The sequence below is a fragment of the Pirellulales bacterium genome, from assembly GCA_036490175.1.
Lineage (GTDB): Bacteria > Planctomycetota > Planctomycetia > Pirellulales > JACPPG01 > JACPPG01.
Genome location: DASXEJ010000217.1, coordinates 1 through 45,329, shown reverse-complemented (window position 1 = coordinate 45,329; position 45,329 = coordinate 1). Strand labels below are relative to the sequence as shown.

At 60.1% G+C, this 45,329-nt stretch carries 33 protein-coding genes; 22 read left to right on the top strand and 11 right to left on the bottom strand.

Annotated elements, in window-relative coordinates:
- Positions 1-201 (top strand): hypothetical protein (locus VGG64_15565; GenBank protein ID HEY1601021.1); only part of this gene is annotated, 201 nt, incomplete at its 5' end.
- Positions 198-548 carry a hypothetical protein gene (locus VGG64_15560; GenBank protein HEY1601020.1) on the top strand — a complete coding sequence of 117 codons (351 nt, stop codon included), beginning with the start codon at positions 198-200 and terminating at the stop codon, positions 546-548. The genes VGG64_15565 and VGG64_15560, both read left to right, overlap by 4 nt.
- Before the next feature lie 38 nt (positions 549-586).
- On the opposite strand, the gene hemA is transcribed toward VGG64_15560, so the two are convergent.
- From hemA to VGG64_15545, 3 genes are all read right to left on the bottom strand, one after another.
- Positions 587-1,861: a glutamyl-tRNA reductase gene (gene hemA / locus VGG64_15555; protein HEY1601019.1), complete on the bottom strand. Its 1,275-nt coding sequence runs from the start codon at positions 1,859-1,861 to the stop codon at positions 587-589.
- Entirely contained in the window at positions 1,858-2,769 is a 912-nt protein-coding gene (gene ccsA / locus VGG64_15550; GenBank protein HEY1601018.1) for a cytochrome c biogenesis protein CcsA, read from the bottom strand. The genes hemA and ccsA overlap by 4 nt, the downstream gene beginning before the upstream one ends.
- Positions 2,770-3,027: 258 nt before the next feature.
- A complete protein-coding gene (locus VGG64_15545; protein HEY1601017.1) occupies positions 3,028-3,471 on the bottom strand; it encodes an SRPBCC family protein in 444 nt (147 codons plus the stop codon).
- Positions 3,472-3,713: 242 nt separating this feature from the next.
- On the opposite strand from VGG64_15545, the gene VGG64_15540 reads away from it, so the two are divergent.
- A complete protein-coding gene (locus VGG64_15540; protein HEY1601016.1) occupies positions 3,714-4,127 on the top strand; it encodes an acyl-CoA thioesterase in 414 nt (137 codons plus the stop codon).
- Positions 4,128-4,169: 42 nt separating this feature from the next.
- Here the strand turns inward: VGG64_15540 and VGG64_15535 are convergent, their stop codons facing one another.
- The 3 genes from VGG64_15535 to typA form a co-directional block, all read right to left on the bottom strand.
- A complete protein-coding gene (locus tag VGG64_15535; protein HEY1601015.1) occupies positions 4,170-5,402 on the bottom strand; it encodes an MFS transporter in 1,233 nt (410 codons plus the stop codon).
- A gap of 122 nt (positions 5,403-5,524) precedes the next feature.
- Positions 5,525-6,697 (bottom strand): glycosyltransferase, encoded by a 1,173-nt coding sequence (locus VGG64_15530; protein ID HEY1601014.1) that lies wholly within the window; start codon positions 6,695-6,697, stop codon positions 5,525-5,527.
- A 624-nt stretch (positions 6,698-7,321) separates the two neighbouring features.
- Complete coding sequence (gene typA, locus VGG64_15525; protein ID HEY1601013.1) at positions 7,322-9,136, bottom strand: translational GTPase TypA; 1,815 nt, start codon at positions 9,134-9,136, stop codon at positions 7,322-7,324.
- A 641-nt stretch (positions 9,137-9,777) separates the two neighbouring features.
- Here typA and VGG64_15520 point away from each other — a divergent pair.
- From VGG64_15520 to VGG64_15510, 3 genes are all read left to right on the top strand, one after another.
- Positions 9,778-11,364 carry a choline dehydrogenase gene (locus VGG64_15520; protein HEY1601012.1) on the top strand — a complete coding sequence of 529 codons (1,587 nt, stop codon included), beginning with the start codon at positions 9,778-9,780 and terminating at the stop codon, positions 11,362-11,364.
- A gap of 171 nt (positions 11,365-11,535) precedes the next feature.
- A complete protein-coding gene (locus tag VGG64_15515; protein HEY1601011.1) occupies positions 11,536-13,158 on the top strand; it encodes an arylsulfatase in 1,623 nt (540 codons plus the stop codon).
- 47 nt (positions 13,159-13,205) lie between these two features.
- Entirely contained in the window at positions 13,206-14,222 is a 1,017-nt protein-coding gene (locus tag VGG64_15510) for an HAD family hydrolase (GenBank protein HEY1601010.1), read from the top strand.
- Between the two features lie 80 nt (positions 14,223-14,302).
- Here VGG64_15510 and VGG64_15505 read toward each other — a convergent pair whose 3' ends face one another.
- Entirely contained in the window at positions 14,303-15,586 is a 1,284-nt protein-coding gene (locus tag VGG64_15505) for a hypothetical protein (GenBank protein HEY1601009.1), read from the bottom strand.
- A gap of 405 nt (positions 15,587-15,991) precedes the next feature.
- Here VGG64_15505 and VGG64_15500 point away from each other — a divergent pair, with 405 nt between their 5' ends.
- The 5 genes from VGG64_15500 to VGG64_15480 all read left to right on the top strand — a co-directional run bounded on the left by VGG64_15500 (position 15,992) and on the right by VGG64_15480 (position 24,880).
- Entirely contained in the window at positions 15,992-18,520 is a 2,529-nt protein-coding gene (locus VGG64_15500; GenBank protein HEY1601008.1) for an arylsulfatase, read from the top strand.
- A 175-nt stretch (positions 18,521-18,695) separates the two neighbouring features.
- The gene (locus VGG64_15495; protein HEY1601007.1) at positions 18,696-20,603 is read left to right on the top strand and encodes a hypothetical protein; all 1,908 of its coding nucleotides are present in this window, start codon (positions 18,696-18,698) and stop codon (positions 20,601-20,603) included.
- Positions 20,604-21,017: 414 nt separating this feature from the next.
- The gene (locus VGG64_15490; protein ID HEY1601006.1) at positions 21,018-22,904 is read left to right on the top strand and encodes a c-type cytochrome domain-containing protein; all 1,887 of its coding nucleotides are present in this window, start codon (positions 21,018-21,020) and stop codon (positions 22,902-22,904) included.
- A gap of 301 nt (positions 22,905-23,205) precedes the next feature.
- Entirely contained in the window at positions 23,206-23,898 is a 693-nt protein-coding gene (locus tag VGG64_15485; GenBank protein HEY1601005.1) for a hypothetical protein, read from the top strand.
- 259 nt (positions 23,899-24,157) lie between these two features.
- A complete protein-coding gene (locus VGG64_15480; protein ID HEY1601004.1) occupies positions 24,158-24,880 on the top strand; it encodes a YebC/PmpR family DNA-binding transcriptional regulator in 723 nt (240 codons plus the stop codon).
- Positions 24,881-24,955: 75 nt separating this feature from the next.
- On the opposite strand, the gene VGG64_15475 is transcribed toward VGG64_15480, so the two are convergent.
- Positions 24,956-25,711 (bottom strand): SDR family oxidoreductase, encoded by a 756-nt coding sequence (locus VGG64_15475; protein ID HEY1601003.1) that lies wholly within the window; start codon positions 25,709-25,711, stop codon positions 24,956-24,958.
- Between the two features lie 138 nt (positions 25,712-25,849).
- Here VGG64_15475 and VGG64_15470 point away from each other — a divergent pair, with 138 nt between their 5' ends.
- Both VGG64_15470 and VGG64_15465 read left to right on the top strand, forming a co-directional pair.
- Positions 25,850-26,527: a hypothetical protein gene (locus tag VGG64_15470; GenBank protein ID HEY1601002.1), complete on the top strand. Its 678-nt coding sequence runs from the start codon at positions 25,850-25,852 to the stop codon at positions 26,525-26,527.
- A gap of 140 nt (positions 26,528-26,667) precedes the next feature.
- The gene (locus VGG64_15465; protein ID HEY1601001.1) at positions 26,668-27,264 is read left to right on the top strand and encodes a hypothetical protein; all 597 of its coding nucleotides are present in this window, start codon (positions 26,668-26,670) and stop codon (positions 27,262-27,264) included.
- 188 nt (positions 27,265-27,452) lie between these two features.
- On the opposite strand, the gene VGG64_15460 is transcribed toward VGG64_15465, so the two are convergent.
- On the bottom strand, positions 27,453-27,767 hold the full coding sequence (locus VGG64_15460) for a hypothetical protein (GenBank protein ID HEY1601000.1): 315 nt from the start codon (positions 27,765-27,767) through the stop codon (positions 27,453-27,455).
- A 365-nt stretch (positions 27,768-28,132) separates the two neighbouring features.
- On the opposite strand from VGG64_15460, the gene VGG64_15455 reads away from it, so the two are divergent.
- The 9 genes from VGG64_15455 (at position 28,133) to VGG64_15415 (ending at position 43,317) form a co-directional block, all read left to right on the top strand.
- The gene (locus tag VGG64_15455) at positions 28,133-32,299 is read left to right on the top strand and encodes a chemotaxis protein CheB (protein HEY1600999.1); all 4,167 of its coding nucleotides are present in this window, start codon (positions 28,133-28,135) and stop codon (positions 32,297-32,299) included.
- 516 nt (positions 32,300-32,815) lie between these two features.
- Complete coding sequence (locus VGG64_15450) at positions 32,816-33,502, top strand: hypothetical protein (protein HEY1600998.1); 687 nt, start codon at positions 32,816-32,818, stop codon at positions 33,500-33,502.
- An 830-nt stretch (positions 33,503-34,332) separates the two neighbouring features.
- Positions 34,333-35,160, top strand: coding sequence for a hypothetical protein (locus tag VGG64_15445; protein HEY1600997.1), 828 nt, complete (start codon positions 34,333-34,335; stop codon positions 35,158-35,160).
- A 437-nt stretch (positions 35,161-35,597) separates the two neighbouring features.
- On the top strand, positions 35,598-36,017 hold the full coding sequence (locus tag VGG64_15440) for a GntR family transcriptional regulator (protein ID HEY1600996.1): 420 nt from the start codon (positions 35,598-35,600) through the stop codon (positions 36,015-36,017).
- Positions 36,018-36,021: 4 nt separating this feature from the next.
- Positions 36,022-36,912, top strand: coding sequence for an ABC transporter ATP-binding protein (locus VGG64_15435; protein ID HEY1600995.1), 891 nt, complete (start codon positions 36,022-36,024; stop codon positions 36,910-36,912).
- Positions 36,913-36,958: 46 nt separating this feature from the next.
- Positions 36,959-38,530: a hypothetical protein gene (locus tag VGG64_15430; protein ID HEY1600994.1), complete on the top strand. Its 1,572-nt coding sequence runs from the start codon at positions 36,959-36,961 to the stop codon at positions 38,528-38,530.
- Between the two features lie 345 nt (positions 38,531-38,875).
- The gene (locus VGG64_15425; protein ID HEY1600993.1) at positions 38,876-40,075 is read left to right on the top strand and encodes a CoA transferase; all 1,200 of its coding nucleotides are present in this window, start codon (positions 38,876-38,878) and stop codon (positions 40,073-40,075) included.
- Between the two features lie 123 nt (positions 40,076-40,198).
- Positions 40,199-42,499: a CHASE3 domain-containing protein gene (locus tag VGG64_15420; GenBank protein ID HEY1600992.1), complete on the top strand. Its 2,301-nt coding sequence runs from the start codon at positions 40,199-40,201 to the stop codon at positions 42,497-42,499.
- Between the two features lie 341 nt (positions 42,500-42,840).
- A complete protein-coding gene (locus tag VGG64_15415; GenBank protein HEY1600991.1) occupies positions 42,841-43,317 on the top strand; it encodes a VOC family protein in 477 nt (158 codons plus the stop codon).
- Positions 43,318-43,500: 183 nt separating this feature from the next.
- Here the strand turns inward: VGG64_15415 and VGG64_15410 are convergent, their stop codons facing one another.
- Both VGG64_15410 and VGG64_15405 read right to left on the bottom strand, forming a co-directional pair.
- Positions 43,501-44,934 carry a DUF1501 domain-containing protein gene (locus tag VGG64_15410; protein ID HEY1600990.1) on the bottom strand — a complete coding sequence of 478 codons (1,434 nt, stop codon included), beginning with the start codon at positions 44,932-44,934 and terminating at the stop codon, positions 43,501-43,503.
- Between the two features lie 71 nt (positions 44,935-45,005).
- Positions 45,006-45,329: DUF1553 domain-containing protein (locus VGG64_15405; protein HEY1600989.1), on the bottom strand; the 324-nt coding region annotated here is incomplete at its 5' end.

The window sequence follows — 45,329 nt, the reverse complement described above, 5'->3', positions numbered from 1 at the left end:
CCCTTCTTGTATGGTACTACTCCCCGGTTCCTGCGGACTTTTGGTTTACGTACATTGGACGACTTGCCGCGCGCCGCGCAATTGCGGCCGCTGCAAAATCTTGCTACGCAAACCGCTATCAACGAAGCTATCCCCGGTGATCACCGGGATCAGGATTTACCCGGACTGAACTACGATCTGAAAGAGGAGCAAAACACGTGACGATTTCCCTCGAACAGGAGTTCGACACCGAGAGGCGGTCTTTGTCGGCCGTCATGGCGGCGCTCGACGTGCGCGCACTCGCCAAGAAGACGGACGAGGACGAAGAAGAGGAGTTGGACGAAGACGAGGACGAAGAGCTCGACGACGATGATGAGGACGAAGACGATGAGGAGGATGAGGAGGCCGACGACGACGACTTCGACGACGACTGGGAAGAAGTTGACGACGAGGACGATGAAGATTGGGAAGACGAAGACGACGAAGACGACGACGATTGGGAAGACGATGATGAGGACGAGGACGATGATGATGAAGAGGAGGAAGAGGAGTGGGAAGAAGGCGAGTGAGCGCGGACTCGCGCCGGCGGACCGTACCGAGAGTGCGGTCAGTCTTTGAGCTGAAACAGTCGCTTGAATGCGTCGAGCAGCGCGTGCGGCATCCCATGGGCCGCTTCGTCGCGCAGCGATTCGAGCGGGGGGTGCAGCAGCTTATTGATTAGTCGATCGAACGACTGGTTAATCTCGAGTTGCTCGCGCTCGCTAAGGTCCGGCAATTTATTCAGCAGCCGGCGCAGTTCGTCTTGCGTGGTTTGCTGCCAGCCCTGCTTCAAGCGCTTGATAATCGGGCCGGTGGCCCGGTGATTCAAGTCCGCCATGAAACGGGCTGTCTCCTGCTCGACGATCCGCAGCGCAGCCGGCCATTCCTTCTCACGCTCCTTGCGGTTGCGGTCGCAGGCCTCGCGCAAGTCGTCGATCGAATACAGGTAGACGCCCAGCGATTGTCCGATCGCCGGATCGAAATCGCGTGGTAGCGCCAAATCGAGGATGAAGAGGGGGCGCTGATAGCGGGCCGCCTCGATAGGCTGAAACCGCTGGGCGGTCATGATTGGTTCGCTGCTGGCGGTCGTACTGATCACTAGATCAGCCGCAGCCAACTCAGTCTCTAGTTGCTCCCAGTGCGCTGGTTTTCCCTGCCAGGCATGGGCCAACTGTTCCGCCCGCTCGTAGTTCCGGTTCAAGACGCGCACGTCGCGTGCCCCTTCGTCTTGTAGGTAGCGGAGTGTCTCTTCGGCCATTTCACCGGCCCCGATCACCAGCACCCGTTTGTCGTCGAACCGCTCGAAGATTTGCTTGGCGAAATCAGCGATGGCCACGCTGGGGATGCTCACGCGCTTCTCGTTGATCGAGGTCTCACTGGCCACGCGCTTGGCCACCCGCAGTGCCCCCTGAAATGCCTGGTTCGTCAGCGGTCCGGTGCTGTCGCGCTCGCACGCCAGTTCGTAGGCCTGTTTGATCTGGACCACGATATGCGGCTCGCCGACGACCATGCTGTCGAGACTGGCGGCGACATGGAACAGATGCCGCACCACGTCCTCGCCGGTGCGCTCGAATAGATCGTCGAAAATCTCCTGCAGATTCAGGCCGTGAAAGTCGGCCAGAAACTCTGCAACTTGCTGGTGGCTGGGGACGCCGGCCGGGGTATCTCCGGCTGTGTAGATTTCGACGCGGTTGCACGTCGACAGCACGACAGCTTCGACCGCCGGAAAACGGGCCCGCAGCGAACTCAATGCCTTGCGGGCCTGCTCGGCGCTAAAGGCCACGCGGCCCCGCACTTCGACACTCGCCGTATGATGGCTGAGACCGCACATCTGATACTTCATGCGGCACCTCGGCCGCCGGGCGTACGGACGTGCGTGCTCGTGCTCAGCGTTGATTCTCGGCCCAGTTGGTTGTCGCGCGCCGCCGAATGGCCGCTCGGCAGAAACAACCGCAGGCTGACGGCCAACACCAGAAACAGGAAACTGGCCACCGTCAGGTAAGCCACCTTGCGACCCTGCCGCGCCGGGCGATACGCGACGCTGAACGTGGCGGCCGTGGCGACCCAAACCAACAACAGGCTGGAGGTCCAAATCACCGGATCGGTCCAGGGCAATTCGTCGATTTGCAACCGGTGGTTGACCAGGTTCAGCACCGTGCCTGACAGAAAACCGGCGGCCAACATCAGGGCCGAAACCACGATCGCCCGGGTGTTGAGATGTTCAAGCCATTCCAGATTCGGCAGGCGGAAACCTTGTGGCGGCAGCTTCTTGTGTTTCAGCCGGTAGGCCTGCAAGAGGTACATTACACCTGCGACAAAGCCGACCATCACGGCCACGGTGCCGAGCAGAATGAACACACCGTGAATCGCGCCCCAGACTTGCGAGGCGCGGCGCTCGGCAAACGGCTCGTGGCTTGCAAAGAACTGCGCCACCCCCACCAACACCAAGACCAGTGGCAGGATGAACAAACCGACCGCGGTGCGGGGATGGTAGAAGTTCAGGTACAAGTACGTCGCCGCCAGCACCCAGGCCGCCACCAGAAACCAGTCGAACTGGCTCGATAGCGGCGTGCTGGTGGCGGTCGTCGCGCGGTAAACCAGGAACAAAGTGTGCGCCAACAGGCCGGCCGAGGCGAACAGCACCAGCAAGGCGCCGCGCAGGCCGCTACGAAACCACAGCCGTGACACTTCCAGTGACAGCGCCACCGCGTAGCTTGCGCCAAAACAGAGGGTGCTGATTCCCGCGAGCATATGGGGCAACCAAAAAACGCACGGCGGGCGGAACAGGCTGCCAAGATCCCAGGCCGAACCTGGCAAAAGGGGGGTGTTGTCGACCGACCGGCAGCGGTGGACGGCCTAGTTCCAGGCTACGTGGCACCGCCCGATATGTCTACCCGCCAGTATCCTAGCGGAGAGCCTAAACCCAATGAAATTCGGCCAAATGCCGCCGACGGAGTCAGATTGTTCCGACAACAGTCTGGGGCGAAAATTAGCGCATCGTCCCCGCACCTAGTCGGTCGTCTCGCCCTGGCGCGACAGTTGTTGGCAAAATTCGCGGAGTCGATTGTTTTCAATGGCCATGGCACTGGCTGCCGAGCGAAGAATCAGCGGTGCGAGCAGCATGGACAGCCATCCCGAGATGTCCAAACTAAGGTGGCTCGTGCAGCCACCGCCCTGCGGAAGGATTTCGTGGGAGGCGACCATGCGCATTCCGCGGTTCTGCGTTTCCCAGGTGAACCGCTTGCCCGGCGTCAGCGACGTGACACGCCAAATGGCTTCGGCGAGCCGTGGCTGCTTGATGCGGGCGGAACTGCCGATCTGGAACGGACCTGCATCCAGACGTTGGACGCTGTGCATTGTCGGCGTCCACTCCGGCCAACGCTCGACATCCGTCGTGACAGACCAGACGATGTCGGCAGGCGCCTTTATATCGAGCGAGTGTTCGATCCGCATCGGAGTTGACCTGTTGCGGGGAGAAGCTTCTCAACTTGGTTCGAATATCCTATTCCAGGTTGGCGGCTCTTCACAACACGGCTATTAGATCGTCGCCAGCGGTGCATCGCGGTAGACTTATCGCACCTCGCGACACCGGCCGGCCCGCCTATACAAACCCTCGTGCCTCGCCGAGATCTATACACCTCGATACAAACAGGGTCGATCCGAACCATCGGCCCGCGAAATAGAACAAGTACCCCATGCCTGCCATCTACGAACATCTGCTCACCGTCACGCCCGAACACATCGATCGGCTTGGGCATGTCAATAATCTGGAGTATCTCCGTTGGGCGCTGGCGGCGGCGATTGCGCATTCCGCGGCGCAGGGATGGCCGACCGAGGCGTACGAGCAAATGGGGGCCGGGTTCGTCGTGCGGTCGCACGAGATCAAGTACCAGCAATCGGCCTTTGAGGGTGACGAGGTCAACGTGCGCACCTGGGTCGCTGATTTTCGCCGGCTTTCCTGCCTGCGACGCTACAAGATGATCCGCCGCCGCGACGACGTGGTGCTAGCCACTGCCGCCACGGAATGGGCCTTCGTCAGCTTCAAGACCTTTGCATTAGCGCGCATTCCGCCCGAAGTGGCCAGTGCGTTTGAAATCGTCCGCGACTAGACGCTGGCGGTGCCGCCGTACCGGCCCTTCGCAACAGACTGTTTAGCCCGTATGTCGCTCGTGCTTCACTCCCAACAACAACACGGTCGCCACGAGGGCCAGGCCAGCGCCGGTGCTAAACGCCACGAGCGCGCCGTAGTCGCCAAACTGCGTGTATAAGAACCCGAATAACACGCTGGCCGGCATCGCCGCCACGCCAATCGCAAAGTTGTACCAGCCGTAGGCCAGTCCCTTGCGTTCCCCTGGTACAAGCTGGGCCACCAGTGTCTTCTCGGGGGGTTCGGTAAGTGAATAGAACACCGCGTAGGCCATGAATAACGCCCAAGCGTGCCAGGCTTCGCTAGCCAGGGCAAATCCCAGGTACACGGCCGCATAAGCAGTCCAACCTGCCACGATCAATCGACGGGCTCCCACCCGCTCGACCAGCCGGCCCACGATCATATTGCCGGCGCTTTTCGCCACGTGGAAGACAAACCACATGATGGGGAGCAGCGCTTCGGGCACGCCCAATTGGCCGCTGCGGGCGAGCAAGAACAAATCGCTGGAGTTGCCTAGCGTGAACACGGCGAGCGACAACAAATACAAGCGAAAGTTGCGATCAAACGGCGCGAGCGACCAAACGAATGGCTGCGCGGCCACGACCGATCGCGGCGGCTCGCGCAGCCCGAAAAACAAGATGCCCACCACGACCGCGCCCGGAATAATCGTCAGCATGAACAGCGTCTGCACATGACCGGGCCAGCACCACAAGAACAAGGTGGCAATCACGGGGCCAATCGCGGCGCCCAGATGGTCCATAGCGCGATGAAACCCAAAGGCCCAGCCCCGAATGGCCGGCGGCGTGCTCTCGGCGATGACGGCGTCGCGGGCGCTGGTGCGTAGTCCCTTGCCTAGCCGGTCGCCGACGCGGCAGGCAAGCACTTGCCACGGCAGAACGACCAAACCGAGCAGCGGTCGCGCGACGGCCGCCATGCTGTAACCGGTCACGATCCAACTTTTGCGGCGACCGGTGCGGTCGGACCAACTGCCAGCGAAAAGTTTCAGAATGCTCGAAACGGCCTCGGCGATGCCTTCGATAACGCCGAGCACAATTGCGATTTGGCCGTAACCGACGCCCATGATCCCCTTTAAGAGATCGGGCAGCAGCGGATAAATCATTTCGCTGGCGATGTCGTTCACCAGGCTCGTCAGGCCCAGCAGCTTGACGTTGGCCGGCAGCGGCGGTCGCGGATTAGCGGGCGCCGGGGATGCGAGTTTTTCGGTCGATGGGTCCAAGGCGGCACGACTTCGGATGCAAGAAATGGGGTTTAAATGCCCCGCGGCACGAACGGAGTGCGGTCATGGCAAGCGTGCCGCGTGCTGTCGACAACAGGGCGCGGCCTTTTCTTCAAGGCGAATTACGCGTGGGCCGCCGAGGGCGCGGCAACCTCGGACTTTATGCCGATCACGGCCAGGCTGCGCCGCGCGACGTCGAACGCCGCCGTTGGATGCCCGATCGCCCGGGCTTTGGCGCGCAGTTGCTGCAGTCGATCTGGTTGTGCCAGCAGTTCATTGATTTTGGCGGTCAGCGTGCAGACGTGATTCACCTTCACTGCTGCGCCGCTTTCCAGCAAGTAGTCGCTGTTGCGGCTCTCTTGGCCGGGAATCGGATTGACGATCACCATCGGCAGACCGCGTGCCAGGGCTTCAGACGTTGTCAGCCCGCCCGGCTTCGAGATCAACAGGTCGGCGCAGCCCATCAATTGGTCGATTTCTCGAGACAGTCCCAGGATCTTCACGCGATGACGCTCCGGCGTGGGCAGCTTTTCGAGCGCCTCTTTGAGCTCGGCATTACGCCCGCACACGGCGACAATTTCGCAGGGCCGTTCCACGTGCAGCAAACCCTGGAAGACGGCTTCCACCGGACCGACGCCAAAGCCTCCACAGAGTTGTAAGAGCACGGGGCGATCGCCCACGAGTCCCTGCTGGGCCAGACACTTGGCCCGATCGGCAGGTTCGGCAAAGACCGGATGGATGGGAATGCCCGTGACGTCGATATCGCTGGCCGGCACGCCGTAATGCTGCAGGTGGAGCGAGCCTTCGTCGGTCGCGCAAAAGTAGCGTTCGCAGGGCTGATTGATCCACAAGCGATGAGTGTCGAAATCGGTGCAGACCGTGACTTGGGGCAGGCCCAACTTGCCGCGCGTGCGCAGCGTGGCGATCAGGTCGGCCGGCAGAAAGTGGGTATTGATGACCAGGTTCCATTGCTGGTCGGTCAAGAATCGCTCGAAAGCCCCCAGATTCAGCTTTTGCACGGCTTGCCGCAGGCGGTCGCGCTTGCGGGTGCGTGTATCGCCGTCTCCTTCCAGCCAATCATAGAAGTAGCCGACGAAGTGCGGAAAGTAGTTCACCAGATCGAGATACGCCGTGCCGTACATGCGGCGAAACACAGCGTTGGTGAATTCCAGCACGTCGCCGTTTTGAACTTCGATGTGGGGGGCAATCTGGCGAAGAGCCAATTCCACGGCCTCGGCCGCGCGCAAGTGCCCCGCCCCCACCGAGGCCGATAGGACCAGCACCCGAGTCTGCATGGAAAACGTCTCCTACCCGATGGTTGTTCTCGATTTGTCTAGCTTGAGATGGGTCTCTAGTGGCGAACAACCGATTCCCCCAGCGTGCGAGGTCTTGATCGGTATCCGCTACCTTTCGTGGCCTGCTGCGACCCGATTCACGACCACGGCAGCGTTAAGTGTAGCGGTGGTGGGATCAGGCGCGAATCGACGGCGTTACACCTTGGGCATATGACGCGTGGTTGCGTATGGGGTGAATACCCCAAAAAACTGCCTGCCGTCCGGGGGGAATTATTCAATTTATGGAATTATTCACCACTACAACAATTGACCATTGACGTACGGACAAGTGCGTATTTCCCGGGAAATATGCAGTTTCGAGCGGATTTCTGTCCGCGCAACGTCAATGGGGGGTCTGTTCGCATGCCTCGAATTCTACGGCATGGCAGCGAACGCCGCAGGCCGTGAAGCCGGCCGCGGTAAGTCGCCCCAAGAAATGCGGCGAGAGGGAGCCGCGAAGCGCGCCAAGCCGACGAAGCAACATCAAGTTAGCCGTGGCGCGGCACGATCTTCTGACGTGCCAACTTCGCGCGATTTAAGATGTTTGTGACGCGGCTAATTTCCGTCGTCGCGATGCGCCCTGGCCTAGGCGCGTTGACGTGCGGCGCGGCGGCGGTCGTTTTCGGTGAGCAACATTTTCCGCAAGCGGATCATGGTGGGCGTCACTTCCACGTACTCGTCGTCCTCGATGTACTCAAGCGCCTCTTCCAGGGACATCACGCGGGGGGGCTTGAGAATGATGTTGCGATCGCTTCCCGATGCCCGCATGTTCGTCAGCTTCTTTTCCTTGGTCGGATTGACGGGCATGTCACCGGTGCGGCTGTTTTCGCCCACGATCATGCCTTCGTACACTTCCGCGCCCGGCGCGATGAACATCTCGGCCCGCTCTTGCAGGCCATCGAGCCCAAACGCCACGGCCTTGCCTGGCATCATCGACACCAGCACGCCGTTCCCACGTCCCGGGACGTCACCCGACGTGGGACGATAAGCCTCGAAGCGGTGATGCATTACAGCCGTTCCCTGCGTGGCATTCAGCAGCCGCGTGCGCAGCCCGATCAGGCCCCGTGCGGGAATCGAAAACACGACGTGCGAAAGCTCGCCGCGCGTGCCCATTTCGAGCAGTTGGCCACGGCGGGCCCCGACGAGCTCCATGACCGGACCGATTCGCTCTGGCGGAATTTCCACGACAAGAGTTTCGTACGGCTCTTCGACAACACCGTTGCGCTGGTGAGTGATCACGCGCGGCTTGCCGATCGACATTTCGAACCCTTCGCGACGCATGGTCTCGATCAACACCGACAAGTGCAGCAGACCGCGGCCGCTGACGGCAAACGCGTCGCTCCCTTCGACCTGGCGAACTTGCAAGGCAACGTTGCGTTCCAGCTCGCGCGCCAAGCGGTCGCGCAGGTGCCGGCTGGTTAAATAGCGCCCCTCGCGGCCGGCCAGCGGCGAACTATTGACCGAAAAGATCATTTCCAACGTCGGCTGATCGACCTCGACGCGGGGCAGCGAATGGCGATTTTCCGGATCGCTGATCGTGTCGCCGATCTCGACCTGTTCCAGCCCCACCACCGCCACGATGTCGCCGGCGGCAGCTTCTTCGACTTCCTGGCGACCGAGGTTGCTGAAAACCTGCAACGCCACGATCTTGCCGGTCATGGAATTGTCGCCCGACTGCATGAGCGCGACCTGTTGACCGCGGCGGATGCGGCCCGAGTGAATGCGTCCCACCGCGATGCGGCCGACGTACTCCGACCAGTCGAGGGTGGTCACCAGCATTTGCAGCGGCGCGTCGTCGTCGATCTCGGGGCCCGGCACTTTTTCCAGCACCATGTCCAACAGCGGCTGCATCGAGTCGCCCGGGTTGGCAGGATCGTGCGTGGCGTAACCGGCGCGGGCGCTGGTGAAGATGTAAGGGAAATCGGCCAATTCGTCGTCGGCGCCAAGTTCCAGAAACAATTCGAACGTCTCGTCCAGCACTTCGCGGGCGCGGGCGTCGGAACGGTCGATCTTGTTGACCACCACCAGCGGCTTCAGCCGGAACTCGAGCGCCTTGGAGAGCACGAAGCGGGTTTGCGGCATCGGCCCCTCGGCGGCGTCCACCAGCACGAGCGCCCCGTCGGCCATGCGCAGCACGCGCTCGACCTCGCCGCCGAAGTCGGCGTGCCCGGGCGTGTCGATCAGGTTGATCTTCATGCCCTTGTAGGGGATGGCGATATTTTTGGCCAGAATCGTGATGCCGCGTTCGCGTTCTAGGTCGTTGGAATCAAGAATCCGCTCGCCGACCAATTGGCTGGCGCGGAACTCGCCGCTTTGGCGTAGTAAGCAGTCGACCAGCGTCGTTTTGCCGTGGTCGACGTGAGCGATGATGGCGATGTTGCGTATGTCGTTGCGTCGCATTGGTCCTAAGTCCCGGATGAACCGGGTGGTAGGCAGCTCGACCGGCAAGTTGCTCGATCGCAGCCAGCGTGTACGGGCCAGCAAGTAGGGAACGTCCGCCCAAAGGCAACAAACGGGTGCCCCGCGAGGGCGGCACTGGCACGGGCGAGCCGGCGGTCGCCGCCGGGCTTGTAGTCTGCCGCTGCGTCGGGGGGCCCAAGGTCCAAACTATGCCGACGATCCTCGGGCAAGGCAAACCGTAAGAATCATACCAGAAATACTTTGTGGCGGATAGGCCGGTCTACAAAGAGCGATCTCCGGCGCAGGAATGGAATGCGGTCGACCGCGGGGTTGATAGCGAGCTAACCCGATAGGGCGCAACGGACTTTTGCGGCTTGGCGCCCGCAGTAACGCACGATCAGGCCGGATTTAGTAGCTGGATAGGGTGCTCGCGTGATAGCATCGCGGCACTTAGTCCGCGTCGAATAGTTGGCCAACACCGCTATATAGATGTCGCGCCCCGCGATTGCACGCGACTGTGGTATTTCGCGACTGTAATTTCGCCTGACGGCGGTATCGTTCGCCGGGTTCTCGACACGATTCCCGTGGTCGGCTCGGCCGTTCGGCAATGCGACTCTCGAAAGTGCGGCGGGAGGACTCGATTGAGCTCGTCGGCAACAGAATTCGACTATGTAATTGTCGGCGCAGGTTCGGCCGGCTGCGTGCTAGCCAACCGGCTCAGCGAGAGCTCCGCGGCGCGGGTGCTGTTGCTCGAAGCGGGCGGCCCGGACCGCCGGGCGGACATACATATTCCTATCGCCTTTTCGAAGTTATTCAAAACGCCGCTCGACTGGGATTATCAGACCGAGCCGCAACCACAGCTGGCCGGACGCACGCTCTATTGGCCGCGCGGCAAGGTGCTGGGAGGGTGCAGTTCGATCAATGCCATGATCTATATGCGCGGCGCCGGACGCGACTACGACGATTGGCAAGCAGCGGGCGCCACGGGGTGGGGCTACCGTGACGTGCTACCCTACTTCAAGCGCGCCGAGAATCAGGAGCGCGGCGCGAACACGTGGCATGGCACCGGCGGCCCGTTGTGGGTCTCGGACTTGCGCCATGTGCATCCGCTGTCGAGGGCGTTTGTCGCCGCAGGCGTCGAAAGCGGCTTGCCGGCCAATGACGATTTCAACGGCGCCAGTCAACCGGGCGTGGGCATTTTTCAAGTCACGCAGCGACGAGGGGCGCGGCATAGCACCGCGGCCGCTTACCTGAAGCCCGTGCTGAAGCGCGGCAATCTGAAAGTTCTGACCCACGCGCATGCGACACGTGTACTGATCGAGGGGGGCCGCGCCGCCGGAGTCGAATTCAGCCGCGGCGGTAAGTTAGAACGGGTGCGCGCTGCGCGCGAGGTATTGCTGTGCGGCGGGGCGATCAATTCGCCGCAATTGTTGCTGCTGTCGGGCATCGGGCCGGCCGGGCATCTCGCGTCGCTAGGCATCCCCGTCATGGTGGACTTGCCCGGCGTGGGGCAGAACCTACAAGATCATCTGATTGTGCCCGTGGCGTTCGAGTGCACTGAGCCGATTTCGCTGGCCAGCGCCGAGACGCTGCTGAACTTACTGAAGTATCTGCTGCTGAGGCGCGGAGCGTTTACGTCTAACGTAGGCGAGGCGGGCGGCTTTGCGCGGACGCAGCCCGAATTGCCCGAGGCCGATTTGCAGCTGCACTTCGGACCCGCCTATTATCTGGATCATGGATTCGTGCGGCCGGCCGGGCATGGATTTACGATCGGTCCGACGCTGTTGCGGCCGCAGAGCCGGGGTAGCATCGCTTTAGTCGATAATGATCCGCTGCACGCGCCGCGCATCGAGCCAAACTATCTGGCCGCGGCCGACGACTTGCAGGTGTTGGTTGACGGCGTGAAATTGGCGCGGCGGATTGCCGCAGCCCGCGCTCTGGCACCCTATTGCGGACCCGAGTTCTGCCCGGGCTCAAGCGCGCAAAGCGACGAGGAGATTGCCGACCATATCCGACAGAACGCGCAAACGGTTTACCACCCGGTGGGCACGTGCCGCATGGGGCAGGATGAAACGTCGGTCGTCGATCCGCAGCTCCGTGTGCGCGGCGTAGCGGGTTTGCGCGTGATTGATGCCGCGGTCATGCCAAGCATTGTCGGTGGGAATACCAACGCGCCGGTGATCATGATTGCGGAAAAAGCGTCAGACATGATCCGCAACCAATCGTAGTTTGATCGCGGATCAGACTTTCGTTGCAATCGCTTGGTCGAGTTCTATACTGGGCGTGGCTTTTCCATTCCATTCGGAATCGAGGGCTGATCGCTTTCGTACGCATGACGAACGATCGTGCGATGGACCACGCGATTGACAAAACACGTCCTCCCTTCTGGAGACATACCGATGAGATTCGGAAATCGTGGCACACTTTACGGCGCAATAATCTTGGCGATGTTCACGCCGCTGTTGGCGGCCACGCCGGCATTGGCGCAGAAACCAGCTAAAAAGCCGAACATCATCTTCATCATGGGGGATGATATCGGCTGGTTTAACGTCGGCGCCTATCACCGCGGGATGATGGCCGGACGCACGCCCAATCTCGACCGCCTGGCCGCGCAGGGGATGATTTTCACCGATTACTATGCCGAGGCGAGTTGCACTGCCGGCCGGGCCAACTTCATCACCGGCGAGCTGCCCATTCGCACTGGCCTGACCACGGTGGGACAAGCCGGAGCATCGCTGGGCATGCCAGCGCAGGCCCCCACGATTGCCACGGCACTGCGCAGCATGGGCTACGCCACGGGTCAATTCGGCAAGAATCACTTGGGGGATAAGAACGAGTTTCTTCCCACCGTCCACGGGTTCGACGAGTTCTTTGGCTACCTGTATCACCTGGATGCGATGGAGGATCCCGCGCACCCCAACTACCCGCAGGAGCTTAAAGACAAAGTCGGGCCGCGCAACATGCTCCATAGTTGGGCCACGGACAAGGACGATGCGACCGTGCAGCCGCGGTGGGGCAAGATTGGCAAGCAAAAGATCGAGGACGCCGGCGAGTTGTATCCCAAGCGGATGGAAACGGTCGACGACGAGATTCTCGAGGCCACCGTGAAGTTCATCGACAAGACCAAGAAGGATGGCAAACCGTTCTTCGTGTGGCTGAATCCCACGCGCATGCACGTGGTGACTCACCTGTCGGACAAGTACCAGAAGATGCGCAACTCGCAAAATGGCTGGTCGATCCAGGAGGCCGGCATGGCACAACTGGATGACATCGTGGGGGCGGTGATGAAGAAGCTGGCCGACGAAGGCATGGAGAACGATACGATCGTGGCCTTTAGCAGCGATAACGGCTGTGAAAACTTCACCTGGCCCGACGGCGGCCAGACGCCGTTCGCCGGCGGCAAGGGGACGGCAATGGAAGGTGGCTTTCGCGCGCCGATGATCATTCGCTGGCCCGGCCAGGTACCGGCCGGCAAGGTCGAGAACAGCATTGTCTCGGGTCTCGATTGGTTCCCGACCTTCTGCGCCGCGGCAGGCAATCCGAATATCGCCGAAGAGCTGACCAAGGGCAAGCAGCTCGGCGATACCACCTACAAGGTTCATCTCGATGGTTACAACCAGATGGACTTGATCACGGGAAAGGGCCCTTCGAAGCGGCACGAGATCTACTACTTCACCGAGAGCACGCTCAGCGCCGTGCGGATCGACGACTTTAAGTATCGCTTCACCAATCAGCCGAACGGCTGGCTAGGCGCGACCGAGAAGGTGGATTGGCCGATCCTGGTCAACCTGCGATTGGACCCGTTCGAGCGAACAGGCATGCCCGACGGCAAGGGCGGTTCGCTCAGCTTCTACAACTGGTTCGTCTACGAGTTCTGGCGTTTTGTCTTCGTGCAACAAGAGGTGGCGAAGGGGGCGCAAAGTTTTATCGATTTTCCGCCAATGCAAAAAGGCGCCAGCTTCAATATGGAAGCGGTGAAGGAGCAAATCCTGAAAGCCATTCAGGGCCAAAAAGGAAAATAGCACTTTGAAAGCTGCGCCTGAAATTACGCGACCTGCCCTGTGAGACGATGAGCATGCTTGTTCTTTCTGCGTTTCGGCGCGCGCCGCTGTTGGCGATTTGTGGCCTGCTGTTGGGCACTGCGTCCTTGCGTGCGCAGACGGATCCGCTTGCCTCGTGGAACGATTGTCCTGCCAAACGGGCCATCGTCGAGTTCGCGCAAGCGACTACGACCGAGGGTAACCCGCGTTATGTGGCGCCGGACAAACGCATCGCCACGTTCGACCAGGATGGCACGCTGTGGGTCGAGCAACCGATCTACACGCAGGTGACCTTCGCATTCGATCGCGTCGAGGCACTCGCGCCGCGGCATCCGGAATGGAAAACACAGGAACCGTTTCGGTCGATTCTGTCGGGTGATCGCGACGCGATGCAGCGATTTACGATTCAGGACTTCGAACGCGTCATGGCCGAGACTCACGCCGGTATGACGGTGCAGGAGTTTCAGGAAATGGCCAGGAACTGGCTGGCCACGGCCATTCACCCACGCTTCAAGCGACCTTACACCGAGCTGGTCTATCAGCCCATGGTGGAAGTCATCCGGTATCTGCGCGACAAAGGTTTCAAAACCTACATCGTTACGGGCGGGGGCCAGGAATTCGTGCGCGTGTACGCGGAGAAGGTGTATGGAATTCCGCCCGAGCAAGTCGTGGGTTCGGCCGCCAAAGTGAAATATGAAACGGGTCCGGACGGCAAACCGCGCTTGGCAAAGCTGCCCGAGGTATTGCTGATAGACGATCGTGGTGGAAAGCCGGAAGCGATAAATCTTTTTATTGGGCTACGGCCGTACGCGGCGTTCGGTAATTCCACCGGAGACCAGCAGATGCTGGAATGGACGCAGGCGGGCGAAGGCGCGCGGCTGATGATGCTGGTACATCACGACGATGCCGAGCGCGAGTACGCCTACGGGGCACAGTCCATAGTCGGCACATTCTCCGCCGACCTGGCGGCCGAAGCCCACAAGCAGGGATGGAGCGTGATCAGCATGAAGAACGACTGGAAGCGGATTTTCGCGTTTGACCGTTAGGCTGTTCGATTGCTCGAACGCGAGGGCGAGCAAAGCGCGCTTGCCCCTGCGGCTCGGCGGTGGCAAATCGTCTGGCTGTATTATCGCCCGGATTCGGTTGGCGCGGCGCCGACTTCTTTCGGCTGCTCGAGGCGCACCAGGATCCAATGGTCGGTCTTGCCGTTCTTGTGGATCAGCGCCGGCGCTTCGTTCTGGGTGAGATTGTTCAGGCCGGCTTCCATGACGGTGGACTTGTTGTCGCCCACGGTCCAGGCAGCGCGTTGCGTTTGCTTGTCGACAGCGCCGTGAATCGGCGCCGTATGGCCCGACACTTCGTCGGTATAGTTGCCACGCAAAATGCCTTGCTCGTTGACTGCCATTTGCAGGATGAGCTGGGGGTGCTGTTGCTCGTTGCGTACCATGGCAAAGACGCCCAGGGGAAGCCATTTCTCGGTGCCTGCGACATCGGCCTGTGCGCCGGTCTCGGCCAAATCAGCCGCTTGTTGGCTGAATGCGCTGGCCGTGCCGAGGGACTGGCCGTTCATGACCACATTGCCATTCTGGTAGGCCACGTTGCCGCCGTAGTTATACGACAGCGGTGTGTTGTTGCCGTATCCGTACATCCCGGCAAAGGTGCCCCAGGCAGTCGGTGCCCAGATGCCCCCAGCGCCCCAGCCCGTGCCGACCCAAGCGTTCGGATGAGCGCCGTACCATCCAGAGCCGTAGAAGCCCGAGGTGTTCGCCGAGTTTCTCACCGCGGCGTATCCGGCGGCGCCGGAAATCTCGGGCGAGTTACGATTTGCTACGGCGGCGCCTGCGGCAGCGCCCTGCGCGCCGGATAACTGCGGGGAATTACGATTGGCCGCAGCGGCGCCGGCCGCGGCACCTTGGGCGCCAGAGACTGGAGGTGAATTGCGGTTCGCGGCTGCTGCTCCTGCGGCGGCGCCCTGTGCGCCCGTGGCTGTCGGGTTATTTCGGTTTACGGCCGCAGCACCGGCTGCTGCACCTTGCGCGCCTGTCGCTGCCGGCGCATTGCGATTCGCGGCCGCTGCGCCTGCGGCAGCGCCTTGCTTGCCTGTGGCCGACGTCCCGTTTCGATTGGTTGCTGCGGCCCCGGCGGCGGCCGAGTGTTCTCCCTGGCCGCCCGTTTGTGCATGATTCGTCGGGCCGCTGTGCGAACGCTCGGACCATTCTCCTCCGGGCGCTTTATTACCTGCCGATTTTGAGCCCTCGCCTTGCGTCTTGCGCGAGCTGCCCTCGCGCGATGCTGCATTGCGCTCGCCACCTTCCTTGGCACCGCCGCGGCCGCGCTGGGCGGCGTCCGTAATCGAAACCGCCAAGCACAGCGTGGTTACCAGCGCGACAGGTGTCAGTAGTCGAGACATGTTTTTCCTTCCGCGAAGACTTAAGAAAAGCCGCTAATGGTTCTTACAACATTATTGGTTAGCGTCGAGAGACGATACGAACCGTGGAAATGGCACTTTTCCCCCTTACCGCATGGTCTGCTAACGGTTCGGCATTACAAGCCCCCTAACTTGCATTTCTGACGACATGAACCGGTGCCGAGGGACTCGCCGAGGCCGCAAGGAGGCCGCAATCCCGACGAACGGCAACACCGCGACCCAGCTTTACGCGTGAGGGATGTAATCGTCCTTGCCGCACGACGTCGACACGTTGCTAGAATAGCCACGCGCGAAGACGCGGTCTCGCTGGCGAGGGTAACTATCGCTACGATTGACGCGGAGCGGATCACGCACGCGCGACAGGATTAACCATTGGAGGGAACCGATATGAAATCGTCGCATCGACGAGTCTGCGCCTTGGCGCGGCACGGCTTGCTGCTGTGCTGCCTGGCGATTGCGGGCGAGGCATTATCACTCGAGCGCGCCCAGGCTGCCGACAGTGCGGCCGAGGCCAAACAGGCGCAGGCCGTTGCCGCGGCCACGGCGAACGCGACCCAAACGATCGACGGCCGCTATCTGCCACCACCGCCGGCAAAATTTGGCGGCGTCATCAATCTCAACGCAGAGCAATCGAAACCCTCGTGGCCGCCACGAATCGTGCCCCCTAAGGGCGCGCCGAACGTGCTCTTGATCATGACCGACGACGTCGGCTTCGGCGCCCCCAGCACCTTCGGCGGCGTGATCCCCACGCCGGCGCTCGATCGCGTGGCCAAGGCCGGCCTGCGCTACACGATGTTTCATTCCACCGCGCTCTGTTCACCCACGCGCGCCGCGCTGCTGACAGGACGCAATCATCACTCGGTCGGCTTCGGCGTGGTGGCCGAGCAATCTACCGGCTACCCGGGCTACAACAGCTTGATCGGCAAGGACTCGGCCACGATCGGCGAGATCCTGAAGCAGAACGGCTACAGCACATCGTGGTTTGGCAAAGCGCACAACACGCCGGAATTTCAGGCCAGCCAGGTGGGCCCCTTTGATCGCTGGCCCACCGGCCTGGGCTTCGAGTATTTCTATGGCTTCCTTGGCGGCGATACCAGCCAGTGGCAGCCGAACTTGTTTCGCAACACGACGGCGATTTACCCCTACGTCGGCAAGCCGGGCTGGAACTTGATCACGGCCATGGCCGACGACGCGATCGGCTGGATCAAGCAACTCGACGAGATCGCGCCTGATAAGCCGTTTTTTTGTCAGTACGTGCCGGGCGGAACGCATGCGCCACATCATCCCACGCCCGAATGGGTTGCGAAATTCAAGGGCAAGTTCGACATGGGCTGGAATGCCCTGCGCGAGCAGATTTTTGCCAACCAGAAAAAACTCGGCGTGATACCGCCGGACGCGCAGCTCACGCCGTGGCCGAAGGAATTGTTGCCTGAATGGGACTCACTCAACGCCGACCAGAAGAAACTCTACACCAGGCAAGTCGAAGTATACGCCGCTTACCTGGCCTATACCGACAACGAAATTGGCCGCGTCATTCAGGCCGTGCAGGATTTGGGCAAGCTCGACAATACGATCGTGATCTACATCAGCGGCGACAACGGCGCCAGTGCCGAAGGAACGCAACTGGGCACGCCTAACGAAGTTGCCTGCTTCAACGGCTTGAACGTTCCGGTCGATGTGCAATTGCAGAAGTTCTACGACGCGTGGGGGTCGGAGCGCACCTACAATCACATGGCCGTCCCCTGGGCCTGGGCGTTCAGCACGCCCTTTCAATGGACCAAGCAGGTGGCATCGCACTTTGGGGGGACGCGGCAAGGCATGGCCATCGCCTGGCCGAAGCGGATCAAGGACGCGGGGGGCCTGCGCTGGCAGTTTCATCACGTGATCGACATCGTGCCGACGCTACTCGAGGCCTGCAATATCGCTGAACCCGAATCGGTCAACGGCACACCGCAGAAGCCGATCGAAGGGGTAAGCCTGGCATATACCTTCGACAAGGCCACGGCCAAGGAGCCGTCGCGGCACAAGACGCAATACTTCGAGATGATGGGGGATCGAGCGATCTATGACGACGGCTGGATCGCCAGCACCACGCCGCTACGGGCACCGTGGAATCTAATCGGCGCCACGACGAATGATCCCGCCAACGGCTTTGAATGGGAACTGTACGATCTGACGAAGGATTGGACGCAAAGCAACGACCTGGCCGCGACCAATCCCGATAAACTCAAGGAACTGCAAGAACTGCTGTGGGTGGAAGCGGCCAAATACCAGGTGCTGCCGCTCGATGCTGCGGTAGCCGTGCGATTAATGGCACCACGACCGAATCTCATTGCCGATCGGACGACTTTTAGCTACGCCGGCGAGTTGACCGGCATTCCTCACGGCGACGCGCCGAGTCTGCTGGGCAAGTCGTACACGATCTCGGCCGACGTTGAGATTCCCAGCTCGGGCGCCGAGGGGATGCTCGTGACCGGCGGCGGACGATTCGCCGGTTTCGGTTTTTATCTTCTCAAGGGAAAGCCGGTTTTCCTTTGGAACTTGTTGGATCTCGAGCGCCTGCGGTGGGAAGGGGCCGAAGCCCTGACACCGGGCAAACACACTTTGACTTTCGAATTCAAGCACGAGGCTCCCGGGGTGGCTGTCGGCCTACTGGCCGGCATCGCGGCCCGGGCCAAGGGGGGCACCGGCAGCCTGAAGGTCGACGGCCGCGAAGTGGCCAGCAAGAAAATGGCGCGTACGATTCCGCTCACGCTGCAATGGGATGAAACGTTCGACATTGGCGCCGATACGGGCACGCCGGTCGACGACGACGATTATCAGGTGCCATTCCGCTTCACCGGCAAGCTCACGAATCTGACAGTGAAGTTAATCCCGCTGCAGCCGGCCTCCCCGCCGAAGACAAAAACCCCCTAGCGAACCTGCGCCCCCCGGCGACAAATCGTTGCCTCGTTCGTGTTTGCCTTCGCATTAATAGCGCGGCGGTCGACATCGGCGATTTATCGAAAACGACACGTCTGTCACGTTGCTCGTCGCAGGCACGAGATTGCGGAACTGCCGGCATTGAACCAACGCGACCAGTGGCACGGCGATGAAGAAGGCCAAACCGCAAAAGAAACCCGATCCCCCGCCGGCACCGCCGCCTGACGAGCGGGCCGTCGGGGTCGCGCGTTGGGCTGCGCCGACCGTGATCGGGCTGGCGGCGATCGCCATGATGTATTGGACCTGGGGTCGGTGGCCTGATGCGGTGGTCGATTTCGGCCGCGAGCTGTACACCCCGTGGCGATTGACCGAGGGGGAGGTGTTGTATCGCGACCTGGCATACTTCAACGGTCCGTTATCACCCTACGTGAACGCCGTTTGGTTTGGCCTGTTCGGGGTCAGTCTGCGCGTGCTGGCGCTCGCGAACTTTGCCATCCTGGGCGTGTTGCTGGCGATACTCTATTCCTTGTTAATGCAGGTCGGTAGTCGCACGTCGGCATTCGTTGGGTGTCTAACGTTCGTGCTTATCTTCGGTTTCTCACGATATAGCATCGTCGGCAACTACAACTATATCTGTCCCTACTCGCACGAGATGACGCATGGGCTGGTGTTATCACTGGCCGCGATGTTTTTCATTGGGCGGTACGCGCGCGGCGGCCGGCTGTGGGACGTCGCCTGGTGCGGATTGTGTAGCGGACTCGTATTCCTAACTAAGCCCGAGTTTTTCGTCGCCATCGGCTGCGCCGCGCCCGTGGGAATCGCGTTGGCGTTCTGGGCGCAAAAGCAGCCTGCTGCGAGACTGCCTGTTACGGCGGCCGTGTATATCGGACCCCTGCTGCTGCCCGCGGTGATGGCAGTTGCTCTGTTGTCGCTGGCGCTCCCTATGCGCGAGGCGGTGTTAGGGACGCTGGGCGGATTTCGGTGGATGTTTTCCGCCGAGATTGTCGCCATGCCGTTTTATCGCCAGACCATGGGACTGCTGGATCCGGCCGTGCAGACGGGAAAGCTGTTGGGAATCACAATTTGGTACGGAATCCTGTGGGGGATCCCGGCTGCCATCGGATTTGCTTGGGGGCAGAAACGCGACGCCCAGATAGCTGCCGCCACTGCGTGCTTTGTGGCGATCGCGGGCGGACTTGGCTGGTACTTCAAGTCCTTTCCGATAACAGACGCCGTGTGTCCGCTGCCGGTGTGCCTGCTCGCCGCGCTCGGCGGCGTAGGCGTGCGCTGGTTGCGGCAAACAGATCCGCAGCAGCGCGCGGGACTCGTGCTGCCGATTTCACTGCTGCTGTTTTCGTTGCTGCTGCTGGGGAAAATTATTTTATTTGTCCGCATCACCCATTACGGTTTTTCCCTGGCGATGCCGGGAGTCATGTTGTTGATCGTAGCGGTATGGGATTGGGTTCCGCAGTTTATGCAGCGGTTTGGCGGGTGTGGGTATCCACTGCGCGGCGCGTTTTTGGGGACGTTGTCCGTCTTGGTCGCTTATTGCATGAATCTGACGGCAGGATTGTTTGGCATCCTCTCCGTGCAGGTGGGCTCCGGCGCCGACGCCTTCTGGGCTGATGCGCGTGGCAATGAAGTGAATCGAATTCTCGAAGAAATCGACGACCTCGCACCTGTAGATGCTACGCTCGCGGTTGCTCCCGAAGGCATTATGCTCAACTACCTCTCGCGGCGTGTGAATCCCACTCCGTACGTCACATTGATGCCGGTGGAAGTCATGATGTTTGGTGAGCAGCGCATTCTGGAAGCGTTTCAACAGCACCCCCCAGATTTTCTGGTATTGTCGGACCAGGAAATGAAGGTCTACGGCTTTCATTACTTTGGGCAAGGGTACACCGAGCAGTTGTTCCAGTGGCTGTATTCCCACTATCACCGGTTCGGTAAAGAGCCGGTCCCCGCGCCGGGATCGCTGCGCGCCATATTGTTCGCGCGCAACATGGTCCCGCAGGATGCGATACCAGGACAGCGATCCGATCCTCCCTCGGATGCCGCGAGCGATTCGCCAGAATAGACGGATCGACAGCTAAATCGTCATCGAGGACGACCGACAAGGCGAGCGCACGTGCATCCCCCGTGGGGCCAGACGGAAATGGTCAGGATCGCGGCCATGCGGGCCGAGATCCTGACCCGGCGGGCACAATAGAATCAGTCGCCGTCAGACGTGCATCCGACACGTTTCGCGGGGGCCCATCGGCGATTCGGCCCAAGCGTCTTGCTGGCGTCACAGCCGCGATGGCCTAGCCAAGCAATCTGTTCAGCGGTCGCGCACGTACTGTTAATGTGCCAGTGCGTGGTGGATTGCGCAACAATAGGGCAAAATGTGATACAGGCAGGGGCGCGTTTGACTTGCGACGGGGCCGGTTGCCGTGGGCGCTTTGGAGCCCTCCGGCCGTACGAAAGATAGACCTCGGCACCGGCTTTCTGTATGCGTACGGCATTCAACATCGGGGCCATCGTCACCACAATCGTGTGCTGTGCCGTGCCAACGGCTGCCACCGCTGACGATGCTGGCACTGTGATCAAGTCGATCGAGCAGTCGCTGGTGACGGCGGGCAAGTTCTTTCGCGACAAGAATACGGACGAGGCGGCTGCGGCGCTCGAAGAAGCGCAAGCGAGCTTCGATGCGCTCGGCGCGATGGAGATCCCGGAATCTTTGCGTCCGCAGGTCGAGGCGATCCAACAGCGGCTGGTCGCCGCCGCACGAGCGGTCGCCAAGCAACAAGCCGCGTCGGCCAAATCGAAGACTGCTGCCAAGAAGAAAGCGCCCGCGTCCAAGCAAACCACCAAAGCCAAGAAGTCGGGCAAGGCCAAACAGCCCATGGGTGCGGCGCCGCCCCCTCCTGGTTTTACGGCCGACGTGGCGCCGATTCTGATCGGCCGGTGCGGCAACTGCCACATCCGCAACGCGCAAGGTGGACTGAGCATGGCGAGCTTTGCCGCATTGGCAAAAGGATCTCGCAACGGACCGATCATTAGTCCCGGAGCAAGCCAAGCCAGCCGCCTGGTCGAGGTGATGTTCACAGGCGCGATGCCGCGCGGCGGAGATCCCGTCAGTCCCGAAGAATTGATGGTGATTTCGCTGTGGATCGACGCCGGAGCGCGCTTCGACGGTGGCGACCCCTCCGCCCCCTTAGGGCAGCAACCGCCGGTGACGCCCCCCGACGCACTTGCCAAAGGTAACGGCCCGCAGAGCGCGCAGTTCGTCCGCGATCTGGCGCCGGTGCTGGTGGCGCAATGCACTGCCTGCCACAGCGGTGAGAAGCCGGCCGGCCAGCTTAGGCTGGAGACATTTGCCGCGCTGCTCGAGGGAGGCACGTCGGGCAACGCGGTTGTGCCGAATAAGGCAAGAGACAGTTTGCTCGTGAAGCGACTGCGCGGCATCGACGGCGATCGCATGCCGAAGGACAAGCCCCCAGTTTCGTCCGAGACGATCGCACGCTTCGAGGCCTGGATCAATGCCGGGGCGAAGTTCGATGGCTCCGACGCCGCCTTGCCCTTGACCGTGGCGATCGAGAGGGCCGAGGACAAGCTCTTGGCCCACGACGAACTGACCAGCAAGCGCGTCGCACGCGCCGAAAAGATTTGGGCAGGCGTGGCTCCGGAAGGTCGGACGAAACCGCTTCAGTCCGCGAATTTTATACTGCTTGGCAACGTCTCGGCGGAACGACTGGCGGAAGTTGCCAAGCTGGCCGAGACCGAGCGAGCCAAGATTGTCAGGCTGCTCAAGCTCGACGGCGCGGCGCCGCTGGTGAAGGGAAGCCTGATTCTGTTCGTCCTCCAAAAATCGTCTGACTATGACGAGTTTGTCCGCATCGTCGAGCAACGCGAGGCGCCGCGCGGCACAGTGGGGCATGCCCAATCGACAGGATCGGACATGTACGCCTGCTTCGTGGCATCGTCCGGCAAGGACGAAATCTTGCCGGCCTTGGCGGCGGAGCAAGTGGCCGGGGGCTTTCTGTTAAGTTTCGGCAGCGTGCCGGCGTGGTTCGCCGCTGGCGCTGCACGCACGATCGCCGCCCGCGTCGAGCCAAAGAATCCGCTGGTCAAAAAATGGGAAGCCGAGGTTCAGAACCTGCCGCCGGCCGAGGCTGCGGACTCATTCCTGTCTGCTACGGCATTCGATCCCGAAACCACTGCGCGATGTTATGCTTTTGTGCGGGGCATGACGCAGAAGCTGCCGTTGTTGCAATCGCTGGTGGCCATCTTGGATCAAGAACAGGATTTCGACGAGTCGTTGACGGCCATCTATCGCCACGACGCCCGCGCGCTGCTTGAGCTTTGGCTGCGCCACAAACCGGCTGGGCGCGGGTGACGCGGCCGCAAAACACCAATCCAAACGACCGCGCGGACTTCGCCACCGAATATGGGCGGACGCCGCCTCGTCGATTTCAGTACTTAAAATCTGCCTTCAATCGACTTCGACGGGCTGTAGGAAGTTTCCTTGTGCGCGGCCGTTTTTGCGGATTCCTGCCTTTCTTCACGCATCTCAGGAGAATGGTACAGTTATGCAGCCGCATTCGACCCCCCATCGGAGTTCTGCGCCGGGGCGACGAATGTCGGCGATTATTCTCTGCTTCCCAAGCGGACTTCCAAACTCACGAAAGGCGTCCGTCATGCTGCCAGCCAACTATCAGATTCGGCACCTGGATCCGACGGACTACGAGGCAATTATCGCAATTTGCAAACTCGTCTATCCGACTGAGACGCCTTATACGCTCGAGGAGTTGGATGATCATCGGAAAGTTTTCCCACAAGGGCAGTTTGTTGCCGCGGATGTCGATCGCAACGAAGTAGCGGGCGTTCATTTCACACTACGCCTGCGCATGTTTGATTTTCACATCGATGATCCGTGGGATATTCTTACGTGCGGCGGTACCTTTCTCGATCACGATCCCACCGGGCCGACCCTCTACGGCGCCGACATCATGGTTCATCCCAGCCATCAGCATCATGGACTCGCCCGCGCATTGACCGATCAAACGCGCTTCCTGGTACAAGAGGAGCGTCTTTGGCGGATGGTGGGTGCCAGCCGCTTGCCTGGCTACGCTAAACAGAGCGCAACGATGACCGTAGAGGGTTATGTCGATATGGTTGTCAGTGGCGCGCAGTTTGATCCGGTGCTCAGTCTCCACCTTAAAGATGGCTGGACGGTTGTCAGACCCATCCAGGGCTATTTGCAGCATGACGAAGAGAGCGCCGGCTGGGCCGTGGTCATTCAATGGGTTAATCCCGATTGCGTTCCTCCGCCGGAATTCAACCTGCGTAATTTGCCTGCGTCGTCGCCACAAGCCGCGCTCCAGCTTTAAAATCGACGCCGCACCGGGAGAATAGGGCGCAGCGAAACGACGTGTTAATCATCGGCGCGGGTCCATCCGGGCCGTTTCTCGGGCCTGGCAACATCGTAGCCCCCCCGCCCAAAGAGCCGGCAAATCGCTAGAATTGTGATTGCTGCGACGATCAGGCTTGCCAGACGGGTCGCCGCGCCACCCGAAGCAGGGTCTTCAGAGGCTCCATGGATCCTAGGACCCCGCGCATTCCGCCCTGAAAACGAAGAAGAGAATTCTCATGGGAAGAAATTTCGAAAATCGCAAGAACGCGATCTTCAAGACGGCTGCTCAGAAATCGAAGCTGTATTCCAAGTACGGAAAGCAGCTGTACGTCGCTGCTAAGAACGGCGTTGCCGACCCGGATGCCAATCCCGGTTTGCGAAGCATGATCGAGAAAGCCAAGCGCGACCAGGTTCCCGCCCACGTGATCGAAAAAGCGATTCAAAAAGCCCGTGGCGTCGGCGGCGAGGACTTTGTAACTGCCCGCTACGAAGGTTTTGGCCCCGGGGGTTCGTTGTTCATCGTCGATTGTTTGACGGATAACTATCAACGTACGATTTCCGAAGTCCGCAGTTGTTTCACAAAGACCGGTTCCAAGTTGGCTGCGACGGGCTCGGTGACACTATCGTTCGACCGCTTGGCGATTTTGTCCTTCAAAGGAGACAACGAAGAGCAAGTGCTAGAAGCAATGTTGAATGCCGACGTCGACGTTGACGAGACGGAGTGCAAAGGGGGCAACGTCACGATATTCACGCCGCCAAACGAGTTTTTCAAAGCCAAAACGGCCTTGTTGCAGGCGTTTCCCGAGGTGGAGTTGGAAGTCCAAGAGATCACCTTCCTGCCTCAGACGAGCATCACAATGAATGCGGACGATTTGCCCATGTTCGAAAAGTTTGTCAACATGCTGAACGATTGCGACGATGTGCAGGACATCTATCACAACGTGGAATTGGCCAGCTAACGCGGCGCATCGTGCTGGTATGCCCAGTTGCATGGGGGCGCGCAATCGGGCCAGTTAGGCCAAAGCCGATTTGTCTTAGCCGCGGCCCACGAGCGGCATCGCGGTGGCCATGATCGTCACGAACTGCACGTTGGTTTCCAAAGGCAAGTTCGCCATGTGCAACACCATATTGGCGACGTGATTCACGTCCATCACCGGCTCGACCTTGATCGAGCCGTCCGCTTGCGGCACTCCCTTGGTCATGCGCTGCGCCATTTCGGTGAGGGCGTTCCCGATGTCGATCTGCCCGCAGGCGATGTTGTACTTTCTGCCATCGAGCGACGTGGATTTGGTCAATCCGGTAATGGCATGCTTGGTTGCCGTATAGGGTGCAGAATTGGGGCGCGGCGCGTGTGCGGAAACGGATCCGTTGTTGATGATCCGCCCACCCATCGGATCCTGCGATTTCATCAGCAGAATCGCCTGCTGCGTACACAGAAACGGGCCGGTCAGATTCGTTGCGAGCACTGCGTTCCACTGTTCGCAGCTAAGCTCCTCAAGCGGCACTGCCGGCGCGCTGATGCCGGCATTGTTGAACAGCACATCCAAGCGACCGAATGTTTCCTTTGCGGCGGTGAACAGCCGGTGCACCGAATCCGGATTACCCACGTCGGTGGAAATCGGCAGGGCGCGCTCGCGGGCGCCAGACTCGGTGGCGGTCTCTTCGAGCGCTTCCTGGCGGCGCCCGGCGAGAACGACGCAATAGCCGTCCCGCAGCAGCGCCAAGGCGCTCGCCCGGCCAATGCCGCTTCCCGCGCCGGTTACAATCGCCACTCTCTTGCGCACGCTCATTGATGCCATCTCCTCGGATCGTCGTGGAACCAGAACCGGCATGATACCCCAGGCGCGATCCCGACGACAAAGCTTTAAACTCTCTAAAATAAGGCGTCGCTTTGTTCTGACGTCTCAAGACGGGAGCCCAATCGTTTCATGCCCAAGTCTTCGCGACCGCCATCGATCAGGATGCTGTTCATTGGCAACAGCTTCACACAGCGCAACGACTTGCCGGGATTGTTGGCCCAGCTGGCCGCTGCGCGCGATTTGCACATTGCTCACGATTTGATCAGCGTGGGGGGTGCATCGTTGCGAACGCATTGGAATGCGGGGCGGGCCGCCCAGGCGATCGCGTCCGGCAGCTACGACTACGTGGTACTTCAAGAGCAAAGCACGCTGCCTGTCAAAAATGCCCAGCGAATGGCCGAGAACGTGCGGCTGTTCGACAATTCCATCAAGCTGGCCGGCGCGAAGTCGGTTCTGTACATGACCTGGGCGCGGCGCAACACGCCCGAGACGCAGCAGGCTATCACGGACGCGTACAACACGGTGGGAGACGAACTCGGTGCGATCGTCGTGCCCGTCGGCCTTGTCTGGAAGCGATTTCTGACCAAACATGAGCGGCCTGTATTGCACGATCGCGACCACAGCCATCCCACGCTCGCCGGTTCGTACCTGGCCGCCTGCGTGTTCTCGGCGGCGCTACTGAAAAAGAACCCCGTCGGCATCGACTGCCAACTGCCAGGCCTCGACCCGCGTGACATGGCAGTGCTGCAATCAGCCGCATGGGAGCAGTTTGGAGCTACCCAGGCCAAGAAGAGAAAGAAGGCTTAAGCGCTCTGATCCAAGGCAACTTATTGGTACGTCTTGGGACTTGAAACGCGTCCCGAGGGCGTCGATAACTAACAGACATCAACTAATGGACATTGACGTTCATTTTCTGCGCCCAATCATTTCTCGCCAAGGAGAAGATCATGAGAAAAACGAGCTTTGTTGCCTCGACTCTTACGCTTCTTTCGTTGTCGGTTTCGTGCCTGGGGGCTGACAGATCCGAGCCTGGAACCACGGCGAGCAAGAGTCCCGAGTCGGTCGTCTACGATGAGCAGTCCGCGTTTGAATTCCTGAAGACAATGACGGGCGAATGGGAACGCTCTGGCGACGAACACGACCACGGCGGCGGTTCGCACTCCGTCGCCTTCAGGCCGACCGCGGCCGGCAGCGCCGTGATGGAAACGATCTTTGAGGGTGAGCCGATGGAGATGATCTCGATCTATCACATGGACGGTGACAAGCTGTTGCTGACGCATTACTGCGCTCTGCAAAACGCCCCGATCATGCGCTTTGAGAAGTGCGACAAGCCGGGCGAGATCAAGTTCGTCTTCCAAGGCGGCACAAACTTTGATCCCCAGGTCGATGCCCACGTTCACGAAGGGGTTATGCGTGTCAAGGACGCCAACACGGTGGAATCTTCGTTCGTTGGCTATTCAGACGGCAAGCCGGATCAACGTCCTCACGGAATCCTCAAACGCAAGCAGGCGAAGGCGCAAACCGCGGATTCGACCAAGCGTTGATTGGGCTCCCCCGATCGCATTCTGGGCTTTCCGGGCGTCGGGGCCGAGGCGAGCGAGATGATGGCGGACGTGCAAACCGTGATCGGGCGGATCGGTTTGTTGTCGAGTCCGCCGGCGAGTCCGAAGCGCACGATGAGCGGCGAGCCGGCTTTCGCTCCGCGTAGAACTTCGCCGTGGCGAGGCTCGCTTTACTGACCGTCGTAAAACTGCCCGAAGTGATGGGCCAGCTGTAGCGCCATGACCATACCCCCTACCGCCGCGACCAGCACATGGCGCCAGCGGCGAAACTCGAAGGTCCCGACTCGCGCCAACAATAAGTACGCAAAGACCAGATTCGCCGCGCCCCACGACACATTGACCCAGGCCGGCGACAATCCCTCGCCGGGCGGACTTGCGAATGGGCTCTGAAACGGATGCCCCATCAGGCCGCTGACGAAATGTGGAATCGCGTTCACCAGAAACGCGCCCCCAAAGAAGTAGCTAACGTCGTGATACCAGCGCATGCTTGAGCTTCCGTGAGCGAGTAGCGAATCAGCATTTTAATGCTCTGTGCCGTGCGACGCGAAACGATTTCGTGTCGCAATCGCCTCAGCCGCGTCGCAGACCGTCCCTGTCGATAGGACGCGCGCGGTGCGGACACCTGTGAACTCGAAATTGCCGGGATGGCTGCATCCGCAGCAGCACGTTGTTCGATGGCTTGCGGATATGTCATGGAAGGTTCATCGATTCGCCCGAAATACATAAGAACTAACCTAGTTGCAGCAGGTGGATTCGGCTCTCGATTTGCAGTACAACATGGGCGGGGAAGGCAAATTGGACACGGGATCGCCTCTAGCTTGTCGGGAGACGGTATTGGGCCGTGGTGGTCATGAATGTCGACGATGCATCCGCCGGTTGCAGTCCGGACGATGCGGCAGCACCGCCAAGTGTGGGGGGCGCCCACAACGAGTTTTCGGTAGTAGGCATCGGGGCCTCTGCGGGTGGATTAGATGCGCTCAAGCAGTTGCTAGCGGCGTTATCGGACCACACCGGTATGGCTTTTGTGATTGTCCAACACCTGGACCCCAATTATCAAAGTCACCTGGCGGAATTGCTGGGACGGGCGACCCGCATGCCGGTGCTCGAAGCCGTGCATGGCGCGCCAGTACAGCCTGATCATCTGTATGTCATTCCCCCTAACGCCAACGTCGCTCTCGGCCAAGGGCAGCTGATCGTCACCCCGCGCAGCGACGCGCCAGGCCCGCATTTGCCGGTGGACCATTTGTTTCGTTCGCTGGCCGCGGAAAAGTCCGAGCGCGCGATTGGCATAGTCCTCTCTGGCACCGGCTCTGATGGCACTCTAGGTCTTTGCGAAATCAAGGCCATCGGCGGGATAACCTTCGCCCAGGATGAAAAAACCGCGACGCACACCGGTATGCCGCACAGCGCGATCGAAAGCGGTTGTGTCGACTTCATTCTGGCGCCGGCAGACATGGCGGCCCGCCTGGCGGAAATCGCGGGTCATCCTTATTTGGCTTCCACCAATGTTTTGGATGGCACGGCCGAAGCGGACAAATACTACAAGAGCATCATAAGCGTCATCCAAAACGCAACCGGTGTCGACTTCAGCCAATATCGCGACACCACGATTCGGCGCCGGATCGTGCGCCGCATGGCGCTGCACGCCCGCCATACGCTCAAAGATTATGCAGAGATGCTGCGGGCCGAGCCCGAAGAGATCGAAGCTTTGTACCGGGACCTGCTGATCAACGTCACCAGCTTCTTTCGCGACCCCGAATTGTTCGAGACGCTCAAGCGAGTCGTGTTTCCAGAGATTATCAAGACGAAAACAACAACCACGCCGATTCGGATTTGGGTGCCCGGCTGTTCCACGGGCCAAGAGCCCTATTCCTTGGCGATGGCCCTGCTGGAATTCATTGACGATAAGCCGCTGCGGCCCCCCATCCAAATCTTCGCGACTGACCTGAGCGATCACGCCACGTTGGAGAAGGCTCGCGGAGGCCTTTATCCGGAAAGCATCGAGTCGGAAGTCTCGCCCGAACGCTTGCGACGTTTTTTCGTCAAGGAGGACCATCGCTACCGGATTGATAAATCCATTCGCGAAATGTGCGTCTTCGCGCGACAGAACATCTTGGCCGATCCCCCCTTTTCCCACGTCGACCTGGTCAGTTGCCGCAACGTGTTGATCTATATGTCGTCCGCACTGCAGCAGCGGGTGATACCGACCTTTCATTTTGCCTTGAGCCCGGCAGGCTACTTGGCCCTGGGCACTGCGGAGACTGTCGGCGGGTTTGGCGATTTATTCGAGCTCGTGGATCGGGCGCACAAGATTTACGTGAAGAAAGCGGCCGTTATGCGCCCCGCGTTCTCGTTTTCGCTCGACGATTTCAAGCGATCGTTGATCTTTCCAGGGCGCCACCCGGTTCCCAATCCGGCGGCAATGGACTTTCAGCGCGAGGCCGATCGACTGGCGCTGGGCCAATATGCCCCGCCGTCGGTACTGGTGAACGACAACTTCGACATCATTCAATTTCGCGGCCAAACGAGCAACTTTCTGGCCCCGCCCCTGGGTGAGCCTACCTCAAACATTCTCAAGATGGCGCGCGAGGGCTTGTTTCTCGAGTTGCGCTCCGCTCTGAGTGAAGCGAAGTCGACCAATAAAATAGTTCGTCGCGAAGGTTTACAAGTCTACGGCGATGTCGGCTTCCGCGAGATTGCGTTGCGCGTCTTGCCGGTGCTGTCGCCACAAGGATCGGAAAGTTGTTTTTTGGTGGTCTTCGAAGAGTCCGACGAGAGTCGGCAAGGTGCCGAGCGGGTGTCTGCCAGCGGCCTCTTATCTTCGCTCTGGAAAGGCATGCGCGCGGCGCCAGGGGGGCTCGCAAGGCCAGGCGAGCGTGCCCAATCCGAAAGCGCCGCGACGTCCAATCAGTCGCCCCGGCAAGGAGCGGAACAATTACGGCACGAGCTGGCGGCTACCAAGGAATACTTGCAGTCGCTGGTGGAGCAACAAGACGCCAGCAACGAGGAGCTGCGCTCCGCGAACGAGGAAATTCTTTCCAGCAACGAAGAACTGCAAAGCACGAACGAGGAATTGGAAACCGCCAAGGAGGAGCTGCAATCAGTCAACGAGGAGCTGACTACCGTCAATGAGCAACTGCAGAAACAAAATGCCGACCTCAATGGCATCAACAATGATTTGACCAATATCTTTGCCAGTACCAGCATCGCCATTGTCATGGTGGGCAACGATCTGCGGATTCGTCGCATCACGCCCCCGGCGCAAGCGACATTGAAGCTGTTGCCCACGGACGTCGGCAGGTCGATTGGCGATCTGAAGCTGAATATCAATGTGCCGGATATCGAATCGTTACTGCTTCACAGCATCGAAAAGATGCAGCAGCACCGGGTCGAGTGTCAAGGCCGGGACGGGCATTGGTACAGCCTGCGCATCCATCCGTATGTGACGGCCGACCGGCGCATCGACGGAGGGGTGCTGGTCCTGGTCGACATCGACGAGCTCAAACGGAGCGAAGCCAGGGTTCGTGAGTCGGCGGAGTTCGCCGAAGCCATCGTGCAGTCTGCCCGAGTCCCCTTGATCGTTCTTGATGAAGACTTGCGTGTGCAGACGATTAACGCCGCCTGTTCTGAAAGGTCGGGAAATGTGCTGTCCGACGTCAAAGCTCGGACCTTCGGCGAGGTCTGGCCGGATCTGTGGAACAACCCGTCGTTGCAAGAGAGCCTGGCCGCCATCGTGGCTGAGAAGCGCCCCTTCGAAAATCTGGAGACGGCCGACATCGGCCAAACCGTCTTGGTGAGCGGCCGTAGCGTGGAACGTCCGGAGCGGCCCCCTCTGATTCTGATGTCGCTGGTCGACATTACCGCCCGCAAAGAGGCTGAAGAGAAGTTGCGCGAGGCGAATCGGCGCAAAGATGAGTTCCTGGCCATGCTTGCGCACGAGTTGCGCAATCCGTTGGCGGCCGTCAAGAGTGCCGTCGAAATCATGCGCCTGGCAGGCGACGATTGGCAACAGACCGTCGAGCTACGCGAGATTCTCGGCCGCCAGGTCGATCAGATGGTGCGATTGGTCGGCGATTTGCTCGACATCTCGCGGATCGCCGAAGGGAAAGTCGAAATCAGGAAGGAGCCCGTCTGGTTGGCGGATCTAGTCGCGGCGGCGACCGACACGGTCCGTTCTCAGATGCAAAATTCCCAGCATCAGCTAACCGTGAAGCTGCCCGACGATCCCGTTCGCCTGTTCGTCGACAGAAACCGTTTTGTGCAGGTGCTGTCGAACTTATTGGGCAATGCCGCGAAATTTACTGACCCGGGTGGCAAGATTAGCCTGACCGCGGAGCGCATGACGCACGCGTCCCAAGGCGACGAGCAGATCAGCATTCGTGTGCGAGATAGCGGACAAGGAATTCCGGCCGAGCTGCTGCCGCGAATTTTCGATCTGTTCGCACAAGGGGATTGCACGCTCGATCGAAATCGCGGCGGACTCGGTGTCGGTCTCACGCTGGTGAAAAGTCTGATCGAATTGCAAGGAGGCACGGTTGAAGCGCATAGCGCGGGGCGAGGCGCCGGGAGCGAGTTTGTGGTGCGGATGCCCATCAATGTCGATGGCATACAGGAACAACCTGCCACTGTGCCCACGGCTACACAGGGCGATCAGGCCCGCAAGGTCGTCATTGTCGACGACAATCGGGACGCGGCTGAATCACTCACGCGCCTGCTCCGCATGATGGGGCATGAAGTACACGCCGCTTTCGATGGGCACCAGGCGCTGGGTTTGATTGAGAAGCTAAAACCCGATATTGCTCTGATCGATATCGGCCTGCCAGGCATGAACGGCTACGAAGTTGCGGGCAAGATACGCGAGCAGGTAGAGTTTGACCAGGTTCGTCTGGTGGCCTATTCAGGTTATGCACAGGACGAGGATCGTCGACGATCGCGAGAGGCAGGCTTCGACGACCATTTCGCGAAACCGCTTGATGCCGCGGCGCTGAATGCGCTGATCATGACAACGAAGAGTTGAAGCGAACCGAGTCTTGCGAATGCTTCGGTCGCATCGCCCGGCTTGTTATAGACCTGGGCGAGGTCGACACGCCCCGGCTAAGTGCCGAAGGCCTCACGAATTCTTAAGGGATAATTTCTTGACTCGCACGGGGCCAACATTAACTTGGGGTATCGAATAAGCCCCAACCGGGCGGCCAGTCCTGGCTTTCCAATTCATCCGAGGTTCACACCAATTTGCCGCTAGCTCACTGGGCCGACTCCCCTTATTTCTCAAGGGTCCGCTACTGACCAGAGTCCCTCGACGTTGATGCCACACTCGCCGCACTGATTCGGTACGGCGTGCATCGCGTTACTTCAGCGTCACTTGCCCCGGGCGTTTTCGGCCGTCAGATCGTTTTGGCGCCCGTGCTCTCCTGCAAGCTTTGTCCACGATCGACGGCGCGGTTCACGCATGGGGTTAGTCGATAATCGCGCGAAAGTTATGCTCACGCGGCATTTGCTGATAACAACATACGCCTACGAAGAGACTAATATCATGTTGCGCTTGCCTGTGTGTTTCGCGATGGTCTTGTGTGCCGGGATTTGTAATCAAGCCGCTGCCGAGGTCTTGGTCGCGACGGAAACCGTGATCGGGTCGGGCGTTTTTGATGGACAGAGCTTCAACGATGTTTTGGTCACGCTAACAGGCACGATCGATTCCAGCACGCTCGACGTCGACAATCCTCCGGACGGATTTGCTGCGATCTCTCTCACGGGAAACGCGACGGTCGCCGTGGGAGGTGTTTCGGACACGCTGACGGGGCGTAGCGTAAACCCGGCCAATGGCTCGTTGTTCAATGGTCCCTTTGCACTTAATAGCACCGCCTTGTCCGAAACCAGCACCACCTTCATGGGCGCCGACGTCGGACTGGAAGCCGAAGTTTTGATTCTCTCCGCCAGCGATAGCTCGGCGAATTATGCCACCGCGCTGGTGGGGACCGGGAGCGTCTCGGGACATGCGGGGATCAGTGTCGGCTATGAATTTGCAACCAGCAGTGGCGGGTTTTTGCAACTGAATTCCACAGCCTCTAATGCCACCGTGACGATCTCGGCCGCACCGGAACCGGGCAGCCTGATTCTTTGCTGCCTCGGTGCCGTCGGTATGGCGCTAGTGACTTATCGCAAAGGTCGCCACCTGACACGCGCAGGAGCGCACCGCACGACGGTTTCCGAGAGGAACTAGAAACCGAACGGATGGCGGTATTCGCAAGATCCGCCGCGTTGACGAGCTACCGAGGTCGGCACCTTCGGGTCGAGAGGCGTTCGTCGCCAGCCATAGGTTCCTTGGGCGCTCGCACCGGCACACTCCGACGCCTTAGCGCTGCTGGCTACCGGTTTGTCCTGCTATGTCGGATGGATCCCTGCGGCCCTGGGCGATGATAGCGCTTACTTCGTTGGCAGAGAGGGGCACCCACACGCCACGGTCGCGGTGGAAACGCTGGCCGTCCTTCCGATCACCTGGTGGCCGCTTCATCCTCGGCGTGGGGACCGCCAGTTGCGACGAATCAATATGGCATCGGCTTTCGACTCGTCGCTGTTCCCGAGCCATCATCAACGGTACTCGCCGGGCTCGGCGGATTCGTGTTGTTGGCGTGGCGACTGCGCCGCGCTCGATGGGCGGATACACGACCTCGGACGTGACGTGAATGCCTCGCGGACGAGCGCGGTGAGAAGGTTATAGGGTCCGCTTGGCATCGCCGTTGTCCACATGCCGCCGTCCTTGGCGCGGCGTTAGTGCGACTTGGTCGTCTCTTTGGCTTGCTAGTTTTTAAGAGTTCCGCAAGGACGGAGAAATCGCTTGGCCTTTGTTCCCTTGCGAATTGGAAAGGTCTCGATTCGTCAGGATAAATTAGGCAAGGAATTGGGTAAGATTGGTCAATTATTGACGGCGTTTAGCACCATGCTGTGTTAGCAAAGCGATAGTGAGGCAAGTCGAATTCGCGCGTAACCGACTAAAAAGTACAATAGCGCGTGGGGATGCCACATTGGACCAGCTGCGTAAGGATTTTTAGGATGTTCAAGCCGCGTACCCAAGACGAGCAATTCTTGCTGAGCACTGTCTGCATTGAGACGGAGCATGGTACCGCCACCGGGTTCTTCTTTGGGTGTCAAAAGGGGAAAAGCGATCTCCTCATCACAAGCCGGCACGTCGTCGATGGTGCATCGTACGGATTACTGCGACTGCACAATGCTTTCTGGAAAGATAACTGCCACGACGAATCGCCGACGTTCGAAATAGAACTCAACAACTTCGAGAATCTTTGGATCAAGCATCCCGAAGAATCGATCGATCTCGTGGCACTGCCGTGCAAGGTTATCGACGATGCGGCGGCGCGCATCGGACGCGAGGCCCACTGGATGACGATCGAGTCGGTCATGGTCCCTTCTGCGGCTCGGCTTGTGGCCCTGAGCGCCGTCGAGGATGTTCTCATGCTTGGCTATCCAAATGGTCTGTGGGACAAGTCGCACAATCTGCCGATCTATTGTCGCGGCATTACGGCCAGCCATCCGGAAATCGATTTCTGTGAAAAGCCCGAAATACTCATCGACATTGCCTGCCTACCAGGCTCGACGGGTTCACCGGTGTTCGTGCTCAATGCCAAGGGCCATACCGACGATCGCGGGAACGTTCGCTGCGGCGAACCGCAAAACCTTTTGCTCGGAGTCGTCCATGGTTCGGCGACCATCGGCTCGGGCGGACAAATCGCTGCTCCGCCGACGTCGATGGCGATCCGCTCGCGCGAGGATTATGCGATCCATCTGACGTACGTCATCAAGTCCCAGGAACTGTTGCGATTTGCCGAGGTGATCCCGCAGCGCTGTCAGGTCGCAACGACCTGAGTCCCGCCCCAGGAAAAACGACAAACCGACGTATCCCCGCGTCAGACCGTACGCGGAACACGTGTGAATCGCCACGATTGCTGAACGGCCCGTTTAGCCACGGTTTCTCAGGCGAGCGAGAACGTGGCCGGGGGCCCGAGATGCTGTCGCTCATGCCTGCGATGCTACGCAGCGCGGGGCCAACTGTCCTGGCCACGGCGGAACCTGGGCAGTCTTGGTTTTTGTCGTGCGCTTTGCCGTCGGATCTCACGGCGCGCGTGCCGGCCCCTTAGGTCGTCCGAACAGCGTTAAGCTGGCGCGCGTGGTCTGACCATCCTGGCTTCGGGCGTTTCAGTATCCGCCCTCATCCCGGCTTACGGGAACGGCGCCGGTCGTCACCGTCTGTCGAATGCTGCTTGACTGACGGCTTCCAATTGTATTATAACACTAATACAATAGTGCAATCAGCGTTTTTAGAAGCGTATCAGCAAGCGATGCAATTCCGCCTGTCCAAGAGCGACGGTGTGCCGATCTATCGGCAGATTGCCAACCAGGTGAAGTACCTGGTCGCGGTGGGTCGTCTGTCGGTCGGCGAGCAGTTGCCGACGGTGCGCGCGCTCGCCGAGCAGTTGGTCGTGAATCCAAATACCGTGGCGCGCGCCTACCGGGAACTGGAATCCGCCGGTGTGATCACATCTCGACAAGGATCCGGCGCGTTCGTCGCCGGCAATGGTTCGCCTTTTGCCCATCGCGATAAGCAAAAGTTGCTGCAAGAGCGCATCGACGTTTTGCTGGCCGAGGCCAATCACTTGAATGTCGACGTATCGACCGTGATCAAAATGGTGCGCGATCGCAGCCGCAGAATCCAATCGGAGTAGCGCCATGTCAGACGCCATCGTCGAAATCGATCACCTCTCGCGACACTTCGGCCGGAAGCAGGCTCTCGACGATGTGGCACTGCGCATCGAGCGGGGAAGTGTGTTTGGTTTGGTGGGTGAGAACGGCGCCGGAAAAACGACATTAATCAAACATATCCTGGGATTGCTCAAGGCTACGCACGGTTCGGTGCGCGTCTTTCAATTGAGCCCAGTGCTGGACCCCGTCGGTGTGCTCGGCCGGATCGGATACTTGTCGGAAGATCGAGATCTGCCGGACTGGATGACGGTCGCGCAATTGATGCGCTACAACCAGTCTTTTTTTCCAGGATGGGATCAAAGATTTGCCGATCAATTGCAGGACCAGTTCGAGCTGGACCCTCAGCAACGGATCAAACGGCTTTCGCGAGGGCAACGCGCCCGTGCCGGACTGCTGATCGCCTTGGCTCACCGACCCGATCTGCTGATTTTGGACGAACCTTCTTCGGGCCTGGATCCCGTCGTTCGGAACGATATCTTGTCGGCTGTTATTCGTACGGTCGCCGATGAGGGTCGAACGGTGCTGTTTTCCTCGCATTTACTCGACGAAGTCGAACGTGTCGCGGATTTTGTGGCGGTCCTGCATAAAGGCCGCGTTGCTTTGAGCGCCCCTTTGCACGAAATCCTCAACAGTCATCGACGGCTTGTTTTGCGATTCGAGGCATTTCAATCCACCCGTCCCAATCTGCCTGGCATCCTCTCGTGCCAAGGCGAAGGTCGAGAGTGGACTGTGTTGTGCAACGGCGGTCTGGAAGAGCTGCGGGCGGCCGCGAAGCAATCGGGCGCCCAAGTGGTCGAGGAAGAAAGTCCGACGCTGGACGAGATCTTTCTGGCCAGGGCAACTGCGATGCGCTCGTAGTTTCCGTTTCCACGCGAAGGCGGGTTAATCGCCCGGGAATACACCCATGAACCGCACGCGAAGCAATACGGTCAAAATCGCCGTCGCGCTGACTTGGGAGTTCTGGGCGCAGGGCTGGCGCGCCATTGTGCCCGCGCCCTTGGGTGCGATTGCACTGCCAGGCTTCATCTTCGGCATGCTGTCGTGGGAACACGGCGTGCCGATTCGCGACACGGGGACCGCCGATCTTCTGGAATTCAGTTTCTATTGGATAACCCTGGTGCTTCTCGGGGCGCCGGTACTTGCTGCCGTGGGAAATCCCGCACGACGCTATGCCCTGCCCGCCTCGAGTCTGGTGCTGGCTGCGGTGCCAATGGCGTGCGCGATGGTGACCCTGTTTGTTGAATACGCGCTTGTGGCGCTGATCCTCAACGCATTGTTCGATGCCGGCTGGCTGATTTGGGGACCTGGCTTGCTGGCCGCACTACTGATTGCCTGGTGCCAGGCGGTCCTGTGGTGGCACCCCCTGTTCGGCCTCGCTGGCTTCTTGCCGCTGCTGTTTGTCATCAAGCGATGGACGTCCCCCGCGGGTTTAGCGATTGACGAGCTATTCAACGCCAGCGGTTGGCACATCTTGTCGTTCGGCCTGGCGGCGATCGTCTGTGTTGTCGTCGGTGCATTGGGCTTTGCCAACCGCCGGCATGGTTCGGAAATCGATATGAAACGAATGGCCGACTGGTTGAGCGACGGCTTTCGTTATTGGACGTCGGCCCGTACGGCCTCCTTTTCGTCCGCTACCACGGCCCAATTCTGGCTGGAATGGACAGAGCGCGGCTATGTCTTGCCCCTGACGGTAGCGTCGCTCGGAATCGCGACGTTGCCCTTGGGCTGGTTCATTTCTCCGAGTGAACGGGCCGATTTCGTCCGCGGAGTTTCTGGTTTCAATCTTGCGCCCCTGTTCGCGATCGGGATTTTTTGGGGGCTGCGCTCAACACAAGGCGAATTTGGAAACTTCAATGGCTCGCGTCCCCTCTCGGACAGCCAACTGGCCAACGCGGTACTCAAGAGTGCGACGCTGGGCCTGGTCTTGTCGGCCATGGTTTGGGGCGTATGCATGGCCGTCGTCATTTTGCTCTTCAGCGAGAATGCAGAGACGTCAAAGGCTTACCAGGTTCTTAGCCAACTCGGCATCGTCGGCACGCTAGCCCGCGTTGTGCTGGGCGCGACCGCAATATGGAGCGCTATTGGGTTCGTTACATCCCTGGTACTGGCGGGCACGCGCGTGTTTGCCGTTGGGTTTGGCCTGGTCATTGCCGCGGCAATGGCGGGAGCCTTGATCCCACTGTGTCTGCGCCATGACGCTCGCCCCGTGTTCACCCAGACATATTTGTGTGTTTGTCTGGTGGTCTGCCTGATCGTCGTTGCCGCGACATTCATGGCAAGCTGGCGTCTCCGCTTGATTTCCCTGCCTATCCTCTGTTTGGCGGCAGGCATCGTGGTTGCTGCGCTGCTCATGGCGCAGCTGGGCGGCCTGACGCATGAATCGAAATACCTGCTGCCCGTCCTCTGTGCCTGCGGTGTGTTTTCCATGCCGCTCGCTGCGGCGCCGCTGGCGGTCTATACGAATCGCCACAGCTGAGCGCTCGCCGCCACCCGAAACGGGGAAGCCCACGTTGACCGTTCCCGCGTCCCCTCGCCGGGCCAGTCTAGGCCACGAAGATGCCGCGATCTCAATAGGCCGGCGGGGACAAGCCGGCAACGACATAGTGTTAGGCAGTTCTTGAACGTCGCTCTCGACTGTCATTTTCGACTGTCATTTGGACTGCCACGCTTGTCTGTCGCTACCCTCGGGCCGCTACGGCTGCGCGGCGGTAAACGACCATGAATGTTCGCGGACGGTCATTTCACATACGATGGCGGACATTGTTGGATCGGGGCGAACCGTCTTGGCCGCGAATAACGCGTCGGCCTTGTGAGGCACAGAGTGCAATCCCACCACCGCCCGCTGCTCGATGGCCTGCAGATTCTGGATTTTTCCCACGCCTTGGCCGGCCCCTACTGCACGATGCTCTTCGCGTTGCACGGTGCCACGGTATATAAGGTCGAGTCACCCACCGGGGACATGGGACGTCAGTGGGGGCCGCCCTTCGTGGGCGACGAGGCCAACTATTTTATTGCGCACAATCGTGGAAAACTCGGCCTGTCGATCGATCTGAAACGTCCCGAGGGGATTGAACTTTGCCAACGGCTAGCCGATAAGATGGACGTGCTAGTAGAAAACTTTCGGCCCGGAACCATGGACCGTTTGGGCCTTGGCTATGCGGCCTTGCACGCGCGCAATCCTCGTCTGGTCTATGTGTCGATCTCGGGGAATGGCCAGACCGGTCCCGCGCGTGACGAAGCCGCTATGGACCTGATCGTGCAAGCCTCGAGCGGATTGTTAAGCGTCACGGGCTCGCCCGATGGGGCCGAGCCGGTCCGCTGTGGCTATTCCGTGGTCGACGTCACGGCCGGGATGATGGCCACGATCGGTGCTCTGACGGCCCTCCGCGCGCGAGACCAATCTGGCCTGGGGCAGTGGGTCGATGTGGCCATGTACGACGCGATGATATCGGCCATGACTTCGAACTTTATGAACTATCTGGGCTCCGGGGTCGTTCCTCGTCCGCTGGGCACCGCCTTTGCCGCCGTGGTGCCGTATCGGGCCTTTCTCGCCAGCGACCGAACTTTCACGATGGCGGTGGGGAGCGAGAAGCTGTGGTCGGCATTTTGTCGCGCAATTGGCCGCGACGACTGGCAGTCTCACCAGGATTACGCCACGAACGCCCTCCGGGTTAAAAACCGCCAAACGCTGGAACGTCTGCTGGAGGACATATTTCTCCAGCGGCCTGCCGAGCATTGGTTGCAGGTACTTCGCGGCAGCGGCATCCCCTGTTCTTTGGTGCGCGATTTTGCCGAAGTGGTTGAAGCTCCACAGAGCGAACATCGCGACATGTTCCCGAGCGTATCTTGCGGCCAGGGAAGCACACGAGTTACCGGCGACCCCATCAAGTTCCCAGATAGCCCGCCCGTTCCCCTCATGCCTGCGCCCCGTCTGGGCGAGCATACGCGGGTGGCACTGCGGGAGGTGCTGGAAATGAATGACGTGGAGATCGACGCATTGGCGAAGCAGGGCATAATCTGAAACCGCGATTCACGAGCCCATTTTGGCGCGGCATGGAGTAACGATCCCGCGCTAATCTTCCAGAACCCAGTCTCGCCAAGTTATATTTCGCGCTGTATCGCGCGCAACCGGCAGGGTAGCCCCATGAAGCGACTCTTCAAATTCCGCACCCTCATCGTCGTATCGATCCTGGCGGTGCTCGTTGTCAACCGGCTGTTCGCCCATCGCAACATCGAGCGATTGAACGATGACCTGAAAGAGGTAGCGCATACTCACCACGTGTTGGATCTTACCTCAGACGTATTGACGGCGGTCCTTGATGCGGAATCTGGACAACGCGATTTCTTGATTACAGGCAGCGATACGTCGCTACAGCCCTATCAGGCTGCCCTGACTCGTGTCGACACTCGCCTGCAGCAGCTCTCGGACGCGACGCAGGACAATCCACGGCAGCAACAGCGCATTGCCATGCTGGGGGATCTTATAGACGCTCACCTTTCCAGGTTGAAGACCGCCATCGAATTGCGTAGGCAAGACGAACGGCTGGCGCAACTGTCTGTCGTAGGCACTCAGGGCAAGGAGCAGCTGGACGCCATTCGCAGTCTCATTGGCGAGATGAAAGACGAGGAAACAGCGCTGTTGACCGAGCGCAACGTTCGTTCCAACAGTACTTATCAATTTGCCATTCTGACGAATCTGGTGACCGCCATTGCGGCACTGATAATTTTTTTGACCTACGTCGTATTGCTCAATCGTAGCCTGGCGGCCAGGCAGAGCCATACCGAGGCCATTCAGAGCGCGCACCAAAAGTTGCAGGCGGAAATGCGCGAGCGCAGCCACGCCGAGCAAGCTCTGCGGGAGAGCGAACGAATCTATCGAGCTATCGGAGAATCGATCGACTACGGCATCTGGCTGTGCGATCCCGACGGCAAAAACACCTACACCAGTCCGTCGTTCTTGCGGCTGGTCGGCTTGACGCAGCAGCAATGTTCCGAATTCGGCTGGGGAGCGGTTCTACACCCTGACGATGCAGAGCGCACGATCGAGGCCTGGAAGGAGTGTGTTCGGGCGCGCAGTATGTGGGACAGAGAAAACCGTTTTCGCGGCCGTGACGGCGCGTGGCATCCGGTGCTGGCGCGGGGCGTGCCCGTCGAAGACGAGGAGGGCCGGCTGGTTTGCTGGGCTGGCATCAACCTGGATATCGGCCGCATGAAGCAGGCCGAGAAAAAGCTGCAGCAGGCTCACGACGAGCTAGAAATGCGCGTTGAGCAGCGCACTACAGAGCTAACGAGTGTCAACGAAGTATTGCAGCGCGAGGTCCGAGAGCATGCCATTGCAGCGGGGCGACTATGCGAACGTGCCGAGGAAATCGAGGCCCTGATGGATATTTTGCCGATCGCTGTGTGCATTGCGCATGATCCAGCCTGCCACACGATCACCGGCAACAGCGCAGCCTATGAGCTCATGCGTTTGCATCCAGGCATGAATCTCTCGCGAACGACGATGCCGGATGAGGTACCGGCCGACTTCCGCGCATTATTGAATGGCAGCGAATTGTCGCCAGCCGAGCTACCCATGCAGAGGGCGGTGACAGCCCGGCTTCCTGTGCGCGATGCCGAATTCGAACTCGTTCGCGCCGACGGTTCAGTACGCCATATATACGCCGATGCTGTGCCACTTTTCGACAATGCCGGCAACGTGCGGGGCGGCATTGCCACTTGCATTGATGTCACCGAGAGACGGGCGCTGGAAGAGTCGGATCGTCGACGCCAGCAGGATCGGTTGTCGTCGTTGGCAACGTTGGCCGCCGGGATCGCGCACGAGATCAACAATCCTGTCGGGACCATCCTGCTGGCGGCTGAAATGGGTCTGGCGTCGGACGAGCGTGCACGTCAGGCATTGACGGATATCGCAGCCGACGCGAGACGATGCGGCGAGATCGTACGCAACGTATTACAGTTCGCCCGCGGAGAAACGATGGAAAGGCAGCCGGCGGATTTGAATGCCGCCGTCAGCGCGGCGTGCAATGCTGTCGCCGACTACGTGCGCGGCCATGAATGCTTGCTGCACGTCGCGCTCGATGCCGGCTTGCCGCAGCTAGAGATAAACGCGCGCGGGATCGAGCAAGTGGTAGAAAACCTGGTGCGAAATGCGGCCGAGGCCTCGACGGCAGGTGGAATGATTGACGTCCTCACGGAAGCACACGACAAGAGCATACTCATCGTCGTGCGGGACCAGGGAGCGGGAATTGCACCCGATGCGTTGCGGCGCATTCGCGAGCCATTCTTTACCACGCGCCGCAATCGAGGGGGGACGGGCCTGGGTCTTAGCATCGCAAACAGCATCGTCACCGACCACAACGGCACGTTGCGATTTCAAACGACGCCCGGAAAGGGCACCAGCGTAACCATCGAATTACCAAAGACCTGGCCTCTTAAGACGTGACGCGCCAACTCCCTATGTTCCCCTCAAGCCGTTTTGGACTCCTCGTTGCGGCCAATTCCACTGTAACGATCTTTTCGACGATCCGATCGCTCGCACAACCGCATCGCAAAGCCCGGATCTTTGGCTCTGCGAGCAAGGCGATGGTCCGGTGCTTGTGCATTGGTAACGGATTCTGGCCTTTCCACGGGCGACAATCCACCACATGAACCATTGCGGCGTTTTTGCGCCGAGATCAAGAATTTTGGAGAGCGCTTCGCATAAGCCAAGTTTCCTGATAGTTTGCAGTCGGTGTCCAGACCACACGACGTTTGCCCTGCTCTAAACACAAGTAGCACACAATCATGAAGCCAAAGAACACCCTCTGCCTCTGGTTCGACAAGGACGGCCACGAGGCGGCGCGCTTTTACGCCGCCACCTTTCCGGATAGCAAAGTGACTGCCGTACACAAATCCCCCAGCGACTTCCCCGGCGGCAGGATGGGGGATGTGCTGACGGTGGAGTTCACCGTACTGGGCATTCCTTGTCTCGGCCTCAACGGCGGCCCGGCGTTCAAGCACAGCGAGGCCTTTTCTTTTCAGATCGCCACCGATAATCAGGAAGAAACGGACCGCTATTGGAACGCGATCGTCGGCAATGGCGGCAAGGAAAAAGCTTGCGGTTGGTGCGAGGATCGCTGGGGCCTCTCCTGGCAGATCACTCCCCGCACGCTCACCGATGCGATGGCGGCTGGCGGCAATGAGGCAAAGCGTGCTTTCGAGGCGATGATGAAAATGAAGAAGATCGACATTGCCACCAGCGAGGCTGCCCGGCGGGGCTGACCTGAACACGACGGCCCTGGGTCCGGTGCGACTCGGCCGGCCGGGAATGAGAAACGCAGTCAGCCCCTCGGCGAGTTTTACCTCCTCACCGAGGGGAGCTGACTGGTGGTGCTGGCTCGCGGTGTTTTTCGTTATGCGGGTCGGATCGCTATCGATTCGCCGAATGTTTTCCACGCGGGGTGGTTAGGAATCGAGAATCTCTCTCGCCACGCGGCCGTGCACGTCGGTCAGGCGGAAGTCGCGGCCTGAATAGCGATACGTCAGACGCTCGTGATCAAGTCCGAGCAGGTATAGGATCGTGGCGTGCAGGTCGTGTACGTGCATCTTGCCGTCGATGGCTTTGATGCCGTACTCATCGGTGGCGCCGTAGGTGCAGCCGGGCTTTGTGCCGCCGCCGGCCATCCACATGGTAAAGCCTTTGGCGTTGTGGTCGCGGCCATCTTCGTTTTGACCGGCCGCCGTACGACCGAACTCGCCTCCCCATACGACGAGTGTGTCGTCGAGCAGGCCGCGTTGTTGTAGATCCTGCAAAAGCGCAGCGATCGGACGATCGACGCTGCGGCATTTTGTCGGCAGTTTCTTGCGCAGATTGTCGTGGTGGTCCCAGCCGGTGCTGGTGAGCTCGATAAAGCGGACGCCGGATTCCACGCACCGTCGGGCCAACAAGCATTGGCGAGCGAATTCGGCGGTGGCCGGTTCCTTCAGCCCATAGAGCTTGGCGGTCGCTGCCGATTCCTTCGACAGATCGAACAGTTGTGGCGCGGCCGTTTGCATGCGGAACGCCAATTCGTATCCGGCGACCAGGCTGTCTAGTTGTGCATCGGCCGTTTCGCCCTGAGGTCGCGCACGGTGCAGATCCGCGATCAGGTTCAATTCTTCGCGCTGCCGACGCGCATCCCAGCGCGGATTGCTGACATGTTCCAGCCGGGCCTCGGAGACTTTCTCGCCTTCGCCGCCGAAGCGCGTCGCCTGGTAATCACCCGCCAGAAATCCGCTGCCGTAGTTCAGCACACCACCGTTATTCGCCAAGGGGTTGATCGAGATGAAACCTGGTAGGTCCTGGTTCTCGGTCCCCAGACCATACAGCACCCAGGCGCCGATGCTCGGCCCGGGAAAACGGGGCGAGCCGGTGTGCATCTGCAGCGTGGCCTGCGGATGATTGGGGATATCGGTGTGCACGCCGTGCAGCATTGTCAGCTTGTCGATCTGTTGCGATACGTGCGGAAATAGCTCGCTGACCCATCGACCCGTCTCTCCGTAGCGGGCGAACGTCCACGGGCTGCGCAAAATCTTCCGGCCCGTGCCGGCGGGGTCGGGCTTTTCATGATCGGCATTGATCAGCGGTTTATGGTCGAACGTGTCGACGTGACTCGGTCCACCTTGCATGAAGAGGAAGATGACCCGTTTGGCTCGGGCCGGGTGATGACCGGTTTTGGGCGCAAGGGGACCTGGCACGAGCGAGTTAGTTGTTTGCCCGGCTTGTGTCGTAAGCGCAGCCAGCGCTAGATAGCCGAATCCACCTGCCGCAGTTTGCAACAATTGCCTGCGCGAAATCGTGACGGGAGCAATGGCAGGCAAAGCGTCCGGCAGTCGCAGGTTCTGCGGTATGTGGGTCATGGCGTCATGTTCTCACTTCGAACGGGGCAGTACCCGCCGGTGCTACAGTCGTGCGCGATTGTCCCTAGCGCTCAAAATACAAAACGGAATTCCGGCATCGACAACACGGCCTGCGACACCAAAGTCCACAGGTCGAGCGGCGTCGCATTATCGTCGCGCGGTGAACGGACAAAAACAAGAATGCGGTTCCGCTCGGCCGAGGTAGCCGCACGCCCCAATGTTAATCGGTACAACAGATCGACCCGTTCGGCATCGGATCGTTCGGTAAGCAACCGCGTGGCCAGTTGCTCGGCGTTTTCGAGCATGAACGTGCTGTTCATCAGGTAGAGCGCTTGGGGGGGCGTACCGGTGACGTCGCGTTGCGGCACGATCAGATTAGGGTCAGCCTGATCGAA

What these genes read in the sequence shown, in the direction of transcription:
- VGG64_15460 (HEY1601000.1), bottom strand. Translation starts at nt 27,767, where the DNA reads ATGCGCTGGTATCACGACGTTAGCTACTTCTTTGGGGGCGCGTTTCTG.
- VGG64_15420 (HEY1600992.1), top strand. Translation starts at nt 40,199, where the DNA reads ATGAAGCGACTCTTCAAATTCCGCACCCTCATCGTCGTATCGATCCTG.
- VGG64_15435 (HEY1600995.1), top strand. Translation starts at nt 36,022, where the DNA reads ATGTCAGACGCCATCGTCGAAATCGATCACCTCTCGCGACACTTCGGC.
- VGG64_15430 (HEY1600994.1), top strand. Translation starts at nt 36,959, where the DNA reads ATGAACCGCACGCGAAGCAATACGGTCAAAATCGCCGTCGCGCTGACT.
- VGG64_15490 (HEY1601006.1), top strand. Translation starts at nt 21,018, where the DNA reads ATGCGTACGGCATTCAACATCGGGGCCATCGTCACCACAATCGTGTGC.
- VGG64_15545 (HEY1601017.1), bottom strand. Translation starts at nt 3,471, where the DNA reads ATGCGGATCGAACACTCGCTCGATATAAAGGCGCCTGCCGACATCGTC.
- VGG64_15475 (HEY1601003.1), bottom strand. Translation starts at nt 25,711, where the DNA reads ATGAGCGTGCGCAAGAGAGTGGCGATTGTAACCGGCGCGGGAAGCGGC.
- typA (HEY1601013.1), bottom strand. Translation starts at nt 9,136, where the DNA reads ATGCGACGCAACGACATACGCAACATCGCCATCATCGCTCACGTCGAC.
- VGG64_15450 (HEY1600998.1), top strand. Translation starts at nt 32,816, where the DNA reads ATGTTGCGCTTGCCTGTGTGTTTCGCGATGGTCTTGTGTGCCGGGATT.
- VGG64_15495 (HEY1601007.1), top strand. Translation starts at nt 18,696, where the DNA reads ATGAAGAAGGCCAAACCGCAAAAGAAACCCGATCCCCCGCCGGCACCG.
- VGG64_15415 (HEY1600991.1), top strand. Translation starts at nt 42,841, where the DNA reads ATGAAGCCAAAGAACACCCTCTGCCTCTGGTTCGACAAGGACGGCCAC.
- VGG64_15485 (HEY1601005.1), top strand. Translation starts at nt 23,206, where the DNA reads ATGCTGCCAGCCAACTATCAGATTCGGCACCTGGATCCGACGGACTAC.
- ccsA (HEY1601018.1), bottom strand. Translation starts at nt 2,769, where the DNA reads ATGCTCGCGGGAATCAGCACCCTCTGTTTTGGCGCAAGCTACGCGGTG.
- VGG64_15500 (HEY1601008.1), top strand. Translation starts at nt 15,992, where the DNA reads ATGAAATCGTCGCATCGACGAGTCTGCGCCTTGGCGCGGCACGGCTTG.
- VGG64_15510 (HEY1601010.1), top strand. Translation starts at nt 13,206, where the DNA reads ATGAGCATGCTTGTTCTTTCTGCGTTTCGGCGCGCGCCGCTGTTGGCG.
- VGG64_15480 (HEY1601004.1), top strand. Translation starts at nt 24,158, where the DNA reads ATGGGAAGAAATTTCGAAAATCGCAAGAACGCGATCTTCAAGACGGCT.
- VGG64_15530 (HEY1601014.1), bottom strand. Translation starts at nt 6,697, where the DNA reads ATGCAGACTCGGGTGCTGGTCCTATCGGCCTCGGTGGGGGCGGGGCAC.
- VGG64_15540 (HEY1601016.1), top strand. Translation starts at nt 3,714, where the DNA reads ATGCCTGCCATCTACGAACATCTGCTCACCGTCACGCCCGAACACATC.
- VGG64_15455 (HEY1600999.1), top strand. Translation starts at nt 28,133, where the DNA reads ATGAATGTCGACGATGCATCCGCCGGTTGCAGTCCGGACGATGCGGCA.
- VGG64_15465 (HEY1601001.1), top strand. Translation starts at nt 26,668, where the DNA reads ATGAGAAAAACGAGCTTTGTTGCCTCGACTCTTACGCTTCTTTCGTTG.
- VGG64_15445 (HEY1600997.1), top strand. Translation starts at nt 34,333, where the DNA reads ATGTTCAAGCCGCGTACCCAAGACGAGCAATTCTTGCTGAGCACTGTC.
- VGG64_15515 (HEY1601011.1), top strand. Translation starts at nt 11,536, where the DNA reads ATGAGATTCGGAAATCGTGGCACACTTTACGGCGCAATAATCTTGGCG.
- hemA (HEY1601019.1), bottom strand. Translation starts at nt 1,861, where the DNA reads ATGAAGTATCAGATGTGCGGTCTCAGCCATCATACGGCGAGTGTCGAA.
- VGG64_15505 (HEY1601009.1), bottom strand. Translation starts at nt 15,586, where the DNA reads ATGTCTCGACTACTGACACCTGTCGCGCTGGTAACCACGCTGTGCTTG.
- VGG64_15410 (HEY1600990.1), bottom strand. Translation starts at nt 44,934, where the DNA reads ATGACCCACATACCGCAGAACCTGCGACTGCCGGACGCTTTGCCTGCC.
- VGG64_15470 (HEY1601002.1), top strand. Translation starts at nt 25,850, where the DNA reads ATGCCCAAGTCTTCGCGACCGCCATCGATCAGGATGCTGTTCATTGGC.